Below are 57,478 nucleotides of genomic sequence, written 5' to 3' on the forward strand. Positions count from 1 at the left end.
GGACACTTAGCGCGCGAAGGACTTCAAGTCTACAAAATAAAAAATCCGGAAGTATACCTCCCGGATTTCTCCAAATGTTTGTCCAATCTAAAATTACTCGCCGCTTTTGTCGACGACTAGTTTTTCTGTTCTGTTCGCGATTTCCCAAGCCGTCACGAAAGCAAGTTGGGCACGTCGCGTAAGGGCGTCGAACTCGATTTTCTCTACGTCGTCGCCTGGTTTGTGGTAATCGGCATGCACGCCGCTGAAAAAGAAAACCGACGGGATGCCGTGCTTGGCGAAGTTATAATGGTCGGAACGGTTGTAGAAACGGTTCGGGTCGTTGCGGTCGTTGAACTTGAAGTCGAGATCCATCTTGATGAATTTGTCGTTCTGCTCACGTACGATTTTATCGAGGTCGGACGAAAGCCTGTCGGCACCGATCACATAAATGTAATCGTTCGTTTTCGAATGCGGGTCGTCGCGGCGTCCGATCATGTCGATGTTCACGTCGGCAACCGTCTTGTCTAAAGCGAACAAAGGATTTTCGGAATAATAGCGAGAACCATGCAAGCCGTGTTCTTCACCTGTTACGTGCAAAATCAGAATCGAGCGTTTCGGTCCATTGCCGTCTTTTTTGGCTTTTTGGAATGCTTGTGCGATTTCCATCAGTGCGACCGTTCCGGTTCCGTCATCGTCTGCACCGTTGTAGATTTCGCCGTTTTTCATGCCGACATGGTCGTAATGCGCCGAAATCACGACGATTTCCTCGGGTTTTTCGGTTCCTTCGATAAACGCCCAGATATTTTCGGAATCCGGAAGATTCTCGTTGTATTTGGCGTTCAGGAAAGCCGCCGGAATGTGTTGGTAATAATCTTTAGCGCCTTTCGGGAACGGAATTTTATTGGCTTCGTACTGCGAAATCATGTAGCGTCCGGCCTTTTTTTGTCCTTCCGATCCGGTCTCGCGTCCTTGCATTTCATCGGAAGCGATTATCGTAAGGTGCTTTTTGAGTTCGTCCGAAGTGATCGTGTTCATGTATTTGCTCACCGTTGCTTCCGAATTCAGGTCGCTTTTGGTGCTTTTACACGACAAGGCCAGTAAAGCCACTCCGAGTATCAGGTATTTTTTCATATTGGATAATTTTCTTGTAAGTAAGGAATCGGTCTAAAATGTTACACTCAATGTAAGTACAAAATCGTGTAGATGAGCAAGCCCATCGTAAAAAACGTGATCAGCCACATGTTGATGAAATACAGCATCAGGCTTTTCAGTCTCGAAACGGCTTTCGATTCTCCGTAAAATCGGCTGTGCGAACGGAAAAAATAAAAGAACCACCAACAGAACAGGAAAAACCACAGGAATGCCGTCAAAATGGTAATAGCGGAGAAATCGACCATCTCGGCCAACATGTTCCAGGTGAGCATCATCGACAGCGTAAGCAGCATGAACGAGAAGTAATGCAGCGTAAAAATGCCGTGGTCGAAATAATACCAGCGCCTCTTTCCGTGGAAAACCCATAGCCAGAATGCGAAAATCGGCATGTAGAGAAACAAGGCTTTCGGTACGTTATGTATGAAGGCTTCTACGAATTTCTTGTCGAAATCTTCATCGTCGGTCTTTCCGTTCACGCGTGCCATCGTCCTTTCGAGCCATTTTTTGATGCCCGTAGATCTTTGTGTCGGCAGCATTGTAGCCTGTATGGAATCGTATTCCCTCTCGTTCTCGTATTTTCCGATGCCTCTCGACCTGACGCCTTTTTCGAGCTCCTCGACTTGTTTTTGGGCAAGAGTGTCCTCGGCGAGTTCGGCCATTACGGAATCTTTAGCCAATGCGTATATTTCTTTGCCGTCCTTGTTGAGTTTTACGATTTTGCCATCAGACGGAGCGGTCTTGACGAGTTCCTTTTCTTCTTTTTTATCGTCTGAATCGTGTTCCTCTTCGCCTCCGGGCAAAACGCTGATCAGGAAAAAGGTCACGAAACTGATAAAGATGTACAAACGCACGGGTGCTAGATACGACATACGTTTTCCCGAAAGGTATTCCTGCGTCAGTCGACCGGGCTTGAACAACAAGTGTCGGATTGTTTTCCAGAACGAATTCTCGTAATGCGTGAGATCTTCAAAAAAATGGACGAACAAATGGTGGAAGGTCTTTCGCGAATCGGTGTTTTCCTGTCCGCAGTTCGGGCAATAACGCCTTTCGACCACGTGGCGACAATTCAGGCAAGTCTTGTCTTCGCGTATTGGGCTGTGTTGAGACATTTGATGTTTATTGGTTGATTCAAAAATAAATCAAATTCGGCAATTGAGACAATCAGAAAACCGATCAATCTAAAAATCGGCAATAAAAAAAACCGCAACGTGAATTGCGGTTTGGTTTCGATCTGTAAATATCATTTCGTAAGCGTCTCGTTTAGGAAGTCTTCGAGTGCTTTCCACGAGCGTTTATCGGCTTTTTCGTTATAAGCCGCGCCTTTGGAATTGTCGTTTCCGACAGACTTTTCGGTGAAAGCGTGAACGGCGTTCGCATAAAAATTCATCTGCCAGTCGGTTTTACCGTCGCGCAATTCTTTTTGGACGGCTTCGATGTCTTCTTTAGGAACGTAAGGATCGTCGGCTCCGTGACAAATCAATACTTTGGTCGTGATCGCGCCGTTTTCGCGAGACGCATCCTTGCCCAAACCGCCGTGGAACGAAACGACGCCTTTCACGTTCATTTTGGCGCGCGCCATTTCGAGTACGCCCGTTCCTCCGAAACAATAGCCGATGGCGACGATGTTATTCGCATTCGCACCCGATTTTACAAGTTGTTCCAATGCCAATTGGATGCGTCGTTGGTAATCTTGGTATTTCGTTTTGTAATTGCCTGCGATTTTTCCGGCTTCATCGTAATTTTTCGGATAGTTGCCTTCTCCGTAAATATCGGCTATGAACGCGTTGTAACCCATTTTTGACAATTGTTGGGCGACTTCTTTTTCGTGTTCCTGAATGCCCATCCACGCCGGAAGTATCAGTACGCCAGGTTTCCCCGCAGACGGTTTGGCCGAGGCGATGAACAATCCGTTGAGTTTTTGGCTGCCGTCGGAATAGGAGACCGCTTTGAGCTGTGCGTTCATCGACGTCGCCAAAATCATCGCGAATAGGGTCAAGGCTATTTTTCTCATGTTATTTTTTTGTAGCTACAGTGTCGGACGCGATGCGCTCACGCACTGTTTTTTTGGTTTCTTCCATCTTGGCGCGTTTTTCGGCACGTCGCTTCTTGATTTCCTCCTCGGCGCGTTGGCGGTTGGCCTGGCCTTCGGGAGTAGGTTCCGACTTGATCGCGGGCGTTTCCTGTTTCGGTTTTTCCGTCACGGGACGCTTCTTGGGTTTTTCCTGGGCCTGAAGCGTAGCATAAGCGCCTAGCAGCAAGGCCGTCAGTAAGAGTATCCTTTTCATACGGTGGATTTTAGGTTTTTAAAGATAATACTTTGAAAATACATAGTCAATTTCGATGCCATTTTAACTTTCTGAAGTGTTATTTTTGTTTTCTCAAACCGAAAACCATGCAGTCAACAGCAGCTACACCAGACGATTACATGAACACCTTACCTAACGACAGAAAAGAGGTCATGTCTAAATTACGCCAGGTGATCAACGACAATCTGCCCGAAGGCTTCGAGGAAAAGATGGCGTATGGCATGATGGGTTGGGTCGTTCCCAAATCGACGTATCCGGCGGGTTATCATTGCGACCCGAAATTGGCGTTGCCTTTCCTGAACATCGCTTCCCAGAAGAATTTCGTTGCTTTGTACCACATGGGAATGTATTCCGATCCGAAACTACTGGAATGGTTCACTTCGGAATTCCCTAAACACGCCAAATTCAAGCTCGACATGGGCAAAAGCTGCGTGCGTTTCAAAAAAATGGACGACATTCCGTATACACTTATCGCCGAACTCGTCTCGAAAATGACGCCACAAAACTGGATCGATCGTTACGAGACCGCGTTGCTCAGAAAGTAATCATTTCTGTCGGCCCGTGCGGCTGTGCTCGGCATCCCAATCTTGCGTGCTGTCAGATTGGTCGCGCACATCATCTTCATTGATTTCATTGACTTGATTAGCCGCATGTGATTCCGGCCGACGGACTTCCTCGTTCGTAGGCCTGTGGTCGTTGTGTTTTTCGGACATCGAAGCCGAAGCGTCGTCAATTTGCGGCAGCGGATCTGTCACTTCGTCAAACGGTTTTTGATAGAAGTTGTGGTCTTGTTTTCCGTCGAACTCGTGTTCGTGATCTATTTTTTTCATGATTTCCATTTTAGATTGTTAGACTTTAGATTTTCAGATTTGAATTTGGAATTCCATTTTAAGGTGCGTCTCGTGGCGGAATCGCTTCAATTTTGCGTTCCACTTCAAGTTCTTCCACATAAACGGCATAATCGGCTGGTTTGATGCGTGCGCCCGTGTATTCGCAATAGACGCGCGTGAATTCTGCACCGAAATACAAAATCGCGGCCGTATAATACACCCAAACGAGAATGATGATGATAGAACCCGCCGCACCGTAAGCGGTCCCGGTGCTCGTAGTGGTGATGTACAATCCGATCAGATAGCGTCCGATCATAAACAGGCAGGCCGTGAAGAACGCACCGATCTTGACGTGTTTCCAATCGATATAAGCATCGGGCAAAACCTTAAAAATGATGCCGAACAATACCGTGATCACGCCAAATGTGATGACGATGTTGATGATGTTGAACAACACGAGCGTGACTTCGGGGAAAAAACTCTTAAGCCAGTCGTTGAGTGCCATGAGTGCGCCGTTGACCATAAGCGAAACCACCATGAGAAAACCCAATCCGATGATCATCGATGAAGACAAAAGCCGATCTTTGAGTATTTTGACCCAACCGCGTTTGGGTTTCGCCTTGACTTTCCAGATCATGTTGATCGAGTCCTGGATTTCGCCGAAAACCGTAGTCGCCCCGATTATCAGCGTCACGATACCGATGATCAGCGCCGTCGTGGTCTTGCCCGACAATTCCATGTTCTTGATCACTTCCTGGATTTGTAACGCGGCTTCGGCTCCGATCAATCCGTTTATTTCATGGAAAACGTGTCCCTGGATCGCATCGCGCCCGAAGAAATATCCGAAAAGCGAAATCATCAGCAACAGCAAAGGCGCCATCGAAAAAACGGTGTAGTACGACAGCGAGGCGCTTAGTTTCAACGCGCGGTCGGCGAGAAAATCGTTGAACGTGCATTTGAGCATTTTCCAGATATCGGTAACGTCCTGTTTGGTTATGAAAGCCATATTTGTAGGGTTTAAATGAAAAACACCGAATGATGTCTCAATCCGGTGCTTTCCGTTCGTGGTGTTTTATCGGTCTTAAACCGTGATCGCGTTGGCTTTGTCGATGCGCTCGCGAAAGTTCTCGATGTCTTGTTGTACCATTTTTTCGAAAAGCGGATTCAGCAATTTTGCGGCAGCTTCACCGGCGATGCCCAAAGGCGCGTGATATGAGATGGTCACGTCTATTTCGGTCTGGCCGTTGCCGATGTCTTCGAAAGTCACTTTTCCGGCGTTGTCTATGGCCGAACCCGGAAGCGAATGCCAGCTCAGTACTTGTCCCGGTTCCTGCATGAGGATTTCGGCTTTCCATTTGAGGCTTCCGATACCGGCAGGTCCTTTTGCCGTCCATTCGGAACGCAAATGATCGATTTCGTCTACGCTCGACAAATGTTTCATGAATCGCGGAAGATTGCTCAAATCGCGCCATTCGTTATACGCTTGCTCGGGCGTTTTGTCTACGACGACTTTGGTGCGGATGTTCACGTTTTGTCCCGAGAGTTTCCCGCTTTTCTCTACGGCGTCGTAAATCGGGCAATAACCGCTGATGCCGCGTGCGAGCATGGTTCCTCCGGCTATACCTTGCGCGATGCTTTTTTTCTTGCTCGAAAGCGCTTTGTACAGCAGGTAAGAACCTGCGGCTACCATTGCAATTCGTTCAATTGTGCTGATATTGGGCGTGTATCCGAACATATTCTTTGCATCTCCTAAAAAAGATTTGGCCTCGTCGTGGTTACTCACGCTCGCATAACGGTTCGGGTCGGTTCCCGAATGGTCGATCTTTGAAAAGTTTCTCTTGGTTGTGGTTGCGGTTTTCATAGAAGTCGGTTTTATCGTCTTAACAAATTTACCTTTCGCAAAGGCGCCTTACCTTACAGTATAATGCGGTTTTGTTGTAAATTTTAGGCTACAATTTTCAATGAAATATCGGTTTTTCTTAAAAAATGCTAAAAAAATGGTAACATAAAGCATGCAAGTCAGGTCTAATGTTAACTTTGTCATTCCAAGACTAAATTTTCCCAAAACCTGAACGATATGCTGCGTCTCTATGCATCTGAAACGTTTAAGGAAATCTCTATTGACGCGCCTTTGCGCAAGAAGTACGCGATTTCCAATTACGGACGTTTATTGAGCTACACCAATTCTTTTGACGACGGAACCATCCTTAAAGGAAGTTCTACCGAAGGTTACCGCGTCCTTGCCTATAAGGTCAACACCGGGCAAAAAATCACGAACAAAATCATTTTTCTGTATAAACTCGTCGGAAAACATTTCGTCGAACAGCCTTCGGAAAATCACGTGCACTTGATCCATCTCGACAGGAAACGCGACAATGATTACTTCAAGAACCTGAAATGGGTCACTAAAGAGGAATTTCTCGATTACTACAAGAAAAGTCCTTTCGTGCAGGCCGCCAAGCGCAAACAATTGCAGGATCGATTGAAATCGGACGGTCACAAACTCACGATCACCCAAGTCATCCGCCTCAAAAAGCAAATTCTCGATCCGAACCGCAAAACGCGACTTAAAATCCTTGCGAAACAATTCGGCGTAAGCGAAATGCAGTTGTATCGCATCAAGCGCGGGGAAAATTGGGGACATATTAAAGTTTAGTTATTTTTTATTTTTATTATTCATTGTTTATGATCGTGAGTCCATGGATGGCCGCCAATAGACAATAAAAAAATAACAATAATCAATAAACAAATAGTGTAATTTAGGGAATCCGAAAACAGTTGAACCAAACGACTTTCAAACTGTACATTCCTTAAATCATACGATATGAAACCGTTCAGGATCGGGCTCTGCATGGCCGGAGCCGTCTCTGCCGGAGCTTATACAGCCGGCGTTATGGATTATCTTCTCGAAGCCCTTGAAGATTGGGAAAAACGGCGCGGTCAGTCGGGAGTTCCGACGCACCAGGTCACGATACCGATAATGGGAGGCGCATCGGCAGGCGGCATGACGGCCATGCTCACGGCGAGTACGATCCGCAAAGAGATTACGCCCGTCACGATTCCCGAAAAAGACAAGCTACTCGACGAACATCCCGAAAACAAACTCTACAACAGTTGGGTCGACCTTACGCATCGCGACATGTTTCCCAAAATGCTCGATACGTCCGATATCGACGGAGGAAAAATCGTGTCCTTGCTCAACTCGAAATTCATCGATGAGGTAGCCGAAAAAATGCTCGGCGCGAATTCGGGTGAACTCAGGAAAACCCCAACTTATTTCGAATCGCCCGTAAAAGTATTCACGACCTTATCGAATTTGGGCGGTTTCCATTACAACGTCGATTTCGTATCGGGAAGGCGCAAGGAAAAGTACAACATGTCTGTGCACAACGATTACGCATGTTTTGAGGTCGCCGATGAAAGCATGACCAAATTCACGCCGGGCTGGATTCCGCTCGATTTCACCATTGAAAGCCACAATCTCAAACAGGTTTCGATGGAGCAGCGCAACGAGACGCTTTCAAAAATCAATTCGATGTTCGAATCGTTCGAGAACACGATTTTGATGATCGATCCGTTTCCGAGCAAATCGCCCGAGGAATTCAAATTCAGCCAGGGCCTTTTTTCGGTAATCGGAAAGACCTTGTCGGCGATGACTTCGCAAATGCGCGCCAAACCGCTCGACTATCGCGTGAGTATGCTTATGGCCGATGCAGGGAGATTCATCATTTCTCCATCACGCGAAATCCGTGACCAAAACGGAAAAGTCGTAGACGAGCTGTTTGGTGAAAAGGCGATAGCTTGTGGAGCTTTGGCCGGTTTCGGAGGTTTTTTGAGCAAGGAATTCCGCATTCACGATTATTATTTGGGACGATACAATTGCGAAATTTTCCTGCGCGATTATTTCACCGTTCCGCCAGAAGCGCTCGAATTGAACCCGATTTTCGCCCAAGGTTACGCGGGAATAGACAAAACGCGGTTCAGTACGATGGCCACGGGTGAAATCCGTTACCAGATCATTCCGGTTTTTTCGCCGAAACCTGAACCCGGTACGATCAAGATGCCGATATTTTCGGGCGGGACGAATTGGCCTTTGATCAAAGAGGATGAAATCGACAAATTCTCGAAACCGATCAAAAAGCGCATCCAAAAAATCGTGATGAATGCGGCCGAATTCGGATGGTTTACTTCAAGTTTATTGTGGATCGGCGCGAAGGTCGTGCTCAACGGACTGCTTGCGAAAAAAGTCATGCAAGCAATCAAATCGAGCCTCAAGGAATGGGAACTTATGAAATAGGAATGTTAAGTTTTGGGGATTTGTCAAAACTGCGGCTTATTTTTGCATAAATCCGCACAATGACTTCAAAATCCCAAACCAGGCTTAAACTTCTTTCGGTAAAATGGATCAAACTACTTGGCATCGCTTTGCTGATCGGTGCGTTTTCGGCGTTCGTCGCGATCACGCTCAAATCGGCCACCGAATATTACGAGGAAATGCTATTCGAGAAATCGATCCATTCCAAATGGTTGCTGCTCGTTTTCCCGCTTGTCGGACTAGCGGCGATTTTCGTGCTCAGGCAACATCTGTTCAGGAAGAAAGAGAACAAAGGCATTGCCGAGGTTTTCGATAGCCTGAAAACGGGAAAAGGGCTTCCACTGTACAAAATCCCATCACACTTTTTGAATGGTTTACTCACCGTCGTTTTCGGAGGCACGACGGGAATTGAAGTTTCCACGGTGGTTGCATCCGCAGCCGTCGGATCGGTCACGCACGACAAGCAAAATTTCTTCAGGAAATACAAGACCGAAATGATTTGCGCAGGGATTTCCTCGGGTTTGACCGCACTTTTCAACAGTCCGCTTGCCGGGATTTTGTTCTCGCTCGAAGTCGTGTCGCGCAAAAAATCGTTCAAGGCATTGCTGATCATGGCTTTCGCGTGCCTGTCTGCGCTGGTCGTGAGCCATTTTTTCAGTCCGGGAACACTGTTTGAGGTCAACGTCACGCACTGGAACGTTTCCGCATTGCCGTATCTGGCGGTATTCGCGATTTTCGCCGCGTTGAATTCGGTATATCTCACCAAAAGCGTTTTGTGGTTCAAATCGAAATCGGCCTTGTTTTCAAAACCCGAATACAAGATTTTGCCCGCTGCCGTCATAATTGGCATCGGTTTGGTTGTTTTGCCACAATTGTACGGAGACGGCTATCACGGCATCAAGGTGCTTTTCCGCGAGTCGGATGCGGCCTTTTCACTCGGTTTGGTCGCTCTTCTGATTTCCCTGTTGGTCATCAAGCCGCTTCTCACGGCCGTTACGCTTTGGGGCGGAGGCGACGGAGGCGTTTTCGCACCGAGCCTTGTCACGGGTGCGATAGCGGGCTTGCTGTTCGCATTGGTTGCCAATCATTTTTTCGACGCCAGACTTATTCCGATAAACTTCATGCTGATCGGTATGGCGGCCGTTTTGAGCGCCACGATACAAGCGCCTTTGACCGCGGTTTTCCTCGTTTGCGGCATCACCGGGAATTACGTGCTGTTGTTGCCGCTGCTTTTGGTTTGCTGCCTCAGCGGATTCTCGGCCAAAAAAATGTATCCGTTCACGGTGTATACTTATAAACCCGCAGCCTGATGCCGATAGAAAAAATCAAACGTACGTACCGCAAGACGCGCTATGTGTTGTATAAGGAAACGCTTGTCGATTTTCGCGAACATTTTTGGGCGTTCATCGGATCTTTCGTAGGATTGGGCATCGTTTCGTGGTTGCAGTATCAAGCGTTCCCGCAACAGGATTATGTGTTCTTGATCGGTTCGTTCGGAGCGTCTTGCGTATTGGTTTACGGCGTGATCCAAAGTCCGCTTGCGCAACCCCGGAATTTGATCGGCGGGCATTTGGTTTCGGCGTTTACCGGTGTTTTGGTCACGAAATTGGTTCCCGAAATCTGGATTGCCGCGCCTTTGGCCGTTTCACTTTCGATCGTGTTCATGCAAATCACCAAGACGTTGCATCCGCCGGGTGGCGCGACGGCATTGATCGCGGTCACGGGTTCGCCCCAAATCAAGGCGCTTGGGTTCGAATATGTGCTTTCTCCTGTTTTGAGCGGTGCGACGATCCTTTTGGTATGTGCACTGATTTTCAACAACGTGACTTCGAAGCGCCATTATCCGAACCATAAAAAAGTGTATCATCTTAAGCGCAAGTATATTTTCAAGCGCAAAATGAACGCCTAATGCGGTTTACATCTTTTCCATAAACTGTTACAACGGCTTGTTTGGGCCTTGCCGAGTCTGTAATTTAGTAGGAAAAGATACCTTATGAAACTTGCATTGCCCCGAATTTTATGGATTGCGTTTTTTTCCATCATCGTTTTTTCGTGTAAGAAAAACGACGGACAGCTTTCCCAGGATCCGAAAGATCGTTATGCTTTGGATGCTGCGCAATCGGACGAATTTTATACAAAACATCCCGAATTCAAATCGTATAGATCCAAAATTTCTGAACTCTATACATCGGACGGTAACAAAATGTTGTGGTACGACAAGGACGGCCGCATCGATTTTGCCGAAGTACTGTATGACAAAGCGCTCCAGATCGAGAAAGAAGGCGTTCCTGTCGACCTTCCTTACAAAAGCGAATACGCCGACCTTTTCGAGCAGCGCGACACCAAAAAGCCTTCGACCGAAGACGATATGCTTGTAAGTGCGCTGTACATTTTTTATGTGGATAAGGTGTATGCGGGAATTCCGCCCGTGCAAAGCCGTAAAATGGGATGGTTCCTGCCGCGCAAAAAGATTTCGTACGTGAGTTATCTCGATACGCTTATGCAAGATCCGAGTTTGCTCAAAGCCGGAAAAATGGAAACGTTTTCCCAATACGAGAACCTTCGCAAAGCACTCGGAAAATACCGTGAAATCGAGAAAAAAGGCGGTTGGGCAACGATTGCTTCGATTGGTAAGAAGACGTTGAAAAAAGGCGATTCGGATGCTATTGTGGCTCAAGTGCGTAAACGCTTAACCATTTCGGGCGACCTCAATAGCGATTCGGGCAGCCTGGTTTTCGATGCTGAACTCGAGGATGCGATAGTTTCATTCAACAAACGTCGGTTTATGGACGACAAGATCATAAACGCCGAACTTATAAAAGAGTTGAATGTTCCCGTTTCGGAACGCATCAAGACCATCGTCGTCAATATGGAACGCTGCCGCTGGATTTCGCCCGATTTCGAGAAAGCATTCGAATATGTGGCCGTGAACATCCCGTCGTATCATCTCACGTATATCAAAGACGGAAAACCCGCGCTCGAATCGAACGTGGTCGTCGGGAAAGCGCTCAACAAAACCGTCGTGTTCAGCGGGAAAATGAGTTATCTGGTGTTCAGTCCGTATTGGAACATCCCGAAATCTATCGTGAAAAAGGAAATAGAACCTAATATTGCCAAAGATCCGAACTATCTCGAAAAGGAAAACATCGAAAAAGTAGGGGAGAACTATCGTCAGAAACCCGGTCCGAAAAACTCGCTTGGGCTTGTGAAATTCATGTTTCCGAACAACAACAACATTTACCTGCACGATTCGCCGGCCAAGAGTTTGTTCAATCGCGATGAGCGTGCGTTCAGCCACGGTTGCGTGCGTGTGCAGAAAGCCAAGGAACTCGCGTATAAAATTCTTGAGGACGACAAGAGAATGTCGCGCAGCAAAATTGATGAAGCGATGAATTCGGGTGAAGAGAAGCAGTATCCGTTGAACAGGAAAATCCCGGTTTACATCGCGTATTTCACTGCGATGGCCGATGAGAACGGCAATGTGGCGTTTTTTGACGATGTGTACAATCGCGATCCTAGATTGGCGCGTTTGCTTTACAATTAATTTTTTGAACCATTAAATTCATTAAAGCCACGAAACTTAATGGACTTAATGGTTTAAATTTTTTACTTACAGATTTTTTAAAACCGATTTAAGGTCGATCGCATTGTCGAAAAAATCAGCCCATAAATCGCCTTTTTGCGCAAGTCTTTTCGGAATCGTATTGATGTTGTAGGCTTTAAGGTCGAGGTCGTCGTTGATTTCGTCCCATTGCAAAGGCGTGCTCACACCGGCGCCTTCTCTCGGACGAATCGAATAGATGCTCGCCATCGTTTTGCCTTTGCCGTTTTGCAGAAAATCGAGGTAGACTTTTCCTTTGCGTTTTGATGGAAGCCGTTCCAAACTCGTAATATCGGGTAAATCGCGATGTACGATCTGGCTCACGAGATGCGAGAATTCACGCGTTTGTTCGTAGGTATATTTCGGTTTTACGGGAATGAAGACGTGCAATCCGTTTCCGCCCGACGTCTTGATATACGCCGGAACATTGAGCTTGTCTAGGATTTCCTTGACTTTATGTGCGGTCCTGACGATGTTTTCGAGCGGTGCGCCTTTCGGATCGAAGTCGAAAATGATATAATCCGGATGGTCGAGCGTCTTGATGCGGCTGCTCCAAGGATTGATCTCGATGCAGCCGATGTTGGCCATGTACAACAACGTATCCTTGTCATTGCAAACCAGCCAGGTCACAGGTTCGCTTTTGGAATCGGATTGGATTTCGATCGTTTTGGCCCATTTGGGCGCGGAATCGGCCACGTTTTTCTGGAAAAAGCCTTCGGATTTGATGCCGTCGGGTGTTCGCCTCATCGACTGGGGGCGGTCTTTGAGATACGGTAAAATCACATCAGAAATGGAATTGTAATAAGCGATTACGTCTCCTTTGGTGATTTTCTCTTTTGGCCAAAAGATTTTGTCGAGGTTTGAGAATTCGACTTTTTTGGACAAGGTCGGGATATCGGCGGTTTTGGTTTTTTGGATTTTCACGGGATTGTTTTTTGTCGTTTTTTTGTTGGGAGAGGTTCCTCGACTACGCTCGGAACCTACTCCGAGCGCAGTCGAGGAGTCCTCTAAAACATCAGTATCCACCGCGCTCAATTCAAGCTTCACATCCTTCGCCTTCTTATCGATCCTCAAACCTTGATACACCGGATGTCGCATCGAATTGGTTTCGGTAAACTCAGAAAAACGGATGTTAGCGACCAATTTCGGCGTAACCCAATGCACGTTTTTCTCCCTTGGCGGATTTTTGAAAGCCGATGTCTTGCGTTCCAATTTGTCGAGTTTTCCGCGCAAATCGTTCAAGATATCTTGAGTATAGCCGCTGCCGACTTTCCCTGAATACATAAAATCCTTGCCGTCGTAATAACCACACAGCAAAGCGCCCAGACCTTTTCGGCTGCCCGAAGGTTCGGTGAACCCGCCGATGACCATTTCCTGTTGTTTTTCGGTCTTGATCTTGAGCCAGTCTTTGGTGCGTTTTCCCGTAGCGTATGTCGAAGCGATTTTTTTGGCGATGATGCCTTCGCCTTGTTGCTTTTCTGCTTTTTCGAACGCTTTGATACCGTCACCGATCGTGTGGTCGGAATACACGATGTTCTTCAATTTCGGAAGCACCGATTTGAGGATTTTCTTGCGTTGCAGCAAATCGAGTGCGCGCAGGTCGTAATTTCCGAAATACAAAATGTCGAACACGTAGAATTTCATCGTGCCGCGATTTGGATTTTCCTCCCGGTTCTGCAACCATTGGAAACGACTTTTTCCGTTGTCGTCCTCGATTACGATTTCACCGTCGAGAATAATGTCTTGCCCAATGGCTGAAAGCGTTTCGGCTATTTCGGGATATTTTTTGTTGAACGAGATGCCGTTCCGTGAAATCAGTTCGCATTCGCCGTTGCGGATTTCAGCCAACGCGCGGTATCCGTCGAATTTGGTTTCGAAAAGCCAGTCGTCGCTGTCGAAAGGCGCATCGGCCAAAGTGGCCAGTTGAGGCGACCAGCCCGACGGGAATTTGTCCAATCGTTTGGCTTCGACAAGATCTTCGGACGAAAACGCTTCTTTTTTTGCAGATTTCTGTTCAGCCACAGCTTTCTTCTGGACGGCTTTTCGTTCGGCAGCCGATTTTTTCGTGCCGTCTTTTTTTCGCTCGCTCGCCCAAACGTCGTTTCCTTTGGCGATCGCGTCGAAATCGCGTCCGGTCAGGATCGAATAAGGATTGTACGCCACATCTTTTCCCGAAAAGGCGTCTTTGTGTTTGATCAAAAGCCATTGGTTTTCGCCACGTCCGTGCATTTGCACAAGAGCCCAACTGCCTTTGAGTTTTTCGCCGTGCAGCACGATTTTGATCGAACCCGATTTGTGCTGCTTTTTCATTTCGGCATTCTGTTTGGCGAGCGGGATTTCTCCTTCGGGTTCGTAGGTGCCGATGTCCCACACCATGACCGTTCCTCCTCCGTATTCGCCTTTCGGGATCGTGCCTTCGAAGTCGATATAATCCATCGGATGATCTTCCACGTGCATCGCCAAACGTTTGTCTGACGGATTTCCCGACGGACCTTTCGGCACGGCCCAACTTACCAATACACCGTCTATTTCTAACCTGAAATCGTAGTGCAGGTGAGAGGCCGCGTGTTTCTGGACCACAAATCGCAATTCGCCTTTAGACGGTTTTTTGACGCCTTTGGGTTCGGCGGTTTTTTTGAAGTCGCGTTTTTGGTTGTATTTCGTTAGAGTCATTTTGTTAGATTTTTAGACACGCTACGCTTTGGACTGCAAGACTTAAACTGGGCGTGTTATTGATTGTGCTGTTTGCGCTCCTTCAAAATGTCTTTCGTTGTTTTTCTTTTCCTTACGTTTTTTTCATCCCCACTTTTCGGTCTCGCGAGTATGCGATCTTGCTGTCTAAAGCAACGCGTGTCTAAAGTGCAGCGCGTCTAAAGCAAAGCGTGTCTAATTCTTGATCGCCTCAAGACTCGCGCGTAATTGGTCGAGCAGATCATCGGCCGGATGGCGCTCTTTTTTCTTCGGTTCGTCTTTTGCCGCAGGAAGCTTTTTGCCTTTTGCAGCGGCTTTTTTCTTGATGAGTTTGAGCAATTCTTCCTTGTACGTGTCTTTGTATTTTTCAGGTTCGAACTTGTCTGTGAGCTGGTCGATGATGGTCATGGCCATATCGAGTTCCTTTTTGCTGATCGAAATGTTCTTGCCCGGAAGCTTCAATTCGTCGGGATCGCGCAAATCCTGTTCAAACCGAATCTGCACTAAAACGATCGCGTCGTCCTGTGGCGTCAATATTCCCAAGTGTTCCGACGATCTGATCACGAATTTGCACAACCCGACCTTTCCCGATTTCTTAAGGGCGTCGCGCAACAAAGCATAGGTTTTTTGCGCGATTTTGTCGGGTTCGACCAAATACGGCTTTTCGAGGTATTTCGATGGAATCTCGTCTTCCTTGACGAATTCGAAAATGTCGATGGTTTGCGTCTTTTCGGGCATCGCACGCGCGATTTCTTCCTTGTCGAGGATCACGTAATCGCCGTTTTCCTTTTTGTAGCCTTTGGCGATGTCATCCCACGGGACTTCTTTTCCGTCTTTTTTGCAAATCCGGACATATTCGATGCGGCAATGGTCTTTCTTGCGGATCATGTCGAGCTCGATGCGATGCGTCTGCGAACCGCTGTACAGCTTGACCGGAATGCTGACCAACCCGAAGTTGATTCCGCCTTTCCAAAGTGCTTTCATACTATGTGAGGTTTTCACAAAGTTTTGGATTTCGCTTTACAAACGGCTTATATGTTTTCGCCTAAAGCTTGCATTTTTAACACAATAAGAGAAATCTTGCAACTGGCGCGAATAATCGTGTAAGGGCATATCGCGACTAAATCCCAACCTTTGTCGGACTACCAAAAAAACTGGTCATGAATACCAACAATCCGCTAAAAACCATAAGTTCAAAACTCTGGTTGCAAACGAGAATCAGTTTCCTCAAAATGCGTTTTGCGGCGTCTGGAATGATGAAAGGTTAGATTCTGACCGATAAAAAACGTATTTTAGTATAACTCAATTTAATCCTACCACGCTCATGGCTTCCCCAAGGCGATGTTTGTTTATAGACGATGATGCAGACGACCAAGAGTTCTTTTGTGATGCCGCTTTAAGTATCGATCCCCAAATCGAATGCATTTTTGCCGATAACGGAATCGAGGCGATGACGAAACTCAACGACAGTGCGTTCACGCCCGATTTCATTTTTATAGACATGAACATGCCCCAGATGAACGGACGCGAAACCTTGTCGGAAATCAGGAAAATGGACCGCCTCAATATGGCCGCGGTCTATATGTACTCGACGGCCGCCGCACCTCGCATTACCGAGGAAATCATGGCTTTGGGCGCAACCGATTTCCTGATCAAACCTTCGTCGGTCAAAGGATTGCAGGAAATGCTTGGGAAAATACTGAAATGAGGTATGGCTAGACATTCGGTCGAAACGTTTCTGCAAGGCGGAGGAGAATTGGGAGCGCTTATCCGCAGCAAAGATTGGGAGCAGACGCCGCTCGGAAATCCGTCTACATGGCCGCAACCGCTTAAAACCGCCGTACGAATCATTCTCACCTCGAGACAGCCGATGTTCGTTTGGTGGGGAAAAGAACTCATCAATATTTACAACGACGCTTATATTTCGATTGTCGGAGGAAAACATCCCGAAAGCTTGGGTCAGCCGGCACACATAGTATGGAGCGAGATTTGGGACGAAATCCAGCCGCGCGTAGACCAATGCCTCAACGAAAACACAGGTACATACGATGAAGCGTTGCTGCTGCTCATGGAACGCAACGGTTATACCGAAGAAACCTATTACACTTTTTCATACAGTCCTGTTGCCGGAGAAGACGGAAAACCTCAAGGCATCATTTGTGCCAATACGGACGATACGGCGCGTATCATAGGCGAGCGCCAAATGCGGACGCTGCGTGATTTGGCGAGGAACATCCTGCATGTGAAAAGCAATTACGAGATTTACGAAAAATCGCTAGAGGCGTTGGCCGAAAACCCGCAGGATTTCCCATTCGTGACGTTTTATGAGATTTCTGATGACGGCAATCAGCTGAAGCTTGTCGGAAAGATTCCCGAAACGCTTCCCGAAGCCATGTCGTTGCCTGAACTTGATTTAGGACAGAACAAGGAAAAATATTCCGAATTGTACCAAGCCATCCAAACGGGTGAAATACAACAGGTTTCAGGGATTGCCGAACGGTTCGGAACTTTGCCGCTCACGTTTTGGCAGCGTTCTCCCGATTATGCGTTGTTGATTCCGATTTTACAACCCAACCATGAATTTCCGTTCGCTTTATTAGCCGTAGGCTTGAATCCGTTCCGATTGATTGAATCCGATTATATCGACTTCTTCAAACTGGTCGCCGACCAGATCGCGACGGCCCTCACGAACGTGTACGCGATCAAACGCGAACGCAAAAGAGCCGAAGCATTGGCCGAGATCGACAAAGCCAAAACGATTTTCTTCAGCAACATCAGCCACGAATTCCGAACGCCGCTTACGCTTATGCTCGGACCTCTCGAAGAGATGATCAACCATTCGGAGGCCGCAAGATCGCATGAAGACGTCAAAAAACTGGAAATCACGCATCGAAATGCGCTTCGGTTGTTGCGCTTGGTGAATTCGTTGCTCGATTTCAGCAGGATCGAGGCGGGCCGCGTTCAGGCAAAGTTCAGGAGTGTGTGTTTAGGCCAATTCACCGAAGAGCTTGCGAGTTCGTTCCGGTCGCTTTTTGAAAAGGCCGGGCTTGAATTCAAAGTGATTACCGATGTAAAATCGGCGGCTTTCGTCGATACGGATATGTGGGAAAAAATCGTGTTGAATTTGTTGTCGAACGCTTATAAATATACACTCGAAGGCAAAGTCGCGGTTTCCGTATTCGAGAAAGACGGCTTTGTGGAAATGAAGGTTTCCGATACGGGAACAGGAATTCCCGAGAACGAGATGCCGCATCTTTTCGAGCGTTTCCACCGCGTGAAAAATGCCAAAGGGCGAAGTTTCGAGGGTACCGGAATCGGGCTTTCGCTTGTAAAGGAACTCGTGAAACTCAACCACGGCGAACTTTCGGCCCAAAGCGAATTCGGTAAAGGCACGACTTTTACGGTGACGATTCCATTGGGGAAAGCACATTTGGCCGAAACCGATTTGATCGATTCGGAAATGCCGGCCAATACCATACTTCCGAATGTTTATGCCGAAGATGCGGTCAATATTGCCGAACCGGAATCGGCTGCGACCGAACCTGATTTTCCCCATATTGAAAAACCGAGGATTCTGGTCGTCGATGACAATACTGACATGCGCGATTACGTAAGCAAACTTCTCGAAAAAGAGTACGTGGTCTTTACCGCTTCGAATGGCGCGCAAGGTCTCGAAAAAACGCAAAAAATAGCCCCCGACCTGATCATAAGCGACATCATGATGCCCATCATGGACGGCATCGAAATGATGAAAAAGATAAAACAGAATACCTTGCTCAAAAGGATTCCGATACTGTTGCTTTCCGCTAGAGCGGGCGAGGAAGCCAAAATCGAAGGCTATGATTTGGGTGCCGACGACTACCTCGTCAAGCCGTTTTCTTCTCGCGAACTTTTGGCGCGCGTAAAATCGCAACTCAAGCTTTCGCGCAGCCGTAGCCATATCGACGACCAGTTGCGCAACGCGATCATGCAAGCGCCCGTAGCTATCTGTTTGCTGCGAGGTCCTGAGTTCGTCGTCGATATCGCCAACGACCGTATGATTGAACTATGGGGAAAGGATGCGAGCCTTATGCGAAACCGTCCGGTTCTCGAAGGATTGCCCGAAATCGAACAGCAAGGATTCCGCGAAATTCTGCAACACGTCTACACTTCGGGTGAAAGATTCAGGGCCGAGGAAAGAGCCGTCGAGCTCATACGCAACGGAGTCGTAGAAAAATTGTTCGTGAAGTTCGTGTACGAGCCGTTTTTGGAGGAAGACGGCAGCATTTCGGGCGTCATGGTCATTGCCGACGACATTACCGACAGCGTGATTTCGCGCATGAAAATCGAAGAGAGCGAAATCAGGCACAAATTGGCTATCGAGGCCGCGAAGATGGGCAGTTTCGAATGGAATCTCGATTCGGAGGAATTCATTTACTCGGTGCGTCTGGCCGAAATTTTCGGATATGACGACAGCGTCCAATTCGTGCATCAGCATTTTATCGACCGCATCCATCCCGAAGATTTGTCCATCCGCGACAAAGCGATAGACGACGCCATGAAAACGGGAATGTTGTTTTACGAACTGCGCATCGTTTGGCCCGACGACAGCATACATTGGATCAGGCTCAACGGACGTGTCGAACAAGACCTCAAAGGAAAACCCAACAGAATGTTCGGGACGGTGCTCGACATTACAGACGAAAAGCTGCACACGGCCATTCTGGAAGAAAAGGTTTATGAACGCACCAAAAGCCTCGCGGACAGGAATCGCGAACTCAAGGAAAGCGAGGAACGTTACCAGCGCATGACCGAAGAAGTACAGGATTACGCGATTCTGCTGCTCGACACGAAAGGAACGATCCTCAATTGGAATAAGGGCGCGCAAAAAATCAAGGGCTATAAAGAAAGCGAGATCATCGGAAAGAACTTCACGATTTTCTATTTGCCCGAAGACCGTGAAAGGCAACTGCCGCAAACATTGATAAACGAAGCCAAAGTCAACGGACGCGCGATCCACGAAGGTTATCGCATCCGCAAGGACGGAACGGTTTTTTGGGGAAGCATCACCATTACGGCCTTGCATGACGATTCCGGCAACGTCATCGGCTTTTCTAAAGTCACGCGCGATCTGACCGAACGAAAACTCAGCGAAGACCGCATGCAGAAATACAACGCCGAACTCGAGTTCCAGAACCGCGAATTGGAGCAGTTCGCCTACATCGCTTCGCACGATTTGCAGGAACCGCTGCGCAAGATCCAGATGTTCGCCGGTATGCTCGAAAGGAATCTCGACGACAAGGAAACCGCGAAACGGTATTTCGACAAAATCAATTCTTCGGCCGAACGCATGAGTGAACTTATACGCGCCGTGCTCAATTACAGCCGTCTTTCGCGTATAGACGAGCATTTCGTGAACGTCAATCTCAATGAAGCCTTGCAGAACGTACTCGTCGATTTCGAACTGCTCATAGAGGAAAAAGCAGCGAAGGTCAATGCCGATGTGCTGCCGACCGTGATCGCGGTTCCATTGCAGATTAATCAGTTGTTTTCCAATCTTGTCGGAAATGCGTTGAAATTCACGGATGTCGATCCCGTACTTACGATCAGTTCGCGTCAACTATTAGGGAGCGAAGTGCCTTTCGAGAACAATTTATATCCCGATCGCCTTTACCTCGAATTGGTCTTTGCCGACAACGGAATCGGTTTCGACCAAAAATATTCGGCCCAGATCTTCACGATTTTCCAACGGCTTAACCAGCGAACTTCATATTCCGGAACCGGCATCGGGCTTGCTTTGTGCAAAAAGATCGTCGAAAACCATCAAGGGTTTATCGCCGCGAGAAGTACACCGGGAAAAGGCGCTTCTTTTTACGTGTATCTTCCGGGATGATTTGGGTTTGGAGATTTTCAGATTAACAGATTCACAGATTTGCAGATTGACAGATTTGGGGGTTCGACGAAATTTTCAATCCTCCTGTAAATCAATCTACTAATCCAGCTTCTAATAATCTAACTTCTAACAATCTAACTTCTGATAATCTAACTTCTAAAAATCTAACGATCTAAAAAGGATACCCGATCGCCAAATTAAACACCAAATTCTCCTTGCGCCAATTACTGCTTCCGAAATCGATTTGGTCGATCACCCAGCGCTGGCCTTCGGGCAGATACGGTTTGCGCAACGGGAATGCGAGGTCGGTGCGCAAAATCAGGAACGATAGGTCAAACCGCAATCCGATTCCCGTACCGACGGCGAGTTCGTCGAGAAATTTCGAGGAGAATTCCGCGCCAGGTTTTTCGGGATTCTTCTGACGCAGCCAAATATTCCCCGCGTCTACAAAAGCCGCTCCATGCACGATGCTGAACAGTTTTTGTCGGATTTCGGTATTGAGTTCGAGTTTGATGTCGCCGGATTGATCAGGAAGGAATTCGTCTTCATTCACGGTCGTGTCGTAACTTCCGGGACCGATCGAACGAGCCCGGAACGCGCGGATACTATTCGTTCCGCCTATGAAAAACTGTTTTACGAACGGCAACTCGTACGAATTCCCGTAAGCGTATCCGTAACCTGCGATGATGCGGCTCGCGAGTTGTGTCTTGTCGCTGAATTTCCAGTAATGACGGAAATCGGCTTCAACTTTCACATATTGGCTGAACGGAACTCCAAACACTTTTGTCGTGTCGCCTTTACGCACATTTGCGCCCGTGGCGATTCCGGCAATGGTTCCGGCCACGTCCAAAACGCCTTTGAAATAGATTTGATGTTTGAGTCGCTGGCGCATCGTATTTGTGTACGTATAGCTGTAAATCGGCCCGAAAATCAATTGCTGGCGGATGACTTTTTCGAGTGTTCCGGTTTGGTCTTCGTCAATGCGCTGACGGTATAGATCGGTGACGTTTCCCGGATTCACATACGTGATTTCGGATACTTTGAGCTCGTGTTCCTTGCGCGCGTTTTCCTTCCACAAATAACCGAACGAACCTTTGAACGAATTCAGCGAATACAACTGCTGGCGCATCTGGTATTCATAGCCGATCGTCGCCTTGGTTCTCGGCATGAAACCGCTTGCCGACTCGAGCTTGAACGGACTGATGAAACGCGGCCACACCAAATTCGCCTCGCCTCCGACGCGGTACACGTTAAAGCCTTTGTTCTGGCCCGAAACCTGTACTTCGAGACCTCCAAAACCCGTAATCTGAAGTAATTCGGCACCTTTGAACGTGTTGCGGTTGCTCCAGTTCACGTTGAGCTCGCTTCCGGTATAATTGGCCGAATTCGTCTTTCCGAGCACTTCGATGCGGATCGATTTCTTCGGAAGAGGTGTGAGGTAATAGAACGCGTCGAGTTTGTCGTCGGTATCGTCGTCGACGACCTTGAAATCGTTCTTGACGAATTTGAACACACCGAGATTCGTGAGTCGGCTCAACGTAAGGTTGTGGTTGTTACGGCTGTACACGTCGCCTTTCTTGAAATACATCGTACGGTCGAAAATGCGCGGTTTGAACAAATCCTGTTTGTCGATGATGATGAAATCCTTGTAATAGGTCACATCGGTAGAATCGATGCCGACGGTATCTTTTCGCACCGTAAAGTTCGGATAGATGAAAATATCGTTGATTTTGTACACTTTTTTGGCTTCTTCGGGCGTGTCGCTTTTGACCTTGACGAACAGGTCGACCTTGTGCTCACCGATCGTACTGTCTACCTGAACTTTCAAATGATCGGGCTTGAAAAAGAAATAGCCTTTTTGCTTGAGACGCGAGTCGATGCGCTCGCGTTCGCTTTTGATCACGTCGAGGTCGAATCCGTCGCCCACTTTGAGCAACGTGCGTCTTTGGGTACGCGCGATCGTGCTGTCGAGGTCGGACGTGCCCACGGTGTCTTTCGGGAACGTGACGCTTTTGATCGTATACCGCGGTCCTGGCGTAATCACGTAATTCGCTTTGGCTTTCTTTCCGCGTCGTGTCGAATCGGCCGAAACGACCGCTTTGAAATACCCTTTGTTCTGGGCGTAACTCTGCAACACGTCGGCATTGTAATCAAGATCGACCTGATGGAAAAGAACGGGTTCTTCGCCGACTTTGGTGCGCAGCCAGTTGCGAAACCCTTTTTCTTTTTTGGGTTCGCCGGCCAAATTCCAGATGTAGAGTTTCGGACGCAAGCCGAGAATGGATTTGTTCGGTCGAGGACGCGTCAAGGCTTCGAGTTCCTTTCGCATCGCTTTGCGTTCTTTTCGGGAAAGGCTGTCCGATTTGACTTCGACGTCGGCGCCTAAATACAAAAGCTCGCCTTCTTTTAAGAATCTTGTGTTTGAACAGGAAAGTACCAGGAAAGATACCGCCACGAATGACACGAATTTCACAAATCTCCGAAGAATCATTTGCGAAATTCGTGCTAACCGATTTTGTCTTTTATTAATCCTTGTCATCATCCGGATCTGTATTTTGGATTTCCAGCAACTTCGCATCGTTCTCTTCTTTTTTGCGCTTTTCGGCTTCCTTTTGCTCGCGTTTCTTGCGTCTTTCCTCACGCAACATGCGTTTCTCTTCTTTGCTTCTGTGGAAAAGTTCGCTGAACTGGTTGTAATCCATCGTGATGATGAACGCCACGCCCGTTTCGATCACCTGTCCTTGCAAGGCCATCTGGTATTCGTTTTTGCGGTAGGCGCGCACGGCATAGCGTCCGTCTCGCGTGAGTTGGTATTCGGCAGAAAGATCGCCTGCGATATTGTTCGTCTGTTCGTTGACCTGTTGCGGACCTTCGAGCCCGAAATTGCTTCCGACCGAAACCTTGAGCCTGTCGTTGAGTAGCGTTTTGGAAACCGCCACGTTAAGATCGGTGCGTTGTTCGCGTGCGCCCGTGGTGTAATCCTCAGACGATTCCAAATCGAAATTGAGTTCGATGCCGCTTACGAGTTCAGCCGCAAGGTTGTTCAATTGTTGAGACAATATCTTGCTCACGCTTTGTCGCGCAAAAGTTTCACCCGAAATACCGCCAGCCTCGCTCGCAAAAGGATTCTCGCCTATGAAACGGTTCAGCAACAACAATGCGAAAACCTGTTTGTTGAGTTCGGCCGGATCCTGTCGCAATTCGGCCAGTTTGGTACGTGCCGCGTCAACAATATCGGACGAGACGCCGTAGTTTTTGTCGGGCAGATCGATGTCGAATGAAATTTCGGGTTTCAACAATTGGCCTTTCATCATCAGTTTCGCCTGGAACGGAAGCCGTTGCTTGTACGTATTGCGCATCGAAGCCGTCGTTTCGGCTCCCAATTGGTTGCCCACAAGGTCGATAGGAGCGGTGTTAGCCGTGTAGATCGCGGTGATGTTGATGTCGGCCGTCGTGGGCTCGCCCGTCCATAAAATATAACTGCCATCGGCGATTTCGAACTTGCGCTTGATCAGGTTGAACGACATTTGGTAAAATCCTTCCTTGAGCTCATAACGTCCGGTGAGGCTGGTTTTTCCTGACGGATCGATGCCTCCGTTAAGACGCGCTTCTCCTTTAAGCTCGAGATAATCGCCGTTTCCTTTGTCAATCACGAGCGAGAGTTTGGCTTCTTTGTTGATCTCGATGTTCACGTCCACGTCCATGCCCCTGAATTTGGACGTCGAAAGCGAATCGGCGGCCGTCATGAGTTTTTCGTTGAGGTCGGGATTGTCGACGTCTATGAACTCGACGATGCCTTCGCGGTCGGCAATTCCGGGATCGGGCTGCGGCAGTACGACCGTAAAATCGGTTTTCTCGTTGATTTTGACCGAACCCGTGACGACCGGCTGGTTCAAATCGCCCGAAACGTCGAGACGCGTATCGAAATACAGTTTTCCGTAAAACAGGTCGTTGTCTTTTTGGGTAGAATTCACAGCACGGAAATCGTTGGCGCGAATCTTAAGGTCGAATCCGTAATCGCGGTAATTCTGCGTCAAAACGCGACCGTTTATGTTGAGCGTGTTGTTTTCCTCATCCTTGAACGAGAAATTGTCGAACGCTATGCCTTCGTCGGTAAACGAAATTTTTTCACGCTCTACTGCCAAAGCCGAATTGAGTTCGGTGATCGTGAATTTGGCGTCGTTGAAATACAGGTCGCCGTTGATGTTCGGGTCTTCGGGGCTTCCCGTAATCTTGAGTTTGCCCGACAGATAACCGCTGCTTTTCGAGATTTTGCCCATAGTGAACGCCTGCACGCTCGTCATCTGCAAACGGTTCATGTCCAGATCGAGATCGAAGGTTTTGGAGGCGCTGTTGTAATTCCCGTTGAGTTTCACGTCGTTTTCGTTGCCCGAAATCGTCACATCGGCGCGATACGTGTTGGCCACCGTATTGTCGACTTTTATGTTCACGTTGCCCACTGTGTCTTTGCTCACGGTGAGGTTGTCGATTGTCAAATCTGAAGTGAAAACCGGATTGGTCCGCAAATCCTTGAGATTGGCTTTTCCGTTGAGGTTGCCGCCGACAGAGAAGCCGTCTTTGGTTTCCTTCGACACCATTTTGGTGATCGTGCCGATCTTGAAATCGGTGAACGTCACGTCTACGGGCGCGTTCATATCCTGTCCGGCCGACTGTAGCCTGATGCTGCTTCCTTCTCTCGAAAGCTCAAAATTCTGGGCATTCACGCCTGCGTTACCGAGTTTAATCTCGTTTTCGGGCGCGATGGTCCACGGGTCGTAATTCAATGTCAAACCGTTCGGGTCGAGATGGATTTCGTTGATCTGGTCGACGGCCTTGAGATCGCCCGCAATCCTGTAATGTTCCTTGCCTTTCAAATCGCGCACGACCAAATTGTACGTGACCGTGTTGTTCTTGACGCTGCCGTTGATGTTCGTGTCCGGAAGCTGGAAACGCTCGTTCTCGATATTGTCTATGTTGAAGTTGTAGACGATGGAATCCTTCTCTGTACGGATGTCGATCACGCCACCCGAAATCGTATTCTCGGCATACACCAAACGCGGAATCGTGCCTTGTACCGAAATGCTGTCATTGGCCGAATCGTAGCCGCCTTCAATATGAATTGGTTCAAGTCGCGTGAGTTCGGGCACGAGTTTTTGCAGTACAGGATCGTTGTGCACATCGGCCTTGAACGCGAACGATTGGTCGCGCACATCTTCCTGCCTTGCCTCGGCTTTGGGTTTGGTCGTGTAATATTTGGCGATCGTGTTCGACAAGGCCGTCCCGACTTTGGTCAGCTTGAATTTGCCGTTCATTTCGGCTTTGAGGAATTGGGATTTGACATTGAGTTTGGTCGAATCCTCCGTAGATTCCGCCGTCGCGTGGATCGAATCGAGCTGGAATTGTTCCTTTTCGTTCGCGATCACGAAATGATAAGCGCTGACTTTTCCGTTGAGCATATCGGGATTGGTGTTTGCCATATCGGCTTCGACCTTGCCTTTGAGTTTCATCGGGCCCGCATGCAGGTTGAGTTTGTCGAGGTCGGCAATGTCGACATTGAGCTTGAGTTTTACGTTCGACGGATATTTGTCCTTGAAATTTCCGCTCGACACCAAATCGAACGTCAGGTTCGGGTCGCTCATATCGGCAACAGCGTTGAATCGGCCGTTTTTGATGTCGCCTTTGAGGTTGAGGTTTTTATACGTGTAGCCGTTGAATTCGGCTTTTTGTAATTTGCCGTCGAGTTTCGCGACCGCGGTTTTTGGGTCGAGTCCGGTTCCGACGACCTTGGCTTTAAGACTGATTTTACCGATAGAATCATTTTTGATGAGTTTCCCGAGGTCGAATTCGGCAAAAGCCACGTCGGCGTTATATTTCTCGCGATTCTTGACGCGTCCGTCGAAAAAGCCTTTGACTTTGGCGTTTCCGAAAGACGTCTTGACATCGAGGTTCGCGTTCATGTTTTTGGCCGAACCTTTAAACGTTCCGGCGAGGTTTATTTTAGACGGAAGCGCGATGCTTTCGGGAATCGTGCCTTTCGGGACGAAACTGTAAATGTCTTTCGCGGTCGTCTGGACTTGTTTGATGTCAAGGTCGAATCTAGCGTTTTTCACATCGGGCAATCCGACGATTCTTCCGCTTGCCGCGATTTTCGTATTTCCGATTCCGCTGACTTCAAGGTTCGGGATCGACAAATCCTTAAGCTTGCCTTTGAGTTTGCCGTTGATGAACACGACGGCTTTCGGGTTGTCCTTGAACGGATTCGTTTGTTCTAAGGTCGGCACGAAAAGCAGTACGTCTTCAAAAGCGATTTTCGAGTTTTTCAAATCGGCATCCAAAGCCAGTTCGCCGGGATTCTCCTTGAGCGATTCCAACGACGGATAACCCGCGATAAGTTTGTCGCGTACTTCTGTTTTCGGCGTTTTGAGGTACAGGTTTTTGGCAAACGCCTGTGTCGGCCCGTAATAGAATTCGGTTTGCAGCTGCTCGATCACCACGCCCGATTTGTCGCGCATTTTGAGCGATTGTACATTTCCTGAAACGACTTCGGGATTGTAACTCAAACGCGTGGCTTTGAGGTTGAAACCGCTTAGACCAAGATGTTTGTAGTCGATGCCTTTCTTGACAGGCGTAGCGTTTTGATCGTCGAACCTGAAGTCGATGTCGGATAAATCGGCTTGGGCGAGCTTGACGTTCCAACCCGTCGTCGTGGCTTTCGATTTGAGGTCGACCTCGCGGTTTATCTTGGCGACTTTGGTTTTTCCGAGCGTGAATCCGCCTTTGAGGCCGTTCATCTGCATGGCCGAAATGTCGAGCGTCTGTTTGCGGATGTCGGTCTTGTTGAACTTCATGCGCAATTTTTTGAGCGTCAATCCCGAATTGAGGTTCGTGCCGACATTGTCGTATCCGATCGCGATGCGCGTAAAATCGATTTCGCCGAGTTTGATGTCGACACCCGGATTTTGCGCAAGCGAATCGGCGACTTCTACGGTTTTCTCTCCGATTTCGCGTACGAGTTCGCCTTGCTTGAGTTTGAGACGCAATCCGTCCATCGTGATTTTCGGCACGTCGAATTTCGATTTGTCGAGGTCGAACTTCGTGATTTTGGTGTCGAAGTGATGCAGTGAAACCTCAAGGTCGTTTTTGGAAATCGCATCGTCGAAATGCACCTTGATGCGGTCGAGGTTGACGTCCTTGATCGAGATTTTCATCGGTTTGGCATCGGGATCCTTGGGTTTTCCCGAATCGAACGCCTTGATGATATAGTCGAAATTGAAAATGGAATCCTTGCTGCGCGTCACGTTGGCGTTGATGCCTTTGAGATCGACCGAATTGATCTGGACTTCGTTGCTCATGAGTTTGAACAGATCGATGTCGAGGGCGATCTTTTCGCCCAAAATCAACGTGTCGCCTTTCTGGTCCTGAAGATAAATGCCTTCGACGATGACTTTTTTGGGAAGACCGATCTCGATCCTGTCGATGCGTACGGGCGTCTTTATCTTTTCCTCTAGATATTTTACGGCTTTTCCCCGAAGGTAATCCTGTACCGACGGAAGCTGGATCAGCAACACCAAAAGCAAAAACAACCCGATGACGGAACCTACCGTCCAGGCCGATATTTTAAGTCCTTTGCGTACATATTTGTTCAAATTCCGCGCACTTTCTTTAAAGGTAAGCCATCGTACGGTCAATCCAATAGCGGATTGGATAATTTTACAATGTATTCACCTACAAAAGTGAAAGATTTTGCGGAATTTCGGTTATAGTGGAAGTTTTCGTTGTTGTATGATTTCCATTTGGGCTATATGCCTCGGACAATTATTCGTCACGCAGCACATGGATATGACCGTTGACCACGTTTTGCTGCACAGCGCCCGAAAAGGTGATATCAAAGTATTCGCCGATTTCAGGAACTTCAGATACCTGATAGGTTATTTCACCCTGCCATCCCACATTATCACTGCCTTGATTTGACACGAAGTACATAACTTGATCGTAATCGCCGTTCGGATTGTATTCCGGTGAATAATACGTGTTATGATCCGTGCTGTAATTCCTGATATAGAAACTGTTTGTTATTCCGGCTTCGATTTCCGGCCCTTCAGCGCTAATGCTGATATATTCCGTACCATCTTGAAGCGTTTCGATTTTAGCGGTTATGTTTTGATTGTAAAGCATCGGAGCCTCAGAATTTATGGAAAGAGAAATGACTTCGGCTGAGTTTACAACATTAGAAGTGTCATCGGAAGAGCAACCGAACAAGACAAGCGAAGCCAAAAGGGCGGGATAGATAAAATTTCTCATGGTAGGTTTTTTCTTTCAGACGCTGAGATTTGCATTTGGTTGCGTCCCAAACAAAAAAAACCTCCCGAAATCGAGAGGTCTATCAGAGAAAAAAACTAAAAATCAGATGTTGAGCAAAAACGTCTCCTTATTCAGGGCAGACGTATGGAATTGCCAGTTGATGCTCAAAACTTCGGTCAAAACCTTCTTGAGCTGCGTAAAATCGTTGGGTTTGCGGATGTAGATGTTCGCGCCGTTGATGAACGTGTCTTCCATATCCTTTTCGGAATTCGAGGTCGAATAGATCGCCACCGACAAATCCTTGAATTTGTCTATCGTACGGATTTCTTTCAAGCATTCCACACCCGACTTGTACGGCATGTTCAAATCGAGGAAAAGGATGTCGGGACGCTTGTTTTTCGTGTCTTCAAGATAGGCGACCAGATCGCGTCCGTCCTCGAGCATGTTGAGGCTGGTCTCGATCTTGAGTTCGCTCAGCGCATCGCTGAAAATGCTTCTGTCGTCCTGGTCGTCGTCGACCAATAGTATTTCAACAATGTTCTTGTCGTGGATCATAAAGTAGGGGTTAGGATGTAAATGTAAGGATTAAATGATACCGTGTTTCTTAATTACAACTTAATTTTAACGGGAATGTAAACATTGAAAACCGAACCTTCGCCGGGTTTGCTGTCGGCTGTGATGAAGCCGTGATGGATGTGGGCGATCTTGCGGCAAATGGCCAATCCGATGCCCGTTCCTTCGTATTCCATCTTGCCGTGAAGGCGTTGGAACAACTCGAAAATCTTGTGTTTGTAAACAGGGTCGAAGCCGATGCCGTTATCGGATACGGAAATTTTCCAGAATTCCCGATTGCCTCTGTCTTCTATTTTTACCGTTTCGGCCGAAATCCTGATGATAGGCGCTATATCTGGTTTGGCGTATTTGAGCGCGTTCGACACGAGGTTGTGCAGCAATTGCTGGAATTGAAGCGGTACGACCGAAATCGAAGGCAAATCGTCGTTTTCAATCACCGCGTGTTTTTCCGAAATCACTTCCTCAAGCCCCGATTTCACTTCTTTGAGCAATTTATTAAGGCTGGTTTTAGCGAATCTGATGTCGTCCGAGTTCATACGCGAATATTCCAGAAGCGATTGGATCAGGTTCTGCATGCGCGATGTGGCCGAAGTAAGTCGATCAAAATAGTCCTTCGATTGTTCCGAAAGCTTTTCACCGTCTTTTTCGAGGATGCGCCCCGCGAACATATTGACCTTTCGCAGCGGTTCCTGCAAATCGTGTGAAGCGATGTAATTGAACGATTCGAGATCTTCGTTCGTCGATTGCAGGTCGAGGTTTTGTGACGTGAGTTTTTTGTTCAAATCCTTGAGCTCCATCTCCGATTGGATGCGGTGCGAAATATCGCGCGCAACGACGAGTACCGCATAAATTTCCCCGTCTTTTCTCAACGGGATCAGGAAATCTTCAAAATACACGTCGGCCACCGCCGATTTATACACGAGATTGTGAACGGTTTCGCCCGAAAGTGCGCGCAATACGTCGCGATGTCCTTGTCCGTTTTCGGCATTGGGATACACTTCGAGAATCTTTTTGCCGAGAATGGAATCGGTAAACCCGTACATTTTTTTGGCGGCCTGGTTCACGGCAAGGAATTCGAGTTCTTTGCCGTATACGACGATCACGTCGATCGATGCGTTGAAAACGATGTCCGAAAATTCCTTTTGCCGTGTCAATTCCTGTGTCTGACGCAAGATTTCGGCCGTGCGCGCCTGCACTTTCTCCTCGAGCACGTCGTTTAGCGTCTTGGCGTCGTGTATGTCGGAACAGCTGCCGATATAACCCGAAAATTCTCCGTCGGTCTCATAACGCGGTACGCCTTTGTCGCACATCCATCGGAATTCTCCGTCGTGTCGCAACAGACGGTATTCGAGTTCGTAAGGCTGACGTTTGTCGAAATGTGAGGAGAAAATAGAAAAACAACGCTCCAGATCGTCGGGATGGATGCATTTCTCCCATCCGTCGCCGAGCATGCTGTCGAACGTCTGGCCTGTGAAGTCGAGCCAGCCTTTGTTCACGAAGTCGCATTGCTTGTCGATTCCCGACATCCAGATCAAGATTGGAGCCGTGTCGGCAATCATGCGGAAACGATCGTCTATATCAGGGCTTTTTTTTAGGCTCTTGGAGTCGGGCATGTGGCATTGAGTGAAGCGGGTTCTTAACAAATATAACCTTTTCGCTTAGGCCGACTTCTTAAATTATTTATAAAACGAGCTCCGAAAGCAGGCGTTGAAGTGTGGCTTCAGGATCGGACGTAAACCCCGGATGCGGGCGCGACGTCTGGATTACTGTGCTTCTTACGGCAGTCAGCCATCGGAATCTTTCGGCGATTTCCATCTGTCCGATCGGACCCGAATCCTTTGTGCCTGCGGCAATCTTTTCAAGAGACGAAAGATTGGCCAGAACCTGTGCCGTATCGGTTTCGTTGCAAAACGCGCGCAGTTTGGTCTCGCTTAACGTGCAGACGGCTTTGAGGAATTTCTTTCGCTTGCAGAACAAAATGATGCCGGCATTCAAAAATTCTTCGCGTTCGACTTTGGGCACGACGCGGATCACGGCAAATTCATAGAGCTGCTCTTGCATCGTCGGCCTGTTTTATGAAGATATTCGAATTGTCCCTGCGGACTTTTAGAAACGTGAGATATACCGCGCGAATTTCATCGGGAAGCAGTTCGGATTCTTCCCAATGCAACCAATCGTCGGGAATCAGGTTGACGATTCCGGACAAAACTTCGTCTGTCAAAATCTTCTTGAATTCCGCATCGACAGTTTGCAATTCGGTGGCTTTCCTGAGCAGAACGTGGTCTTTCACCATCGCGAAAGGACTTTTGGCGTGACCTTCGGGATCGGTGAACGAATGATGGAAATACAAAGACGCACCGTGGTCGATGAGCCACAATTCCTTGTGCCAGATCAGCATGTTCGTATTGCGGAACGTACGGTCGACATTGGTCAGGAACGCGTCGAGCCATACGATCTGCGAAGCCAGTTTCGCATCGATTTCACTCACGACGGGATCGAACGTGATCGCACCCGACAAATAATGCATCGCAAGATTGAGTCCTTGGGAGAATTTGAGCAGATCCTGGATTTCCTCGTCGGCTTCCGATTGCCCGAACGCTTCGTCGAGATAGGCGAAAACCAGTTCGGGGGTGTGCAATCCGAGTTTTCTTGCGATTTCGCCTCCGATCAACTCGCCGATCAGCATTTTGACGCCGTGTCCCGCGCCGCGGAATTTCAACACATATTTGAAATCGTCGTCTCCTTCGGCAAGCGCCGGTAAAGAACCGCCTTCGCGCAGCGGCAAAATATAACGCGTAACGGTGATCGTTCGTAAGCTCATGGCACAAAAATAGGGATTGGCCGGGAGTTTTGACAAGTTCCGGATCGATTCGGCAATAAAATTTTGGGAATCAGGTTATTATTCGAGACCGATGCTTATGAAAACAACCACTAAACTTCTCGTACTCAAATCTGTTATCTTCATTTTGCTTTTCACAAGCGGTTTTGGAAGCGAACGACGCAAATCAAGTCTTCAGAATCAAGCGATTCCCGAATCGGCGAACGTTTCTGAATCTGACAGGAATTTCAAGACCATCCACATTTTCGTGGCGTTGTGCGACAATAAATACCAAGGCATCGTTCCCGTTCCCGCAAAAATTGGCAACGGGCAAGACCCGAATAATAACCTGTATTGGGGTTGCGGTTTTGGCATCCGCAGTTATTTCAGGAAAAGCGCCGAATGGAAATTCATCAGCAGCAAAAAACTCGATTCGCAACGCTTCGAACGCCTTGTATTCAAACACAAAACCAGCAATTTTTATTTGGTCGCCGATGCGTACGACGGACGTTACATCAAACAATGCACCCAGGATTTCCTCAAAAGCGCGGCGGGCCAATTGAAAGATACGTTGAAAGTCGGCCAGACTTTCGATCGGGATCGACGGTAATTCAAGTCTTGTGGCGTACATCGGTCACGACGGACTCATGGATTTCGACCTCGAGAATACCTATAAAAATGCCGACGGAAGCAAACGCGACGCCATAGTCCTGGCGTGTTACAGCAAGAGTTATTTCGCGCCTTATCTAAAATCGGCTAAAGCGAATCCGATGGTTTGGGCAACGAATTTGATGTGTCCCGAAGCCTATACGGTTCACGATGCGATCAGCGGTTATGTCAAAGGCGAAAACAATGAACAGATTCGGACGCGTACCGCACAATCGTATTCGAAATTCCAGAAATGTAGTTTAAAAGCGGCGAGGGGTTTGTTGGTGACGGGGTTTTGATAAGCAGGGGAGGCCTTGTTATCTTGAGAAATGCCGCATAGGCTTGGTTCTACGATTAAATTTGTTGAAATTAAATTTCGGAAACATTGTCTTTAACAAGTTTGAAATCCTTATTTTGTCTAAAAATCCATTCTATGAGGCGACTGTTGATTTTTGGAGCGCTGATTTATCAAAGTTTTTGTCCAGCTCAAAAAAAAGCGGATTTTGCTCCCAACCTTCGCTACATAAAACTTTTCAAATTCCAAGATGGTTTTCTTGCAAAAGCAGAATTGAGGGATTACAAATATCGGGAGACTTCTAGCTTTCATTATTATAAAGATTCGGTTGGAGCCGAATTTCAAATAAAGAAGGGTTTTGCAATAAGGGATATGGCCGAAAGCTATTCTAAATATTATTGTGTTCTGGCTGGAATCAATAGCCTGGAATTGTTCGAATCTGACAAACAAAAAATCGATTGGAAAAAAAAATACTCAATCAAAGGGCGTAGCGATTGCAAATTGCTGGTTTCGGGTTCAAGAATCCTTTTGATTACGAACGCTGGAATCCATCACAATTTCAGAAACCCAAACACTTTTGAGACTTGCAGTTGGAGTGAAACCCTCGCTCCGGCACATATTTTCGATTACAGAACAGAATGCGTAATGAAAGGAAGTGACTTCTATATCGCTAATGATAACGGCGAATGGGGTGGAATCTTGGCAAAATTGACCTATGACAAAGATTCGGGTAAATTCACTTTTAAAAAGTTGCTTGAGGATAATGCCGAAAAAATAGTTGAAATAAACGGCAATTTATATGTTTTGGCGTTATTGCAGCACTTGAGTTTGCATCATAATGTTCTCTACAGGATCGATGATGACGACAAACCAATCGTCATTTTCAAAGAGAAAGGTTTTTACAGTCGCAGTGGCGAAACAGAACACGAAATCTTGGCCGATATTTATGATTGGCGATCGACAATCGGAGAGTCGCTAATTTTATCCATCACGAATTCCGAACAAAAGCTTTATCTAGCTTTGGACGGAAAGGGGATTTTTAGTGTGTCCGACGGATTCAAATTGGAAAAAATAACGGATATTTCAATCGACGGTGAATACCTGCTTGATGATGATAAATTTAAAGTTACCATGTCTGACCAACTCGAATCTTTCCAGATTTTTGGAAACAAAGCCTATGTTTTTCATCGGATTCCGAAAATAACCAAACTCGATTTGGTCAATAATTAGCGGAAGAAATTCTTCTTCGATTTTTCTACCATATTGATCTTTACGATGTCGCCGCCAGCAATCGCATAAACACGATCGTTCTGTGCCGGTTCCATAATCCACTTTCCCGTAAACTCTCCGAAAGCTGGTAAAATCATCTGGTTTTTCGACTGAAAAAAACACGGCAAATCCATCGATTGCCTTCCCGAACCTCGCAAATTGATGCCCGGATGGATGTGGCCGCAAAACGTAAAATAACCGTCGCGTTCCTCGGGCTCGTGCGTGAAAAGGAACGGTCCGACTTTTAATTCCGAGGCGATCGCCATCCCGACCGCTTCATATTTCTCGGGCTTCAAAATATCGTGGTTGCCGATGATCAGCAGGAAATTTTCAGGTCTATTGTTGATCCAATCCTCGAACAAATCCCATTCCTTGTTGAGTTTGGAGTGGAACAGATCACCGAGAAAGCAAATGATTTCCGCTTCGAAATAATCGGCAACCGAAGTCAATCTTTCGAAATTTCCCGTGAAAGCGGTCTTGGGCAACGCGATGCCGTGCTTGCGGAAATGCGAGATTTTTCCCAAGTGCACATCCGAAATCAGCAGCATGTTTTTTTCCTTCCAGAAAACCGCGCCCGACGCATGCAAAACAAAGTGGTTGTCGTGAATTTTAATCTCTAAAGTCATGCTGTCCCTTTCATGTATGAGGCCGTCATTTTGGCGATGCGCTCGGCCAAAGTTTCGCTCGAAAGCTTTTCGCGCAGTCGGTCGGTGATGATCGGGAAGCTGAACGGTGTCGGCTTTTTGCATTGTTTCCACACGATTTCCTGTGACGCGATTCTTTCCAAAGATTGGATGAGACGGCCTTCTTCCAATTGGTGTTCGAACGTTTCCCGATACGCCTGCTGCAAAAGTAAGTTATCGGGTTCGTAATCGCGGAAGACTTCGAACAAAAGTTGGGTAGAGCTTTGCAGGTGTTTGGCTTTGACGGTTTTTCCCGGATAACCTGAAAACACCATTCCGGCGATTACGGAAATGTCGCGGAATTTCCGCCTCGCCATTTCGGTCGCGTTCAAACTTTTCTGCAAATCCTGATGGACGAACCTCGGCGTGAACAGATCGTTGTCGATCACCGATTGCATGTCGATTTCCTTGTCGGACAACAGTTCGAAACCGTAATCGTTGTATGCCAAAGAAAATGTAATCGGCTCCAAAAGCGAGATGCGATAGGCGAGTAGCGACGCCAAAGCCTCGTGCACGAACCGGCCTTCGAACGGATAGAAAATCGCGTGGTAACCTTCGCGTGTTTTAAACGTTTCGATCAGGAATTGGTCGGCTTCGGGAACGATGGATTCTTTGCGCTGGCGTTTGAAAATGGGTTCCATCGCATGCAGTTCGGGCGATTTTTTGCCGTGGTTCGCCGAGTACAATTCCTGTCGCAACAGTTCGCTCATTTGTGCCGAAAGTGCTAATCTTCCGCCCATCCATGAAGCGAAACGCGTCGGTTTCCGTGTTGCCGATTTGACCAAAACCTGCATGTTTTTAATCCGATATAATTCCAACTGACGACCCGCAAATTGGAACACGTCGCCGGGTTTCAATTTGGAAATGAACCATTCTTCGATAGAACCGATAAATCCGCCCGAGAAGAATTTCACTTGCATCACGGCGTCGCTTACGATCGTTCCTATAGACATTCTGTGTTGCGTCGCGATAGATCGTTTGTTGATTTTATAACGTCCGTCGGCTTCGATTTCGACTTTTTTGTATTCGTCGTAAGCGTGCAGGCTTTGGCTTCCGTGCACGATGAAATTGAGACACCATTGATAGTCTTCCCGCGTCATCGCTTGGTAGCAGAACGTCGATTTGACTTCTTCGAAAATCCCGTCCGGAAAAAATCCGTCGGAAACCGCCAGCGTGTTGAGATACTGGATTAAAACATCCCACGAATTCAAATACGGGATGCGATCTTCGACTACGTTTTTTTCGACCGCTTTTTTGAGTGCCGATGCCTCGACGAGTTCAATCGCGTGCGTTGCCAAAAAGTAAATCAGACTTTCCTTTCCGGGTTTGTGGTTCGATCGTCCGGCGCGCTGCATAAATCGCGCGACGCCTTTCGGCCCGCCGATTTGGATGATGGTTTCCACGGGCGCAAAATCGACGCCCAAATCGAGACTCGAAGTGCAGACGACGGCTTTGAGTTTTTCGTCGCGTATGGCGTTTTCGACCCAAATCCTCACGTCGCGGTCGATGCTTCCGTGGTGCATCGCGATTTCGCCTGCAAACTCAGGATATTTGTCTAAAAGCCTTTGATACCAAAGCTCGCAAGCCGATCTGACGTTCGTAAAAATCAAAGTTGTTCTGCTTTCTTTGACGATTCTTGCGACGTCGTCGATCAAATGAAAACCCATGTGTCCGCGCCACGGATAGCTTTCCATTTTGGTCGGAATGATGGAAATGACGTTTGTCTTTTTATGTAAAACGGCTTTGACCAAAACCGAATTTTCGTACGCTTCGGAATCCGGTCCGAGCAACACTTGGCGTGCTTGTTCAAGATTTCCGATCGTGGCCGAAATACCCCAGATACGCAAATTCGGGGCGATGGTTTTGAGTCTTGAAAGTGCGAGTTCCATTTGTACGCCGCGCTTTGTTCCGAGCAGTTCGTGCCATTCGTCGACTACGATCGCCGAGCAGTTTTTGAACGTGTTCGGATAGTCTTTCGAAGCGAGTAAAAGCTGTAGACTTTCGGGCGTCGTAATCAGCAGATCGGGCATTTTTTTGGATTGTTTCGCGCGTTCTGCCGAAGTCGTGTCGCCGGAACGGATCGCGACTTCAAACGGAACGCCCAAACCTTCTACGAGTCGTTCTGCGGCTTGTTTTATTTCGACGGACAATGCGCGCAAAGGCGTGATCCAAATCGCTTTCAAGCCTGGTTTATGTTTAGTGAAGTCGGGATTTCTTTTGAGGTAATCGAGCATGATCGGCACCCAAAGAGCGTAGGTTTTACCGCTTCCGGTCGGCGCGTTCAACAGCCCGTGTTTGCCTTGCAGGAAAGCCGTCCACGTTTCTTTTTGGAACGCGAACGGTTGCCAGCCTTGGGATTCGAACCAGGATTCGGCTTTTTCGAAAAGTTGTTTGCGGTTTGCCACTAATGTAAATTTTTAGCCACGGATGGCACGAATATCACTAATTTTTTGAAGCGTATTTCAGCGGTTTTTATTTGTGTAATTCGTGTCATTCGTGGCCGCTTAACAAATCAAACTCTTCAGATCTTCAATCGAATTCGCGTCCTCGATTTTTTTGTCATGCCGCCAACGTAAAATCCTCGGAAACCGAGTCGCTACACCGCTTTTATGCCGTTTCGACAACGCGATTCCCTCAAACCCGATCTCGAAAACCAATTCAGGCGTCACGCTGCGAACCGGACCGAATTTTTCGATGGTGTTGCGTTGTATCCAATTGTCTACCTGACGGAATTCGGCATCGGTCAAACCCGAATACGCTTTTGCGAACGTCACAAGCTCGCGTTCGCCGTCTTCTTTGTCTTGCCACAATGCAAATGTGTAATCGGTGAAAAGGTTCGAGCGTCGCCCATGGCCGCGCATGGCATACGTCAAAACGGCGTCGATCGCGAGCGGTTCGATTTTCCACTTCCACCAATCGCCTTTTTTGCGCCCGACCTGATAAGGCGAATCGTTGCGTTTGATCATCAAGCCTTCGGAATGCAGTTCGCGCGAACGTTCTCTTTCAGACGCGACTTCTTCCCAGGTATCCAGGCAAATCCGTTCAGATAAATGCAGCGGAATTTTTCCAAGGGGAATTTCAGAAAACAAGACTTCGAGCAATTTCCGTCTTTCTTCATACGATTTGTTTCGGATGTCTTCACCTTTCCACTCCAATAAATCGTATGCTTTGATGATACAAGGCGTGGATTTCAATATTGATGCGGAAACCGTCTTTCGTCCGATCCGCGTCTGCAAATCGTTGAACGTTCCGATTTCGCCATTCGGAAACGGAAGGATTTCGCCGTCGATTACCGTTCCATCGGGAATCACGTCTAAAAACGGATGGAATTCGGGGTATTTGTCGGTGACCAATTCCTCGCCACGCGACCAAATGAACAGGTTTCCGTCGCGGATGATGGTTTGCGAACGGATGCCGTCCCATTTGTGCTCGATGCTCCAATCTTTGGCGTCGCCCAAATCTGAAACGTTGTCTTCGACCGCATACGCCAAATAAAACGGATACGGTTTCGACAGGAAATCAGAACTTTTTTCCTCTAAAATCAATTCTTGGAACGATACCGAATTCGGATCCCATTCGCCCATGAGTTTGTGTGCGATCAAATCCTCGTCTACGTTCACGGCCTTCGACAACGCTCTCGTCATGAGTTTCTGGCTTACGCCGATGCGGAAACTTCCCGTAATCAATTTGGTAAAGACGAGACGTTCGTAAAAATTGAGAGACAGCCAGTTTTGGTGAAGATACGAGCGTTTTTCTTCGTCGGTTTTCTTTTTGAGCGCAATCATTTCGCGCATGTATTCGGTAAGCGGTTTGTCGGAATGTTCGCGTGTCACGGGAATCACGAGCGCAATCGTTTCGGCCAAGTCGCCCACGATGTGATAACTTTCTTCAAATAGCCACATCGGGATATTCGCGAGCTCGTTGGCCCAAATGCGCAACAAAGTCGTATTGACCGGACGCGGCGGACGACGGTGCGACAAAATCGCGATCGTCCAGACTTTGTCGGTATCGGAGGCGTTTTTGAAATAATTCGCCAAAGCGTCGACCTTGACCGAAGTCTTGTTCGAGGAATCGAGGGCTTTTATGAGGTTGGCGAAGTTTTTCATATCGGTAGATTCAGCAACGAATGGCACGAATGGCACTAATTTTTTGGAGCGTATTCAGCGGTTTTTATTTGTGGAATTCGTGTCATTCGTGTCATTCGTGGCTTTACTTTAAAAATGTCTTGATACTCTTTTCTTGGTGGATGTCTTCGGGAATGTTGATTTCGGTGGCGTTTTCGAGTTCCTTTTCGGATGTTTCGTCACCTTCGCGGCTCGTACCCATTTCGGCCGATTCGCCTTCGTATTGTGTTTTCGCGGTTCTTGCGTCGTAGCCCAATTCTTCCCGGAGATAGCGCGAAAAAATATCCGAATAACCGTGCGTGGCAATCACTTTTTCGCATCCGGTGGCTTTGATCGAATCGAGTAGTCCGTACCAATCGCAATGGTCCGAAAGCACGAAACCTTTGTCTATGGCGCGTCTTGCGCGAGCGCCTCGGAACGCCATCCAACCCGAAGCCGTAGCGGTCACGAAAGGCGACATCTTGCGAAGCCATATCGAACCGTGGGCGCTTGGCGGAGCGACGACGATGTTTCCGAGCAGGTCTTCTTTTTTTGTGTCGCGCGTAATCAGTTCGGTAGGCGGTAAATCGACGATCTGGCGGACCACTTGCGTCATGTTTTCGACCGCGCCATGGGTGTAGATTTTTCCGATCGAGGTGTCGAGATGTTTGATGATGTTCTGGGCTTTGCCCAAAGTGTAACCAAAAATAACGGATGTTTTCCCTTCGGCTTGGTTTTCTGCCCACCACGTGTTCATGTCATCGAACACTTCCTGTTGCGGCAGCCAGTTGAAAGCGGGTAGGCCAAATGTACATTCGGTAATGAACGTATGGCATTTCACGACTTCGTAAGGTGTAGAAAGCCCGTCGTCCTGGGTTTTGTAATCGCCCGTAAAGACCCAAATTTCGCCTTTGTGTTCAACGCGCACCTGCGAACTTCCGACGATATGACCAGCCGGAAAAAGCGAAAACGTCACACCGTTCACGGTAAAAGTCTCGCCCCATTCGACACCGGCCACATTGATATCGCCCAAACGGTGTTTGATGATCGGGACATTAAAATGATGCGTGATGTAATTTTTATGTCCCCAACGCGAATGGTCGGAATGCCCGTGCGTGATGATCGCGTTCGTGACGGGTTTCCACGGATCGAGGTAAACGTCGGCGACCTCGCAGTAAATACCGCGGTCGTTGAAGACAAGGAGTGGTTTCTTTTTCGCAGGCAATTCGTTATCGTTTTTGGTGACTGTATTAAAGTTAGGGAATAGGGTTGTGGTTGAGGATTTGATTTGGGGAAGTTTAACGTTTGTCACAGCACTCAAATGTTAATGATATGTCAGAAACGCAACATCCGAAATCCTAAAGCCCTAACTTTAAGTAACTACAAAACGACACGACATGAAACGAATTTTTCTCCTTGCAGTATTGCTGGTCGCTTCGGCCACGTATTGCCAGACCGATGCCGAACTTTGCCAGCAGGCGCAAACGGCTTATCAGCAAAACAATTTCAACGATGCGATCAAGTTAGCGGGGCGTGCTTTGGCTAAAAATCCCGATGCGCCTTGCCGTCGGGTGCGCATTGATGCGGCTATGCGCGACAACGAATCGTCGGTGAATTATCTGATGGCGATCAGCGACCTGGATTATCTTTTGGCTAAAGGCGACAAGAGTGAGCCGAATTATAAAAACTTGGGCAACGCCGAAGCAGGTTTGGCCAAAATGCATTTCGACAACCAGAATTTTGCCGAAGCGTCCAAGCACTACCAAAAAGCCAAAAATGCGTACACATCGGCCAAAGGAATTAGCGGTACGACCGATTACGATGCCCCAATCGCCAATGCCGACAATCAGATGAAACAGGCGACGGCACAAAAGAAATGACGTAAATACAAGTGATATGAAAGGTTTTGTATTCCTGTTCCTATTAACAGGAGCTTTTCGGTTGTTCGGACAAACTCCGGACGACTGTTCCGATGCGCAAAAATTGTACGCCCAAGGCAAATACGAAGAGGCGATAAAAGCCGTCGGCCGCGGACTTACCAAGAATCCCGACAACCGAGATTGCCGAAAAATCAGGATAAACGCGGCCATGCGCGAAAGTCCGACCGCCCAAATGTATGCGATCGCGTTGACCGATTTGGGCTATCTCGTCGATCACGGCGACAAATCAGAATGGACATATGAGCGTATTGCCGTCGCCGAATCGGGTCTTGCCGCACAATTATACGAAGTGCGCGATTACCAAAATGGACTCAAGCATTACAAGGTCGCCAAAGAAGCGTTGCAAAAGGCTAAAAACGCAAACGGCGGATCGGTTTACGACAAGCGGCTCGAAGATGCCGATACCTATATCATGCAGGTTCAGGCCGAGATGAAGCCTTAACGAATATTGAAATAAGATGCCAGAAGGTCCGACGCTTTCCATACTCAAACAAAAAACCGCGCATTTTGAAGGCCATAAAGTGCTCAAAGCTACGGGAAATGCCAAAATCGACATCGATCGGCTCGTGGGCAAAAAAGTCGTTTCACTCCAAACTTGGGGCAAACATTTCCTGATTTCGTTCGACGATTTTTATGTGCGCGTGCATTTTTTGATGTTCGGCTCTTATGCGATCGATGAAACGCGCAATGCCAAAATCCGGCTCGGGTTGACGTTTTCCAACGGCGTGCTCAATTTTTACGCGTCGAACGTAAAGCTCTTCGAAGGCAAGGTCGAGGACGATTACGATTTTTCGGCAGACGTGATGAATCCCGATTGGAGCGAACCCAAAGCGCGCAAAAAACTCAACGCGATTCCCGACGAAATGATTTGCGATACCTTGTTGGAACAGGATATTTTCTCGGGCATCGGCAATATCATCAAGACCGAAATCTTGTATAGGGCGCGTATCCATCCCGAATCCAAAACCAGGGAAATTCCATCGGCCAAAAAGAAAATCCTGCTTGAGCAAGCGGTTTTGTATCCGCAGCAATTCCTCGATTGGAAAAAGAAAAACGAACTCAAGAAACATTGGGAAGCCTATGCCCAAAAAACGTGTAAACGTTGCGATTTGCCTTTCGTAAAGAAGGAAACCGGTAAAAAGAAAAGGCGTAGTTTCTTTTGTGCGAGATGTCAGGTAAAGTATTGATTTGTTGGTAATTGGATGTTGTGAATAGTGAATAGTGAATGGTGAATGGTGAAATGTGAGATGTAAGATGTAGGATGTAGGATGTAAGGATAGGGCCGGGAGTTTGTCATTATGCTTAGCATTTGGACTCGATCTCCAATCCCAATCACTATTCACCATTCACCATTCACTTTCACATCCCACATTTTATTACATTTGCCCAAACAACTTCTATGAAACGTCCGTCACGACTGCAAAAAGGCGATACCGTTTATTTGTTGAACATTGCGCGCAAAGGCGTTTACGATCCCGATTTCGTCACGAGGACTTTCGACGGTTGGGGACTTAAGACCATTATCGGCGAAACGATTTCCGAAGACAGCTATTGCCAGTTTTCGGCCAATCCAGAAGTCCGTTTGCGCGATCTGCAAAACGCGCTCGACGACGAAAACGTGAAGGCTGTTTTCTTTATGCGCGGCGGTTACGGAACGGTGCAGATTCTCGACAAGATCGATTTCTCGAAGTTTTCAGAACACCCGAAATGGCTCGTCGGTTTCAGTGACATTACGTATCTGCATTCGCACATTAACCGTAATTTCAACATAGAAACGATACACGGTGCGATGCTTTTCGGATTCGCTACGGCCGGCCCTCGCGATCTGGAAAGTATGAAGACTTTGCTTTTTGATGCCAATCCGACGTTTGAATTCGATGGATTGGAGAATCACAAAAACACAAATGTAAAAGGCGAATTGGTTGGTGGAAACCTATCGATTTTGCACACCGTCATAGGAACTCCTTCGGATATCGATACCAACGGAAAAATCCTGTTCATAGAAGACACCTATGAAAACCTCATGAGCATCGAACGAATGCTGTATGCGATGAAACGCTCGGGTAAATTCGATAATCTCAAAGCGCTTTTGGTCGGCGATTTCATCATTCCGCTCAAGGACAACGAAACCAGCAATTGCATGGTGCCCGAGTTTCCTGAACCCGATGAGTATACGATCCAGACGGCGTTCCGCTTGTTGTTGCTCAATTTCTTTGAGGAATACGATTTTCCGATCGTTTTCGGATTGCCGATGGGACACAGGCCCGATCTTAACGTCGCGCTTAACCTGGGGCGCGAAGTCCGTTTGGACATGACTGCAGACACTTTGCGTTTGACATACGGATCATGAAAGCGAGCGAAATTCTGTTACAGTTCGACGAAAACAAATCCATTTCGCAAACCGCGCTCGATTTGTTGGCCGATGAAGAACATCCGTTACGACAAGAATTGGTCCACGAATTCCGAAACCATAAGAACAGGGATTTTGCTTTGGCACTTTTGGAGGCGTTCGCGTCTATCCGGCGCAGGCCGTATCCCGAAAATTACGATATCGGCTGCACGTCGTTGATGTTCGCGTCTTATCTTTTGGGCATGCACGGCGAGATTTCCGATTGTATAACCGTATGGCAAACCAAAACCATAGATTTCGACACGTTTTGCGGATTCGACATTCAGCTTGTTCCCATTGCGGGTATCAAACCGACGATCGAATTCCTCAAAAAATCGGACCATGAAGATGCCGAAGACGCTTTAAAATATATTCTCGAATGCGAGCAAGCGGGCGATTTCGGTTTCCAATACGACTTTAGCGCAACAGAGGAATTGCCTTGGTTTATCTGAGCAAAAAAAAAACCGCCCGTTTCGGGGCAGTTTTAGCAATTTACAGGTACTGGGATATCTTAGATAACGGTAACGTTTACTGCGCTTGGTCCTCTTTTTCCCTGTTGTACTTCGTAAGTAACTTTGTCGTTCTCACGAACACGGCCATTCAATCCTGTAACGTGTACGAACAGGTCAGCACCTCCGTCTTTTGGGGTGATGAATCCGAAACCTTTGGTTTCGTTGAAAAATTTGATGGTTCCTTCGTTCATTTTGAAAAGAAAATAAATGTTAAAGTGCCAAAGATAGTTTTAATTAATTGGCAGACAGTATTTTTTTTAAGATTTTCAAAAAAAAAATTCATTTTTCGTTTTTCGGACGTGTTAAGCTGCGCCCAGAGCGGGATGGCTTGCTTTTGGATTTTTCCAAAACCACCCTTTTGACCGCCGGATTTTGTTCGATATGCGTGATGGTATAATTCGGAAGACTGCGGAAAAGCTGCGTCAAATTGCGAAAACCATACGCTCTCGGATCGAAACTCGGATCGATCTTGCGCAAGGTGAGTCCCAATTTTGAAATGTACACTTCTTCTTCTCCTTCGGTAGACGAAATGTCGAACGCTTTATCGATAAACGCCAAATCTACGTTTTCGGGTTTGTCGTATTCATTTTCGGCGGTTTCAGCTTGTTTGTGTATCCCGGCCGCGAGGATGTTTTCGCTGAACGTGAAAATCTCGCACGATTGTACGAACGCTTTCGGGGTTTTCTTCTGTCCGATTCCCATCATGAAAATGCCTTCCTCGCGAATGCGTTTGGCGAGTCCGGTGTAATCGCTGTCGCTCGAGACGATACAGAAACCGTCTATGTTTTTTCCGTGAAGGATGTCCATAGCCTCGATGATGAGCGCGCTATCGGTAGAGTTCTTGCCCGTCGTATACGAGAATTTCTGCACCGGATTGAACGAATATTCGTTGATGATGTCTTTCCATCCGTTCATTTGCTGCTGTGTCCAATCGCCGTAAATGCGTCGGATCGTGGCTTTGCCGTATTTCGAGACTTCCTCGAGCATCGCGCCCAGAAGTTTGGGTTGGGCGTTGTCGCCGTCAATGAGTACGGCTATGTTGAAGTTGTTTTTTTCCAAGGTTTTTGTTTAAAGGTAGGGCTTAATCGGATAGGGCGGAATTTATTTTTCGACGACAGCGATCATCGGACCGAAATTCCCGTCGAGATCGTATCGCTTCTTCGAAGGAATGTACGCGCGCGACACGAATCCGTCAAGGTAAAGCGCATTTTTACAGCCTGCGTTTTTAAAGAACATAGCGAAATCGTAAAAGTTGATTTCCTTGTCGGTTATCGCCAGCAATACGTTTCCATTTGGCAAAATCCCGACGCCGTTGCGGATGTTCAGGTTCGTCGAGCCTTGTTTGAACGCCGGATGCAATTTTCCATCGATCACAAGCATCGGACCCGATTGCGTGGCAAATGCGATGTCGGTTCTTTTCACGCAATTCCCGGTCGGGCAAACGAACGCGTATTCTTTGTCTGTTACGTAAAACCGTCCGTTCGGATGCAGGTAATAATTTCCGACGCCGTCCGAATTGTCGGCCACGGTGAGCATCTTTCCATTTTCCACAAACAAACCTTGAGGCGAAAAATCTTTCTTGAACATACCGGCGTTCATCAGACACACAACTTTACCGTTTTGGGTTTCGATGTGCTTCTTGAGATTGCCCAATGTGCCGATGCGGTTGCCTTTGTCGTCCTTCCAGAACAATTTGATTTCCGATTTCGAAAGATCGGCCACATAAGACGTAATCGCTACCGACGGCGTGGTCTGGTACGACAACAGCAAAACGAAAAGCGGGAGAACGAGCAGTTTTTTCATGCCGACTAAGTTAAACGATTTCGAGGTTCGGTTCCGGGTGCGTAGCTTTGCGAAAAACCGAAACGTGAAAAAAATTATCGCCTGTTTGCTTTTTGCGCAGATTTCCTTTGCACAAACCGTTTATCCGACTTTGGGAAAAATCATTGCTAATGATGCTTCATTCTCCCAAATTGTTTCTCCCGACGCCAAAATCGAAGTGCTTGGCAGCGGATTCGTATGGGCGGAAGGTCCGGTTTGGGTGAGCGATGACGATTATTTGCTATTTTCCGATCCGCGACAGAACGCGATTTTCAAATGGAACGAAAAAGAAGGCATCACGACCTGGCTCAAGCCTTCGGGTTATACCGGCCACGGGTTTTACAGCGACGAACCCGGCTCGAACGGATTACTCATCAACCAAAAAGGTGAACTCGTGGCTTGCGAACAAGGTGATCGTCGCATTTCGCGCATGAAGCCCGACGGTGGCGGCAAAATAACCGTCGCCGATAATTTCGAAGGGAAGCCGTTCAATTCGCCGAACGACATTTGCGAACATTCGTCGGGCGCGTATTATTTTACCGACCCGCCTTACGGATTCCAGGGCATGAAAGACGATCCTACCGACCGTACCGAGGTTTTCGGCGTGTATCGCGTCTCGCCCGACGGAAAAGTGACCCGAGTTGTCTCGAATCTCAAACGTCCGAACGGGATTTTGCTGTCGCAAGACGAAAAAACGCTTTACGTGAGCCAAACGGATCGCGAAGCCGTAATCATGTCGTATCCCGTAAAATCTGACGGTTCATTGGGCGAAGGCAAAATTTTCTTCGATCTGCGTCCGTACAAAACCGCGGCCGACGGTATGAAAAAAGACAAATCGGGCAATATTTTCACAGGCGCAGGCAACGGTATTATGGTGATTTCGCCAAAAGGCAAGTTGCTCGGCAAGATCGATACGGGCGTTCCCACGGCCAATTGTGCGTTCGGCGACGACGGATGGCTTTACATCACGGCCGGGAAATACGTGTGTCGCGTAAAGACCTTGACGTCGGCACGGTAATTAGCAATTGTGTGATGAAGTAACAATCAGTTCTTGCTGTATTTGTTGCGATATTCCACAGGCGTCAAACCCGTGACTTTCTTGAATACGTCACGAAACGATTTGGTGTCGGTGTAGCCCACGTCGTACATGACTTCGTTGACATGCTTCAGCGAGGCTTCGAAACTTCTTTTGGCCGACTCGATGCGCACGCGCTGGATGTATTCGCTCACGGTATTGTTCGTCGCACTTTTAAAACGTCTTTCGAAACTGCGACGGCTTACGTTCACCTTGTCGGCGAGTATGTCGATCGTGATTTTTTCGGTAAAATTGTCTTCGATGAAGTCCTGCGCTTTGAGGATTTCTGGGTCGCGATGGTCTTTTTGCGCGCGGAAAATCGTGAATGCGTTCTGGTTGTCGCGGTCGATGTCTATCGCAAAATACTTGGCCGACAAAATGGCGATGTCGCGATTGGTGTGCTTTTCGAGCAGATACAACAACATGTTCCAGATCGAATTCGCGCCTCCGCTCGAATAAATGCGACCTTCATCGGTGATGATCGCGCCGTCGACAATCTCGACATTCGGGAACTGGCTGCGGAATTCGTTGTAATAGGCCCAATGCGTTGAACACCGCTTGCCGTCGATAAGTCCGGTATCGGCCAACAAGAAAGCGCCAAGGCATAAAGAAGCGATTTCTGCCCCTTGTTTGTGCATGTCCACGATCCACGAAAGTGCAGGTTTGTTGCGTTCCAATGCTTGTGGCAAATCGCCGTAAACCGCCGGAATCACGACCATGTCGGTTTGTTTTACATCGTCGAGCAGCTTGGAAACCGTTATCGTATATTCTCCGTCCTGTGCCTTGATATGGCGTTCGAGCCCTACGAATTCGACGTCGAACAAAGGCTCCTGTCCGCTTGCCTCAAGGAATTGGTTTGCGGTATTGAACAATCGATAAGCAGGCGTAACGGCTTCGATCACGGCACTTTGGGGTACATAAACGGATACCTTTTTCATGGTTATGGGTCAGTTTCTTACAAATGTAGCAAAACCATTGGCACGATTTCCCCTTTATCGCGACGCAAAAACACAGTGTGGAATCGTACGCCTATTCCCAATTTTGTATAATCCAAAACAGGCATCATGAAAATCCATCCGATGATCACATTCCACGGGAATTGCCGAGAGGCGCTCGAATTCTATCGCGAGTGCTTCGGCGGTGAGTTGGTTGTGGAAAAATTATCGGGAGACATTCGGCGCTGTCTTCCGCAATCGCTGCGAAACCTTGTCGTACGGGCAAAACTCATCACGCCCGATTTCACTTTATACGGTTCAGATTTAGGAGATACGACGATGAGAGGGAGAATTTCTATCCTCATCGGTTCAGAAGATGTTTCCGAAACCGCAACGCTGTTTGAAAAATTGTCGACTGACGGAAAAATCACCACTAACTTTGAAGATGTCGGAAAAAACCAGATTGCAAGCGTCATAGACCGCTTCGGTGTCGAATGGCTTTTTTTGAAAAGCTGAGCGTTAAAGTCAAGCCTCATTTCTTACCTTTCGGGTCTATTATCAAACCAATGCAAGCAACAAAAGCCGACATCACGAAATTCGAAGCAGATGCCATCGTCAACGCCGCGAACACTTCACTTATAGGCGGAGGCGGAGTCGACGGAGCCATCCATCGCGCCGGAGGACCCGAAATACTCGAAGGCTGCCGAAAGATAGTAGCGCGTCAAGGCAGTTGCAAAACGGGAGAAGCCGTAATTACGACGGCTGGAAAACTGTCTGCCAAATTCGTGATCCATACGGTTGGGCCGGTGTGGAATGGAGGCCATAAAAAAGAACCCGAAAAACTGGCCAATTGTTACCGCAATTCTTTGAAATTGGCTGTGGAAAACGGTTGTGGGAGTGTCGCCTTCCCAAACATCAGCACCGGAATTTACGGCTATCCGAAAGACGAAGCCGCAAAAGTGGCCGTACAGACGGTACGCGACTTTTTGAAAGAGTCCGATCGAGAAATCGACGTCACCTTTGTATGTTTCGATGACGAAAACCTAAAACTCATCGAAGCCCAATTGAACGCTTAAACGCTTTTTCGGCGTGTCAAGCCATTCGGAAACATGATTGTGAGCACGGCCAATATCAACAGGAAGTTGAATTCGATGCCGTTCCTTCCGCCACCGACGACGAACCAGCCTTCCTGCCAATGTACCATCGCGATTCCCATGATCAGAACGAAAATCGTGACGATTCCGGCGAGCTTTACGTATTTCTCGAACAGGAAGCAAATCGCGGCCACGATGTGTGAAATCTTTATGGCGTAAGCGATCGCGAGCCCGAAAGGTGCGAATCCCATAGGGTCGAGATATTCTTTTCCGAAACCCGAAATACTGCCATCCAAAATCGTCTTGACACTGTGCGCGAGCAAAATCACCGCAACGCCCAAACGGATCATGAAAGTGCCGTTTTTGAAATCGATTGTTTTCATCAGATCATTTTTCGCGCTTTCGAAGGCGCTTTGAGGTTGATGTAGAAAATCGATACAGGTTCGGTCTTTTCGGTCGTGCCGTTTTTATTGGCGTCGTACTTGGCGTAAATGTACATGATGTCATTTCTGTAATCGTAAGTGGAACGGATCGCCGAATAACGCTCCGGAAGCAAAGCCGTGCGTGTCGTATTGCGCTTGTCGAAATGGTACATGCGCCTCAAATCCTTTTTGTTGATCAGCGAATCGTTGTTCGTGTCCTGGTCGTAAACCGAAGCGAGGAAAAAATCGCGGGAAACGGGAATCCCTTTCAAAGAATCCCTTTTTACGCCCGGGAAATACAGATTCCGGACCAATACGGGCTTCTGGAAGAAATACGAAAGGCGCGAAGTGGCCATATCGTAATGCCCGACGTTGATCAGGTTGTAGCCGCTGATCACGTCCATTCCGGGCATGAAATAACAGAAATTATCCTCATCGGAAGACGGTTCGCCCGTATTGTCGTCGAGCTTTCGGTAATACGTCGTGCCTTCTTCGCGGTTCACGTTTTTCTCCGAACCGGGTTTTACTTTGTAGATGTTGATCAGACGGATGCTGTCAAGTCCTGTCAACACCACCGAATTCACCGTCGAATTGAGTTGTTTGAACGTGGCGTTGCCTTTGAGCGGATATTTCGTCGTGTCTTCGGCCGATGAAAATTCGATCGAAGTCAATTCTTCGGATTTTTTCTCTTCATGTGCGCACGAGATCAGGACGGCCAATAAAGCCAACGGTAATAAGGCGATGGTTCTTGTAAAATGCATGTTTGTTATCGGTTTGGGTGAAGATAGCGAATTTTCCCAAACCGATTCATTGTTAGCATTTTGGAATTCTCATTAATCTTGAAATTTCCTGAAGATCGTGGTTGCCGTGTGTCCGCCGAAACCGAACGTGTTGTTCATCACGTATTCCTGCTCGGTCTGTATCGATTTTCCGCTGACGATGTCCAATCCTTCGGGAATATTCGGATCGGGATTCTCGAGATTGATGGTTGCAGGAACGATGCCCGTTTTCACGGATAACGCGCTGATGATGCTTTCAATCGCGCCGGCCGCTCCGAGCAAATGTCCCGTCATCGATTTGGTCGCCGTAACCTTTATCGGATGCGTCCCGAAAACCGATCTGATCGCGTTGAGTTCGCTCAAATCGCCTTGTGGAGTCGAGGTCGCGTGGGCGTTTACGCTTCCGATTTTATCGAATGTGATGCCCGCGTCTTTAAGCGCTTTTTGCATACCGAGGCTCGCGCCGTGCCCGTCGGCCGGAGTTCCTGTCAAATGATACGCATCGGCCGCCATGCCGCCACCCACGATTTCGGCGTAGATTTTCGCGCCGCGGGCTTTAGCGTGTTCCAATTCCTCTAAAACCAATGCGCCCGCGCCCTCACCGGCTACAAATCCGTCGCGGTTTGCATCGAACGGACGCGAAGCATTTTGCGGATGCTCATTGTTTTTGGACAACGCCTGGGATGCACCGAAACCTCCGATCGACGATTTCGTGATCGCGGCTTCGGAACCGCCTGCAATCATCACATCGGCCTTTCCCATACGGATCGTATCGAAAGCGTTGATGATGGCCGTGTTCGACGAGGCGCAGGCCGAAACGGTCGCGTAATTCGGTCCGAACAGCTTGTGTCGTATCGAAATCACGCCTGCTGCGATATCGACAATCATTTTGGGAATGAAAAACGGATTGAACCTTGGCGTCCCGTCTCCCGAATTGAATTCCTGCAATTGCTCTTCGAATGTAGAGATCCCGCCGTTTCCCGATGCCCAGATCACACCGACTTCGGCTCTTTCGGCATCCGATATGTTCGCAAAATCGAGACCGCTGTCGGCAATAGCCTCATCTGAAGCGGCGACTGCGTATTGCGTAAACAGGTCGTATTTCCTCACTTCCTTGCGTTCAAAATACTTTTCCGGTTCGAAATCCTTGACTTCGTGAGCGAATCGCGTTTTGAACAAAGAAGCGTCGAATTTGGTGATAGGTCCGGCGCCGCTTTTTCCGGATATGATGTTTTTCCAGAATTCGGCTACGTTATTCCCGAGAGGCGTTATCGCGCCAAGACCGGTGATGACAACTCGTTTCATTTTTGTGCTGTTTTGAGCAAGTTCGTGTACCCTTTGGCGAGCAGTTTCGATTTGTCTTCGTTCCAGATCTCGCATTCGGCGTTCACGACGGTTTTGCCTTTTTTGTTGATTTTAGTTTCGGCCAGGATCGTTTCCCCGGCTCTCGCATTGGCGAAAAAGTCTACGTTGAGATTGATCGAGATGTAGAAAACAGGTTCTTGTAAGCGATCAAAGTCGCTCCGATGGCATCGTCTATGATCGATGAAATCACGCCTCCGTGAAGCGTTCCGAACGGATTGGTCATTTCCGTCCGGACTTCGTACTCAAAAACCAAACGGCCTTGCTCGACGACACGCATTTTCGGTTTCAGCCAATTCATGTACGCCGATGGCGATGCCGTGATTTCCTTTCCGATATGGTTGTGAAGGAATTTGAACGCTCCTGGCTTCATATCAGTTGTTCAAAGCGGCCAAGGCGGCTTCGGGAGAAGAAAGGTAAAGGGTGTACAATTCTTCGGTTATGCCTGGGCGGATTTCGAAAATCCCTTGCTCGAAACCATTCGCCAATGCCAATGCGACATCTTTAGGATCCATGCCGTTCTCGCCTCCGATGGCTTTCGAGAATTCGGTGTTTACAAGCGGCGGCATCAATTCGAACACTTTCACATCTTGGTTGTCGCGTTCCAAAGTATGGCGCAATACGCGGGTGTAGGAGTGAAGTGCGGCCTTGCTTGCAGAATAGGTTGGCAGATGTGTCGTAGGCACGAATCCAACGATTGACGAAACGTTCGCGATTGCGGCACTACCGTTTTTCTGCAACAGCGCCAATAGTTTTTCGGTGAGGCGGATGGTAGATAGATAGTTGGTCGTGATTTCTTCTTGCGCTTTGTCGAAGGCGTTCGCGTTTTCGTCGGTAAGGCGGTAATATTGGGCGTTACCGGCATTGTTGATCAATATGTTCAAAGACGAAAAATGGATGTTGATGGTTTGTACGAGACGATCGACGTCTTCGGCTTTGGTCACGTCGGCTTGTATGTAGTTCGCGCCCGGCAATTTAGAGATCGCTTGTTCTAGACGTTCTTTACTGCGTCCGGTGATGATGACTTTGTTACCGTTTGCACTGAATAGTTTGGCCATTTCGAAGCCGATTCCGGAACCTCCGCCTGTAATCAGGATTGTGTTTTTTGAAGTTTTCATTTTGATTTATTCTTGATTGTTATTATTGTACCGATTGGTATATTGTTATTTAAAAAAATATTGCCTTTAATTCTGATACAAATTTATACCAAATGGTATATTAATCGAGTCTTTACCGATTGTTTTTTTCGATTCAAGAATAGCGCGCTGAAAAGTTGGTTGTTGCGACGGATTCGATACATTTGAAAAAATCCAAATATGCTCGGTCTACTATTCATTTACTTCATTGGGAAATACTTTTACGAATTGGCAAAGGAATTCGGCAAAAGCCAATGGGGCTTTGCGATTGCCGGTGTCGCCACATATTATTTGGGCGGCGCTTTGCTATATTTTGTAGTGCTTGTCCCGTTGATGTTTATCATTCCCGATACCATCGAGAACATGGACGACCGCGATCACGGTTTTCTCATCGTCCCTTTTGGGATCGGGGCCTGTTTTCTTTTGTATTACCTGCTTAAAAAACGTTGGCACAAAGAAATTCCAAGCCCCGAAACCATCGATGCGATCGGGCGGGAAGAAGAAAACTGATCATTTCTTTTCCATGCGACCGTATTTGGTCATGATCTCACGTAGTTTGTCCTTCGGGATTTCGTAAATGGTGTTGCCGTTGAAACCTTCCATGGTTTCGGCGGCCATAAGCGCGTTGATTATCGCTTCTTCGGTGGCTTGGGCTGCGGCTCTATAAGGCGAATCCATCAATTCTTTTGGCAACGCGGTCCAGGTCTGTAGCGTTTCCTTTTCGTTAGATTTTGGGGCGGCCGTACTGAAAGCCATAAAAATATCGCCCGAACTGTTATATGCGAAACCTCCCGTTCTTGCCACGCCGATCGAAGCGCGTTTGGCGAGCTGTTTCAACTGTGACGGAAGCAAGGGCGCATCGGTAGCCAATATTACGATGATCGAACCGTCTTTTTCTTTGGTGGTGATTTTCGGCATGGCTTCGGTGATTTCCTTTCCGACGGGAACGCCCGAAATCATCAAGTCTTTGCGTCCGCCGAAGTTTCCTTGTACGAAAGCACCGATCGTATATTCCTTACCGTCGATTTTGAACACACGCGAAGCAGTGCCGCTTCCACCTTTGAAAAGGAAAAGGCTCATGCCCGTACCGCCGCCAACATTTCCTTCGGCGATCGGGCCCGAAGCCGCATTGTCGAGCGCTTCGAAAACGTCTTCTTTCTTTACGTGCAATCCATTGATGTCGTTGAGCAATCCGTCGAAGGTTTCGGCCGCGACCGGTAATCCGAACGAAAAATCGATTACGTCTCCTTTAGAGAATTTCTTGATGCTCCATGCACCCATGGCATCGCGCACCACGCCGACACTGTTCGTATTCGTGATGCCGATCGGTCCGTAACCCAATCCGTATTCGTCTATTACCGTGGTTCCGGTCATTTCACCGTCCCCGTTAAGGCAAAACCATCCGGCGGGATAAGCTTCATCGGTCTTGCCTTTCGGAAGGATTACGGTAACGCCCGTGCGCACGGCTTTTTTACCGCTTCCCGAAATCAACGTTTTATAACCGACCAATACGCCGGGAACATCTGTAATGGCGTTATGGATTCCGGTTTTCCCGTCGAACGGGATACCGAATTCGCGAGCGCGTTCTTTTTTTTGTGCCGACAGGCTAAGGCAGGCAAACAAAGCAGCCGCCAAAAAAGGTGTGGTTTTCATAAGAGTTTGATTGATGATTGGCTGTAAGTAACGCAAAATAGCGAAAAGTTACAGCCGTTCGTCTCAATCGAGTTCTATGCAGTCGAATCCGCGTCGGTTCAAGATTCCGATCACGGTTACCGATACGGGCGAATCGCTGTCGATGCGCAAAATGCGGTCGCGGTCTTCGAGATCGAAATTCCACTGACGGATATTCTTGAGGTTGTTGAGGTACGGCCGCAAGGAAAGGATCTTTTTCTTGGAGCTTACCGAGGTTTTGAAGACGGAGATTATCGAATTTTTCATTAGTTATTTTTTATTCTTGGATTGGAGATTGTACGACAGCCCGAGCGTAAAATAACCCGTCGCGTCTCGGTTGGCCGAAATGATATAGTCGTTCGTGTTTTTGCCTCTTTCTGAAACGCGCATGTTGAACATATTCGACAATCCGGTTTTGGCATAGCCGATGAACCCTTTTCCGAAACAATGCTCATACGTCAACCCCGACCGCAGTTCGAGCTCACGAAAATCGTATACATCGGCGTAACCCGGCACGTCCGAATACATGTAAAATCCGTCGCTCGAAAGTTCGGTACCGATAGAAACCCTGCCGTTTTCGAACACCGGCCGTTTGAATAACAACCGCTGCGGCAAAATAAAGTCGAGCGTCCACGGCGAGTTCGCGAATTTATGGTCGAGCGTGAATACTGGAGCAACCGGAACCGGAGACGCCGGATCGAGAAGCACGACCAATCCGAGACCGATCACGGTGCGCTCGGTGCGCTTGAGCAACAAAGTCGCCCCAACTATACCTTTGATCCGTTCGACGTCTTTATCCGATCCGTCTACGGTCACGCTCGCGTTGTAAATCAACGGTTTCTTGAAAAGGCTGCCGTAATACAACGCATTGATCGTCCCGCCAATGTAATGGTAACCTTTGTTTTCGGTAAACGGACCGACGGCGTCCGAAAGCAATTCCAGATCCTCGAAATCGAAACTTTCATAACGATAATCGACGTTGGCCGAAACGTTCCACCGCGGTCTTTCCCAAAGTGTGAAGTTGATCGCGGCCTTCCATTGTTGGTGATTGGTGACGCGGCCTTTTACGTAATCGGATTTGCGCAGTTCCGCATCGAAATCCGAAGGCAGATAATAACGGTATTGCAAGTCGAAAGTACGCGTTCGCGGAAATTTGTCGGCGAGTACTTTCTGGATCGAATCGTTGAGTTTTTGGACGTCGCTTTTTTCTTGTTGGGCGTTCGCGTACAGGCACAGGAATGCCACAAGCCCGGTGAGATGCTTTTTCATTGATTGTCGTTTTATGATTGATCAGAGCAGGTTCGGCCCGCTTTTCCCTAGATAGGCTTCGAGAAATTGCTTCCGGTACACTTCGCCTATCGGTATTTCGGCTTGACCGATATTGAGGCTGTGGTTGTCGAAAGCGGCAATGTGTTTGGTGTTGACGATATACGATTTGCTCACGCGTATGAAATCGGCGGAGGGCAGCCATTTGGAAATCGTGCGCAGGTTCATCGCCGTAATCAGTTTTCCTCCATTGCAATGGATGACGACGTAATCTTTGAGGCCTTCCACGAACTGGATGTCCGTAAACGCGATCTTGTGGAACTTGCGGTCCGACTTGACCAAAATGTAATCGGAAGACGCGCTTTCCAACGTCGCCTGCGCGGCCTTTTCGACAAGCAGCTCGTGATACGAAATCGCCTTGCGCACCGCTTTTTCGAGCCGTTCTTTTACGATTGGCTTTACGATGTAATCGACGGCGTCCACTTCATAACTCTCGAGCGCGTATTGCGAATAAGCCGTGGTAAAGATCACGAGCGTCTTTTCGGGAATCGTCGAGGCGAATTCCAATCCGGTGATTCCAGGCATCTGGATGTCGAGGAAAATCAGGTCGACTTCGTTGCCTTTCATGAATTCGCTCGCTTTTTTCGCGCCAGGGAAACATCCGCTCACCGAAATGCCGTCGATTTCCTGCAGCAACAGCAAGATGCCTTCGCGTGCGAGCGGTTCGTCGTCTACGATGATGCAGTTCATATCGGAAGCGTTAACGTGAGTGAATAATTCGATTTGCTTTCGGAAATCCCAAGGTGATACGTATCGGCGTATAACAATTCCAAACGTCTTTTGATGTTCGCCAATCCGAGTCCGCCGGTTTTGCTTTGGCGGATTTCCTCGGGTTTTGAATTCGAGCATTTGAAAATCAGCTTGTCATCGGTAATCGCAAACGAGACCTCGACATTCGTAGGATTGTCGGCGTCGGCGCTGTGTTTGATCGCATTCTCTACGAAACTGATGAACAGGTTCGGCGGCAGCATCAAATTCGTAAGCTTATCGGGATTGGCGCTGTCGTTTTCCATTTTGAGCGAGAACGTGAAATCGTCGCGACGCATCTTTTCGAGTTCGAGCAGATCGTTGAGGAATTGGATTTCGGGCAACAGCAAAACGGATTGCGAATGGTTCTCGTACAATTGGTAGCGCAAAAAATCGGACAATTTATGGATCGTCGCAATCGCCTGGTCGGGATTTTTGCGCACGAGTACGTTCACGTTGTTGAGCATGTTGAACAAAAAATGCGGATTGACCTGGTTGCGCAGTTCGCGAAGTTCCATTTGAAGCGAATTCGTCTCGAGTTCACCGATCCGTCTCGCATCGCGCGCCCAACGTTGGAAAAGCTTGATCGACGTCGAGGCGAAAACCATAAGCACGATCATGTGTACTGCGGCCGCGAATTCCTTGAAACTACCGGCTTTTTGTTCGAGGCTTCCGGCGTGTTGGTCGAAATCGTCGCTGCGTGTAAGCACATATCCGTTGAGGTAATGTTCCGAAACCGAAACCAAGCCCAGGTAACTTCCCACGATGATCATCGTAAGCAAAATGAAATAGGCTACATACTTTCCGCGGAACAACACTTTTGGCACGAG

At 47.9% G+C, this 57,478-nt stretch carries 54 protein-coding genes and 1 pseudogene (1 of these 55 running past the window's edge); 20 read left to right on the forward strand and 35 right to left on the reverse strand.

Features of this window, described 5'->3' with window-relative positions:
- Positions 1-93: 93 nt before the first annotated feature.
- From HZF10_RS01050 to HZF10_RS01065, 4 genes are all read right to left on the reverse strand, one after another.
- Positions 94-1,113, reverse strand: coding sequence for a M28 family peptidase (locus HZF10_RS01050; protein WP_176004316.1), 1,020 nt, complete (start codon positions 1,111-1,113; stop codon positions 94-96).
- A gap of 47 nt (positions 1,114-1,160) precedes the next feature.
- Positions 1,161-2,243, reverse strand: a complete 1,083-nt coding sequence (locus tag HZF10_RS01055) for a DUF3667 domain-containing protein (RefSeq protein WP_176004317.1) — start codon at positions 2,241-2,243, stop codon at positions 1,161-1,163.
- Between the two features lie 131 nt (positions 2,244-2,374).
- Positions 2,375-3,145, reverse strand: a complete 771-nt coding sequence (locus HZF10_RS01060) for a dienelactone hydrolase family protein (protein ID WP_176004318.1) — start codon at positions 3,143-3,145, stop codon at positions 2,375-2,377.
- A gap of 1 nt (position 3,146) precedes the next feature.
- Positions 3,147-3,419, reverse strand: coding sequence for a hypothetical protein (locus HZF10_RS01065; RefSeq protein ID WP_176004319.1), 273 nt, complete (start codon positions 3,417-3,419; stop codon positions 3,147-3,149).
- 107 nt (positions 3,420-3,526) lie between these two features.
- On the opposite strand from HZF10_RS01065, the gene HZF10_RS01070 reads away from it, so the two are divergent.
- Entirely contained in the window at positions 3,527-3,985 is a 459-nt protein-coding gene (locus tag HZF10_RS01070) for a DUF1801 domain-containing protein (protein ID WP_176004320.1), read from the forward strand.
- Here the strand turns inward: HZF10_RS01070 and HZF10_RS01075 are convergent, their stop codons facing one another.
- The 3 genes from HZF10_RS01075 to HZF10_RS01085 all read right to left on the reverse strand — a co-directional run bounded on the left by HZF10_RS01075 (position 3,986) and on the right by HZF10_RS01085 (position 6,131).
- Positions 3,986-4,270, reverse strand: coding sequence for a hypothetical protein (locus HZF10_RS01075; RefSeq protein WP_176004321.1), 285 nt, complete (start codon positions 4,268-4,270; stop codon positions 3,986-3,988).
- Between the two features lie 58 nt (positions 4,271-4,328).
- The gene (locus HZF10_RS01080) at positions 4,329-5,276 is read right to left on the reverse strand and encodes a YihY/virulence factor BrkB family protein (protein WP_176004322.1); all 948 of its coding nucleotides are present in this window, start codon (positions 5,274-5,276) and stop codon (positions 4,329-4,331) included.
- Between the two features lie 75 nt (positions 5,277-5,351).
- The gene (locus HZF10_RS01085) at positions 5,352-6,131 is read right to left on the reverse strand and encodes an SRPBCC family protein (RefSeq protein ID WP_246282422.1); all 780 of its coding nucleotides are present in this window, start codon (positions 6,129-6,131) and stop codon (positions 5,352-5,354) included.
- 216 nt (positions 6,132-6,347) lie between these two features.
- Between HZF10_RS01085 and HZF10_RS01090 the strand changes: the two genes are divergently transcribed.
- From HZF10_RS01090 to HZF10_RS01110, 5 genes are all read left to right on the forward strand, one after another.
- Entirely contained in the window at positions 6,348-6,926 is a 579-nt protein-coding gene (locus tag HZF10_RS01090; RefSeq protein WP_176004323.1) for an NUMOD4 domain-containing protein, read from the forward strand.
- 168 nt (positions 6,927-7,094) lie between these two features.
- Complete coding sequence (locus HZF10_RS01095; RefSeq protein WP_176004324.1) at positions 7,095-8,567, forward strand: patatin-like phospholipase domain-containing protein; 1,473 nt, start codon at positions 7,095-7,097, stop codon at positions 8,565-8,567.
- Positions 8,568-8,626: 59 nt separating this feature from the next.
- Entirely contained in the window at positions 8,627-9,895 is a 1,269-nt protein-coding gene (locus HZF10_RS01100; RefSeq protein ID WP_176004325.1) for a chloride channel protein, read from the forward strand.
- The gene (locus tag HZF10_RS01105; protein WP_176004326.1) at positions 9,895-10,494 is read left to right on the forward strand and encodes an HPP family protein; all 600 of its coding nucleotides are present in this window, start codon (positions 9,895-9,897) and stop codon (positions 10,492-10,494) included. Before HZF10_RS01100 ends, HZF10_RS01105 begins: the two co-directional genes overlap by 1 nt.
- Before the next feature lie 84 nt (positions 10,495-10,578).
- Complete coding sequence (locus HZF10_RS01110; protein ID WP_176004327.1) at positions 10,579-12,129, forward strand: L,D-transpeptidase family protein; 1,551 nt, start codon at positions 10,579-10,581, stop codon at positions 12,127-12,129.
- Between the two features lie 66 nt (positions 12,130-12,195).
- Here HZF10_RS01110 and ligD read toward each other — a convergent pair whose 3' ends face one another.
- Together ligD and ku are read right to left on the reverse strand one after the other, a co-directional pair.
- The gene (gene ligD, locus HZF10_RS01115) at positions 12,196-14,859 is read right to left on the reverse strand and encodes a DNA ligase D (protein ID WP_176004328.1); all 2,664 of its coding nucleotides are present in this window, start codon (positions 14,857-14,859) and stop codon (positions 12,196-12,198) included.
- A gap of 213 nt (positions 14,860-15,072) precedes the next feature.
- Positions 15,073-15,861: a non-homologous end joining protein Ku gene (ku, locus tag HZF10_RS01120; protein WP_176004329.1), complete on the reverse strand. Its 789-nt coding sequence runs from the start codon at positions 15,859-15,861 to the stop codon at positions 15,073-15,075.
- A 340-nt stretch (positions 15,862-16,201) separates the two neighbouring features.
- On the opposite strand from ku, the gene HZF10_RS01125 reads away from it, so the two are divergent.
- Both HZF10_RS01125 and HZF10_RS01130 read left to right on the forward strand, forming a co-directional pair.
- Positions 16,202-16,585 (forward strand): response regulator, encoded by a 384-nt coding sequence (locus tag HZF10_RS01125; protein WP_176004330.1) that lies wholly within the window; start codon positions 16,202-16,204, stop codon positions 16,583-16,585.
- A gap of 3 nt (positions 16,586-16,588) precedes the next feature.
- Complete coding sequence (locus HZF10_RS01130; RefSeq protein ID WP_176004331.1) at positions 16,589-20,749, forward strand: ATP-binding protein; 4,161 nt, start codon at positions 16,589-16,591, stop codon at positions 20,747-20,749.
- 172 nt (positions 20,750-20,921) lie between these two features.
- On the opposite strand, the gene tamL is transcribed toward HZF10_RS01130, so the two are convergent.
- The 7 genes from tamL to HZF10_RS01165 all read right to left on the reverse strand — a co-directional run bounded on the left by tamL (position 20,922) and on the right by HZF10_RS01165 (position 32,444).
- Positions 20,922-23,204 carry a translocation and assembly module lipoprotein TamL gene (tamL, locus tag HZF10_RS01135; RefSeq protein WP_371315633.1) on the reverse strand — a complete coding sequence of 761 codons (2,283 nt, stop codon included), beginning with the start codon at positions 23,202-23,204 and terminating at the stop codon, positions 20,922-20,924.
- Positions 23,205-23,274: 70 nt separating this feature from the next.
- Positions 23,275-28,395 (reverse strand): translocation/assembly module TamB domain-containing protein, encoded by a 5,121-nt coding sequence (locus HZF10_RS01140; RefSeq protein ID WP_176004333.1) that lies wholly within the window; start codon positions 28,393-28,395, stop codon positions 23,275-23,277.
- A 169-nt stretch (positions 28,396-28,564) separates the two neighbouring features.
- Positions 28,565-29,050: a hypothetical protein gene (locus HZF10_RS01145; protein ID WP_176004334.1), complete on the reverse strand. Its 486-nt coding sequence runs from the start codon at positions 29,048-29,050 to the stop codon at positions 28,565-28,567.
- Positions 29,051-29,152: 102 nt separating this feature from the next.
- Positions 29,153-29,605 (reverse strand): response regulator, encoded by a 453-nt coding sequence (locus HZF10_RS01150; protein ID WP_176004335.1) that lies wholly within the window; start codon positions 29,603-29,605, stop codon positions 29,153-29,155.
- 53 nt (positions 29,606-29,658) lie between these two features.
- On the reverse strand, positions 29,659-31,236 hold the full coding sequence (locus HZF10_RS01155; protein WP_176004336.1) for a PAS domain-containing sensor histidine kinase: 1,578 nt from the start codon (positions 31,234-31,236) through the stop codon (positions 29,659-29,661).
- Positions 31,237-31,303: 67 nt separating this feature from the next.
- A complete protein-coding gene (locus HZF10_RS01160; RefSeq protein WP_176004337.1) occupies positions 31,304-31,684 on the reverse strand; it encodes a DUF3037 domain-containing protein in 381 nt (126 codons plus the stop codon).
- Positions 31,665-32,444, reverse strand: a complete 780-nt coding sequence (locus HZF10_RS01165; RefSeq protein WP_176004338.1) for a HipA family kinase — start codon at positions 32,442-32,444, stop codon at positions 31,665-31,667. Before HZF10_RS01165 ends, HZF10_RS01160 begins: the two co-directional genes overlap by 20 nt.
- A 97-nt stretch (positions 32,445-32,541) precedes the next feature.
- Between HZF10_RS01165 and HZF10_RS17995 the strand changes: the two genes are divergently transcribed.
- From HZF10_RS17995 to HZF10_RS01175, 3 genes are all read left to right on the forward strand, one after another.
- Positions 32,542-33,051, forward strand: a complete 510-nt coding sequence (locus HZF10_RS17995; RefSeq protein ID WP_246282423.1) for a hypothetical protein — start codon at positions 32,542-32,544, stop codon at positions 33,049-33,051.
- 10 nt (positions 33,052-33,061) lie between these two features.
- A complete protein-coding gene (locus HZF10_RS18000; RefSeq protein ID WP_246282424.1) occupies positions 33,062-33,388 on the forward strand; it encodes a hypothetical protein in 327 nt (108 codons plus the stop codon).
- Positions 33,389-33,522: 134 nt separating this feature from the next.
- Positions 33,523-34,614, forward strand: a complete 1,092-nt coding sequence (locus tag HZF10_RS01175) for a hypothetical protein (RefSeq protein ID WP_176004339.1) — start codon at positions 33,523-33,525, stop codon at positions 34,612-34,614.
- Here the strand turns inward: HZF10_RS01175 and pdeM are convergent.
- From pdeM to HZF10_RS01195, 4 genes are all read right to left on the reverse strand, one after another.
- Entirely contained in the window at positions 34,611-35,279 is a 669-nt protein-coding gene (pdeM, locus tag HZF10_RS01180) for a ligase-associated DNA damage response endonuclease PdeM (RefSeq protein ID WP_176004340.1), read from the reverse strand. The two genes, HZF10_RS01175 and pdeM, sit on opposite strands and share 4 nt — an antisense overlap.
- Positions 35,276-37,741, reverse strand: a complete 2,466-nt coding sequence (locus HZF10_RS01185; RefSeq protein ID WP_176004341.1) for a ligase-associated DNA damage response DEXH box helicase — start codon at positions 37,739-37,741, stop codon at positions 35,276-35,278. The genes pdeM and HZF10_RS01185 overlap by 4 nt, the downstream gene beginning before the upstream one ends.
- Positions 37,742-37,840: 99 nt before the next feature.
- On the reverse strand, positions 37,841-39,442 hold the full coding sequence (locus tag HZF10_RS01190; RefSeq protein WP_176004342.1) for an ATP-dependent DNA ligase: 1,602 nt from the start codon (positions 39,440-39,442) through the stop codon (positions 37,841-37,843).
- 103 nt (positions 39,443-39,545) lie between these two features.
- Positions 39,546-40,664 carry a ligase-associated DNA damage response exonuclease gene (locus HZF10_RS01195; protein WP_176004343.1) on the reverse strand — a complete coding sequence of 373 codons (1,119 nt, stop codon included), beginning with the start codon at positions 40,662-40,664 and terminating at the stop codon, positions 39,546-39,548.
- Between the two features lie 172 nt (positions 40,665-40,836).
- Between HZF10_RS01195 and HZF10_RS01200 the strand changes: the two genes are divergently transcribed.
- The 5 genes from HZF10_RS01200 (at position 40,837) to HZF10_RS01220 (ending at position 44,220) form a co-directional block, all read left to right on the forward strand.
- Positions 40,837-41,319: a hypothetical protein gene (locus HZF10_RS01200; protein WP_176004344.1), complete on the forward strand. Its 483-nt coding sequence runs from the start codon at positions 40,837-40,839 to the stop codon at positions 41,317-41,319.
- A 16-nt stretch (positions 41,320-41,335) separates the two neighbouring features.
- Positions 41,336-41,821 carry a hypothetical protein gene (locus HZF10_RS01205; protein WP_176004345.1) on the forward strand — a complete coding sequence of 162 codons (486 nt, stop codon included), beginning with the start codon at positions 41,336-41,338 and terminating at the stop codon, positions 41,819-41,821.
- A gap of 16 nt (positions 41,822-41,837) precedes the next feature.
- Positions 41,838-42,566: a DNA-formamidopyrimidine glycosylase family protein gene (locus HZF10_RS01210; RefSeq protein WP_176004346.1), complete on the forward strand. Its 729-nt coding sequence runs from the start codon at positions 41,838-41,840 to the stop codon at positions 42,564-42,566.
- 212 nt (positions 42,567-42,778) lie between these two features.
- Complete coding sequence (locus HZF10_RS01215; protein WP_176004347.1) at positions 42,779-43,729, forward strand: S66 peptidase family protein; 951 nt, start codon at positions 42,779-42,781, stop codon at positions 43,727-43,729.
- A complete protein-coding gene (locus HZF10_RS01220) occupies positions 43,726-44,220 on the forward strand; it encodes a hypothetical protein (protein ID WP_176004348.1) in 495 nt (164 codons plus the stop codon). Before HZF10_RS01215 ends, HZF10_RS01220 begins: the two co-directional genes overlap by 4 nt.
- A 59-nt stretch (positions 44,221-44,279) precedes the next feature.
- Here the strand turns inward: HZF10_RS01220 and HZF10_RS01225 are convergent, their stop codons facing one another.
- From HZF10_RS01225 to HZF10_RS01235, 3 genes are all read right to left on the reverse strand, one after another.
- The gene (locus HZF10_RS01225; RefSeq protein WP_176004349.1) at positions 44,280-44,471 is read right to left on the reverse strand and encodes a cold-shock protein; all 192 of its coding nucleotides are present in this window, start codon (positions 44,469-44,471) and stop codon (positions 44,280-44,282) included.
- Positions 44,472-44,559: 88 nt separating this feature from the next.
- Complete coding sequence (locus HZF10_RS01230; protein WP_176004350.1) at positions 44,560-45,339, reverse strand: NYN domain-containing protein; 780 nt, start codon at positions 45,337-45,339, stop codon at positions 44,560-44,562.
- Positions 45,340-45,381: 42 nt separating this feature from the next.
- On the reverse strand, positions 45,382-46,083 hold the full coding sequence (locus HZF10_RS01235; RefSeq protein ID WP_176004351.1) for a phosphodiester glycosidase family protein: 702 nt from the start codon (positions 46,081-46,083) through the stop codon (positions 45,382-45,384).
- 64 nt (positions 46,084-46,147) lie between these two features.
- Between HZF10_RS01235 and HZF10_RS01240 the strand changes: the two genes are divergently transcribed.
- Positions 46,148-47,119, forward strand: coding sequence for an SMP-30/gluconolactonase/LRE family protein (locus tag HZF10_RS01240; protein WP_317171572.1), 972 nt, complete (start codon positions 46,148-46,150; stop codon positions 47,117-47,119).
- A gap of 26 nt (positions 47,120-47,145) precedes the next feature.
- Here HZF10_RS01240 and HZF10_RS01245 read toward each other — a convergent pair whose 3' ends face one another.
- On the reverse strand, positions 47,146-48,114 hold the full coding sequence (locus tag HZF10_RS01245) for a GlxA family transcriptional regulator (RefSeq protein WP_176004353.1): 969 nt from the start codon (positions 48,112-48,114) through the stop codon (positions 47,146-47,148).
- A 126-nt stretch (positions 48,115-48,240) separates the two neighbouring features.
- Here HZF10_RS01245 and HZF10_RS01250 point away from each other — a divergent pair, with 126 nt between their 5' ends.
- The gene (locus HZF10_RS01250; RefSeq protein WP_176004354.1) at positions 48,241-48,627 is read left to right on the forward strand and encodes a VOC family protein; all 387 of its coding nucleotides are present in this window, start codon (positions 48,241-48,243) and stop codon (positions 48,625-48,627) included.
- 50 nt (positions 48,628-48,677) lie between these two features.
- The gene (locus HZF10_RS01255) at positions 48,678-49,187 is read left to right on the forward strand and encodes an O-acetyl-ADP-ribose deacetylase (RefSeq protein ID WP_217703318.1); all 510 of its coding nucleotides are present in this window, start codon (positions 48,678-48,680) and stop codon (positions 49,185-49,187) included.
- On the opposite strand, the gene HZF10_RS01260 is transcribed toward HZF10_RS01255, so the two are convergent.
- The 6 genes and pseudogenes from HZF10_RS01260 to HZF10_RS01280 all read right to left on the reverse strand — a co-directional run bounded on the left by HZF10_RS01260 (position 49,184) and on the right by HZF10_RS01280 (position 52,886).
- A complete protein-coding gene (locus HZF10_RS01260) occupies positions 49,184-49,588 on the reverse strand; it encodes a DoxX family protein (RefSeq protein WP_176004355.1) in 405 nt (134 codons plus the stop codon). The genes HZF10_RS01255 and HZF10_RS01260 overlap by 4 nt on opposite strands.
- The gene (locus HZF10_RS01265) at positions 49,588-50,388 is read right to left on the reverse strand and encodes a hypothetical protein (RefSeq protein ID WP_176004356.1); all 801 of its coding nucleotides are present in this window, start codon (positions 50,386-50,388) and stop codon (positions 49,588-49,590) included. Before HZF10_RS01265 ends, HZF10_RS01260 begins: the two co-directional genes overlap by 1 nt.
- Before the next feature lie 72 nt (positions 50,389-50,460).
- Positions 50,461-51,711, reverse strand: coding sequence for a beta-ketoacyl-ACP synthase II (gene fabF, locus HZF10_RS01270; protein ID WP_176004357.1), 1,251 nt, complete (start codon positions 51,709-51,711; stop codon positions 50,461-50,463).
- 107 nt (positions 51,712-51,818) lie between these two features.
- A pseudogene (locus HZF10_RS18150) lies at positions 51,819-51,893 on the reverse strand (hypothetical protein); the annotation flags it as partial.
- Positions 51,872-52,141: a PaaI family thioesterase gene (locus HZF10_RS18010; protein WP_246282425.1), complete on the reverse strand. Its 270-nt coding sequence runs from the start codon at positions 52,139-52,141 to the stop codon at positions 51,872-51,874. The pseudogene HZF10_RS18150 and the gene HZF10_RS18010, both read right to left, overlap by 22 nt.
- Position 52,142: 1 nt before the next feature.
- Complete coding sequence (locus HZF10_RS01280; RefSeq protein WP_176004358.1) at positions 52,143-52,886, reverse strand: SDR family oxidoreductase; 744 nt, start codon at positions 52,884-52,886, stop codon at positions 52,143-52,145.
- 198 nt (positions 52,887-53,084) lie between these two features.
- Here HZF10_RS01280 and HZF10_RS01285 point away from each other — a divergent pair, with 198 nt between their 5' ends.
- Positions 53,085-53,414 carry a hypothetical protein gene (locus tag HZF10_RS01285; RefSeq protein WP_176004359.1) on the forward strand — a complete coding sequence of 110 codons (330 nt, stop codon included), beginning with the start codon at positions 53,085-53,087 and terminating at the stop codon, positions 53,412-53,414.
- Here HZF10_RS01285 and HZF10_RS01290 read toward each other — a convergent pair whose 3' ends face one another.
- The 5 genes from HZF10_RS01290 to HZF10_RS01310 all read right to left on the reverse strand — a co-directional run.
- The gene (locus tag HZF10_RS01290) at positions 53,415-54,557 is read right to left on the reverse strand and encodes a DmpA family aminopeptidase (protein ID WP_176004360.1); all 1,143 of its coding nucleotides are present in this window, start codon (positions 54,555-54,557) and stop codon (positions 53,415-53,417) included.
- A gap of 63 nt (positions 54,558-54,620) precedes the next feature.
- Complete coding sequence (locus HZF10_RS01295; RefSeq protein WP_217703319.1) at positions 54,621-54,842, reverse strand: hypothetical protein; 222 nt, start codon at positions 54,840-54,842, stop codon at positions 54,621-54,623.
- 3 nt (positions 54,843-54,845) lie between these two features.
- Positions 54,846-55,844 (reverse strand): hypothetical protein, encoded by a 999-nt coding sequence (locus tag HZF10_RS01300; protein ID WP_176004361.1) that lies wholly within the window; start codon positions 55,842-55,844, stop codon positions 54,846-54,848.
- A gap of 21 nt (positions 55,845-55,865) precedes the next feature.
- On the reverse strand, positions 55,866-56,591 hold the full coding sequence (locus tag HZF10_RS01305; RefSeq protein ID WP_176004362.1) for a LytR/AlgR family response regulator transcription factor: 726 nt from the start codon (positions 56,589-56,591) through the stop codon (positions 55,866-55,868).
- A protein-coding gene (locus tag HZF10_RS01310) for a sensor histidine kinase (RefSeq protein ID WP_176004363.1) crosses the window boundary here: on the reverse strand, positions 56,588-57,478 show its 3' portion. The gene runs 222 nt beyond the window's last position; 891 of the gene's 1,113 nt are visible here — the last part of the coding sequence; its start codon lies beyond the right edge, outside the window; its stop codon occupies positions 56,588-56,590. Before HZF10_RS01310 ends, HZF10_RS01305 begins: the two co-directional genes overlap by 4 nt.

This window comes from Flavobacterium agri, from assembly GCF_013401995.1.
In the GTDB taxonomy this organism is placed as follows: domain Bacteria; phylum Bacteroidota; class Bacteroidia; order Flavobacteriales; family Flavobacteriaceae; genus Flavobacterium; species Flavobacterium agri.

Bases quoted from the DNA above. Each gene is read 5' to 3' on its own strand.
- HZF10_RS01260 (WP_176004355.1), bottom strand. From the start codon at position 49,588: ATGAAAACAATCGATTTCAAAAACGGCACTTTCATGATCCGTTTGGGC.
- HZF10_RS01250 (WP_176004354.1), top strand. From the start codon at position 48,241: ATGAAAATCCATCCGATGATCACATTCCACGGGAATTGCCGAGAGGCG.
- HZF10_RS01290 (WP_176004360.1), bottom strand. From the start codon at position 54,557: ATGAAAACCACACCTTTTTTGGCGGCTGCTTTGTTTGCCTGCCTTAGC.
- HZF10_RS01165 (WP_176004338.1), bottom strand. From the start codon at position 32,444: ATGAGCTTACGAACGATCACCGTTACGCGTTATATTTTGCCGCTGCGC.
- HZF10_RS01110 (WP_176004327.1), top strand. From the start codon at position 10,579: ATGAAACTTGCATTGCCCCGAATTTTATGGATTGCGTTTTTTTCCATC.
- HZF10_RS01215 (WP_176004347.1), top strand. From the start codon at position 42,779: ATGAAACGTCCGTCACGACTGCAAAAAGGCGATACCGTTTATTTGTTG.
- HZF10_RS01160 (WP_176004337.1), bottom strand. From the start codon at position 31,684: ATGCAAGAGCAGCTCTATGAATTTGCCGTGATCCGCGTCGTGCCCAAA.
- HZF10_RS01300 (WP_176004361.1), bottom strand. From the start codon at position 55,844: ATGAAAAAGCATCTCACCGGGCTTGTGGCATTCCTGTGCCTGTACGCG.
- HZF10_RS01055 (WP_176004317.1), bottom strand. From the start codon at position 2,243: ATGTCTCAACACAGCCCAATACGCGAAGACAAGACTTGCCTGAATTGT.
- HZF10_RS01210 (WP_176004346.1), top strand. From the start codon at position 41,838: ATGCCAGAAGGTCCGACGCTTTCCATACTCAAACAAAAAACCGCGCAT.
- HZF10_RS01205 (WP_176004345.1), top strand. From the start codon at position 41,336: ATGAAAGGTTTTGTATTCCTGTTCCTATTAACAGGAGCTTTTCGGTTG.
- HZF10_RS01295 (WP_217703319.1), bottom strand. From the start codon at position 54,842: ATGAAAAATTCGATAATCTCCGTCTTCAAAACCTCGGTAAGCTCCAAG.
- HZF10_RS01285 (WP_176004359.1), top strand. From the start codon at position 53,085: ATGCTCGGTCTACTATTCATTTACTTCATTGGGAAATACTTTTACGAA.
- HZF10_RS01050 (WP_176004316.1), bottom strand. From the start codon at position 1,113: ATGAAAAAATACCTGATACTCGGAGTGGCTTTACTGGCCTTGTCGTGT.
- ku (WP_176004329.1), bottom strand. From the start codon at position 15,861: ATGAAAGCACTTTGGAAAGGCGGAATCAACTTCGGGTTGGTCAGCATT.
- ligD (WP_176004328.1), bottom strand. From the start codon at position 14,859: ATGACTCTAACGAAATACAACCAAAAACGCGACTTCAAAAAAACCGCC.
- HZF10_RS01265 (WP_176004356.1), bottom strand. From the start codon at position 50,388: ATGCATTTTACAAGAACCATCGCCTTATTACCGTTGGCTTTATTGGCC.
- HZF10_RS01095 (WP_176004324.1), top strand. From the start codon at position 7,095: ATGAAACCGTTCAGGATCGGGCTCTGCATGGCCGGAGCCGTCTCTGCC.
- HZF10_RS01175 (WP_176004339.1), top strand. From the start codon at position 33,523: ATGAGGCGACTGTTGATTTTTGGAGCGCTGATTTATCAAAGTTTTTGT.
- HZF10_RS01235 (WP_176004351.1), bottom strand. From the start codon at position 46,083: ATGAAAAAACTGCTCGTTCTCCCGCTTTTCGTTTTGCTGTTGTCGTAC.
- HZF10_RS01125 (WP_176004330.1), top strand. From the start codon at position 16,202: ATGGCTTCCCCAAGGCGATGTTTGTTTATAGACGATGATGCAGACGAC.
- HZF10_RS01155 (WP_176004336.1), bottom strand. From the start codon at position 31,236: ATGCCCGACTCCAAGAGCCTAAAAAAAAGCCCTGATATAGACGATCGT.
- HZF10_RS01150 (WP_176004335.1), bottom strand. From the start codon at position 29,605: ATGATCCACGACAAGAACATTGTTGAAATACTATTGGTCGACGACGAC.
- HZF10_RS01145 (WP_176004334.1), bottom strand. From the start codon at position 29,050: ATGAGAAATTTTATCTATCCCGCCCTTTTGGCTTCGCTTGTCTTGTTC.
- HZF10_RS01080 (WP_176004322.1), bottom strand. From the start codon at position 5,276: ATGGCTTTCATAACCAAACAGGACGTTACCGATATCTGGAAAATGCTC.
- pdeM (WP_176004340.1), bottom strand. From the start codon at position 35,279: ATGACTTTAGAGATTAAAATTCACGACAACCACTTTGTTTTGCATGCG.
- HZF10_RS01090 (WP_176004323.1), top strand. From the start codon at position 6,348: ATGCTGCGTCTCTATGCATCTGAAACGTTTAAGGAAATCTCTATTGAC.
- HZF10_RS01225 (WP_176004349.1), bottom strand. From the start codon at position 44,471: ATGAACGAAGGAACCATCAAATTTTTCAACGAAACCAAAGGTTTCGGA.
- HZF10_RS01190 (WP_176004342.1), bottom strand. From the start codon at position 39,442: ATGAAAAACTTCGCCAACCTCATAAAAGCCCTCGATTCCTCGAACAAG.
- HZF10_RS01105 (WP_176004326.1), top strand. From the start codon at position 9,895: ATGCCGATAGAAAAAATCAAACGTACGTACCGCAAGACGCGCTATGTG.
- HZF10_RS01070 (WP_176004320.1), top strand. From the start codon at position 3,527: ATGCAGTCAACAGCAGCTACACCAGACGATTACATGAACACCTTACCT.
- HZF10_RS01065 (WP_176004319.1), bottom strand. From the start codon at position 3,419: ATGAAAAGGATACTCTTACTGACGGCCTTGCTGCTAGGCGCTTATGCT.
- HZF10_RS01245 (WP_176004353.1), bottom strand. From the start codon at position 48,114: ATGAAAAAGGTATCCGTTTATGTACCCCAAAGTGCCGTGATCGAAGCC.
- HZF10_RS01130 (WP_176004331.1), top strand. From the start codon at position 16,589: ATGGCTAGACATTCGGTCGAAACGTTTCTGCAAGGCGGAGGAGAATTG.
- HZF10_RS01200 (WP_176004344.1), top strand. From the start codon at position 40,837: ATGAAACGAATTTTTCTCCTTGCAGTATTGCTGGTCGCTTCGGCCACG.
- HZF10_RS17995 (WP_246282423.1), top strand. From the start codon at position 32,542: ATGAAAACAACCACTAAACTTCTCGTACTCAAATCTGTTATCTTCATT.
- fabF (WP_176004357.1), bottom strand. From the start codon at position 51,711: ATGAAACGAGTTGTCATCACCGGTCTTGGCGCGATAACGCCTCTCGGG.
- HZF10_RS01280 (WP_176004358.1), bottom strand. From the start codon at position 52,886: ATGAAAACTTCAAAAAACACAATCCTGATTACAGGCGGAGGTTCCGGA.
- HZF10_RS01220 (WP_176004348.1), top strand. From the start codon at position 43,726: ATGAAAGCGAGCGAAATTCTGTTACAGTTCGACGAAAACAAATCCATT.
- HZF10_RS01060 (WP_176004318.1), bottom strand. From the start codon at position 3,145: ATGAGAAAAATAGCCTTGACCCTATTCGCGATGATTTTGGCGACGTCG.
- HZF10_RS01085 (WP_246282422.1), bottom strand. From the start codon at position 6,131: ATGAAAACCGCAACCACAACCAAGAGAAACTTTTCAAAGATCGACCAT.
- HZF10_RS01305 (WP_176004362.1), bottom strand. From the start codon at position 56,591: ATGAACTGCATCATCGTAGACGACGAACCGCTCGCACGCGAAGGCATC.
- HZF10_RS01100 (WP_176004325.1), top strand. From the start codon at position 8,627: ATGACTTCAAAATCCCAAACCAGGCTTAAACTTCTTTCGGTAAAATGG.
- HZF10_RS18010 (WP_246282425.1), bottom strand. From the start codon at position 52,141: ATGAAGCCAGGAGCGTTCAAATTCCTTCACAACCATATCGGAAAGGAA.
- HZF10_RS01075 (WP_176004321.1), bottom strand. From the start codon at position 4,270: ATGAAAAAAATAGATCACGAACACGAGTTCGACGGAAAACAAGACCAC.
- HZF10_RS01255 (WP_217703318.1), top strand. From the start codon at position 48,678: ATGCAAGCAACAAAAGCCGACATCACGAAATTCGAAGCAGATGCCATC.